The sequence below is a fragment of the Nocardioides sp. P5_E3 genome, assembly GCF_054049275.1.
In genome coordinates, this window is sequence record NZ_JBFUMR010000022.1 from 57672 (window position 1) to 113345 (window position 55674).

At 70.8% G+C, this 55674-nt stretch carries 54 protein-coding genes and 4 tRNA genes (2 of these 58 running past the window's edge); 23 read left to right on the forward strand and 35 right to left on the reverse strand.

Features of this window, described 5'->3' with window-relative positions:
* The 6 genes from ACXJKB_RS14665 to ACXJKB_RS14690 form a co-directional block, all read right to left on the reverse strand.
* Nucleotides 1-206 carry the 5' portion of a hypothetical protein gene (locus ACXJKB_RS14665; RefSeq protein ID WP_457189563.1) on the reverse strand. 91 nt of this gene lie to the left of the window's left edge, so only the first 206 of its 297 coding nucleotides appear in the window; it begins with the start codon at nt 204-206; its stop codon lies beyond the left edge, outside the window.
* A 286-nt stretch (nt 207-492) separates the two neighbouring features.
* Nucleotides 493-1185, reverse strand: coding sequence for a hypothetical protein (locus ACXJKB_RS14670; protein ID WP_457189565.1), 693 nt, complete (start codon nt 1183-1185; stop codon nt 493-495).
* A gap of 327 nt (nt 1186-1512) precedes the next feature.
* A complete protein-coding gene (locus ACXJKB_RS14675) occupies nt 1513-1788 on the reverse strand; it encodes a DUF2442 domain-containing protein (RefSeq protein WP_457189567.1) in 276 nt (91 codons plus the stop codon).
* Between the two features lie 374 nt (nt 1789-2162).
* The gene (locus ACXJKB_RS14680) at nt 2163-2615 is read right to left on the reverse strand and encodes a hypothetical protein (protein ID WP_457189569.1); all 453 of its coding nucleotides are present in this window, start codon (nt 2613-2615) and stop codon (nt 2163-2165) included.
* A 150-nt stretch (nt 2616-2765) separates the two neighbouring features.
* Nucleotides 2766-4241: a hypothetical protein gene (locus tag ACXJKB_RS14685; protein WP_457189571.1), complete on the reverse strand. Its 1476-nt coding sequence runs from the start codon at nt 4239-4241 to the stop codon at nt 2766-2768.
* Nucleotides 4238-5209, reverse strand: a complete 972-nt coding sequence (locus tag ACXJKB_RS14690; protein ID WP_457189573.1) for a hypothetical protein — start codon at nt 5207-5209, stop codon at nt 4238-4240. The genes ACXJKB_RS14685 and ACXJKB_RS14690 overlap by 4 nt, the downstream gene beginning before the upstream one ends.
* Before the next feature lie 436 nt (nt 5210-5645).
* Between ACXJKB_RS14690 and ACXJKB_RS14695 the strand changes: the two genes are divergently transcribed.
* Both ACXJKB_RS14695 and ACXJKB_RS14700 read left to right on the forward strand, forming a co-directional pair.
* The gene (locus ACXJKB_RS14695) at nt 5646-7571 is read left to right on the forward strand and encodes a hypothetical protein (protein WP_457189575.1); all 1926 of its coding nucleotides are present in this window, start codon (nt 5646-5648) and stop codon (nt 7569-7571) included.
* 225 nt (nt 7572-7796) lie between these two features.
* Entirely contained in the window at nt 7797-8834 is a 1038-nt protein-coding gene (locus ACXJKB_RS14700) for a hypothetical protein (protein WP_457189577.1), read from the forward strand.
* A 62-nt stretch (nt 8835-8896) separates the two neighbouring features.
* On the opposite strand, the gene ACXJKB_RS14705 is transcribed toward ACXJKB_RS14700, so the two are convergent.
* A complete protein-coding gene (locus tag ACXJKB_RS14705) occupies nt 8897-9205 on the reverse strand; it encodes an excalibur calcium-binding domain-containing protein (RefSeq protein ID WP_457189579.1) in 309 nt (102 codons plus the stop codon).
* A gap of 49 nt (nt 9206-9254) precedes the next feature.
* On the opposite strand from ACXJKB_RS14705, the gene ACXJKB_RS14710 reads away from it, so the two are divergent.
* Nucleotides 9255-9905: a potassium channel family protein gene (locus tag ACXJKB_RS14710; protein WP_457189581.1), complete on the forward strand. Its 651-nt coding sequence runs from the start codon at nt 9255-9257 to the stop codon at nt 9903-9905.
* Between the two features lie 115 nt (nt 9906-10020).
* Here ACXJKB_RS14710 and ACXJKB_RS14715 read toward each other — a convergent pair whose 3' ends face one another.
* Nucleotides 10021-11979 (reverse strand): hypothetical protein, encoded by a 1959-nt coding sequence (locus tag ACXJKB_RS14715; protein ID WP_457189583.1) that lies wholly within the window; start codon nt 11977-11979, stop codon nt 10021-10023.
* A gap of 68 nt (nt 11980-12047) precedes the next feature.
* Entirely contained in the window at nt 12048-13226 is a 1179-nt protein-coding gene (locus ACXJKB_RS14720; protein ID WP_457189585.1) for a hypothetical protein, read from the reverse strand.
* 482 nt (nt 13227-13708) lie between these two features.
* Here ACXJKB_RS14720 and ACXJKB_RS14725 point away from each other — a divergent pair.
* Together ACXJKB_RS14725 and ACXJKB_RS14730 are read left to right on the forward strand one after the other, a co-directional pair.
* Nucleotides 13709-13781: transfer RNA gene (locus ACXJKB_RS14725), tRNA-Lys, on the forward strand.
* Nucleotides 13782-13884: 103 nt separating this feature from the next.
* The gene (locus ACXJKB_RS14730; RefSeq protein WP_457189587.1) at nt 13885-14973 is read left to right on the forward strand and encodes a phosphatase PAP2 family protein; all 1089 of its coding nucleotides are present in this window, start codon (nt 13885-13887) and stop codon (nt 14971-14973) included.
* A 24-nt stretch (nt 14974-14997) separates the two neighbouring features.
* Here ACXJKB_RS14730 and ACXJKB_RS14735 read toward each other — a convergent pair whose 3' ends face one another.
* Nucleotides 14998-16485: an NAD(P)/FAD-dependent oxidoreductase gene (locus tag ACXJKB_RS14735; protein WP_457189589.1), complete on the reverse strand. Its 1488-nt coding sequence runs from the start codon at nt 16483-16485 to the stop codon at nt 14998-15000.
* A 224-nt stretch (nt 16486-16709) separates the two neighbouring features.
* Here ACXJKB_RS14735 and ACXJKB_RS14740 point away from each other — a divergent pair, with 224 nt between their 5' ends.
* From ACXJKB_RS14740 to ACXJKB_RS14750, 3 genes are read left to right on the forward strand one after another with little or no spacing between them, the layout of a single operon-like run.
* A complete protein-coding gene (locus ACXJKB_RS14740; protein WP_457189591.1) occupies nt 16710-17642 on the forward strand; it encodes an ATP-binding protein in 933 nt (310 codons plus the stop codon).
* Entirely contained in the window at nt 17639-18040 is a 402-nt protein-coding gene (locus tag ACXJKB_RS14745; RefSeq protein ID WP_457189593.1) for a fluoride efflux transporter FluC, read from the forward strand. The genes ACXJKB_RS14740 and ACXJKB_RS14745 overlap by 4 nt, the downstream gene beginning before the upstream one ends.
* Entirely contained in the window at nt 18037-18369 is a 333-nt protein-coding gene (locus ACXJKB_RS14750) for a fluoride efflux transporter FluC (RefSeq protein WP_457189595.1), read from the forward strand. The genes ACXJKB_RS14745 and ACXJKB_RS14750 overlap by 4 nt, the downstream gene beginning before the upstream one ends.
* A 7-nt stretch (nt 18370-18376) precedes the next feature.
* Here the strand turns inward: ACXJKB_RS14750 and ACXJKB_RS14755 are convergent, their stop codons facing one another.
* The 3 genes from ACXJKB_RS14755 to ACXJKB_RS14765 form a co-directional block, all read right to left on the reverse strand.
* On the reverse strand, nt 18377-18730 hold the full coding sequence (locus tag ACXJKB_RS14755; protein WP_300047496.1) for a metallopeptidase family protein: 354 nt from the start codon (nt 18728-18730) through the stop codon (nt 18377-18379).
* A gap of 104 nt (nt 18731-18834) precedes the next feature.
* A tRNA-Asp gene (locus ACXJKB_RS14760) sits at nt 18835-18911 on the reverse strand.
* 99 nt (nt 18912-19010) lie between these two features.
* Nucleotides 19011-19083: transfer RNA gene (locus ACXJKB_RS14765), tRNA-Glu, on the reverse strand.
* Between the two features lie 172 nt (nt 19084-19255).
* On the opposite strand from ACXJKB_RS14765, the gene ACXJKB_RS14770 reads away from it, so the two are divergent.
* The 6 genes from ACXJKB_RS14770 to ACXJKB_RS14795 all read left to right on the forward strand — a co-directional run bounded on the left by ACXJKB_RS14770 (nt 19256) and on the right by ACXJKB_RS14795 (nt 25071).
* Nucleotides 19256-19645: a response regulator gene (locus tag ACXJKB_RS14770; protein ID WP_300047498.1), complete on the forward strand. Its 390-nt coding sequence runs from the start codon at nt 19256-19258 to the stop codon at nt 19643-19645.
* 365 nt (nt 19646-20010) lie between these two features.
* Entirely contained in the window at nt 20011-20991 is a 981-nt protein-coding gene (locus ACXJKB_RS14775) for a cytochrome P450 (protein WP_457189598.1), read from the forward strand.
* Nucleotides 20984-22315 carry a sensor histidine kinase gene (locus ACXJKB_RS14780; RefSeq protein ID WP_457189600.1) on the forward strand — a complete coding sequence of 444 codons (1332 nt, stop codon included), beginning with the start codon at nt 20984-20986 and terminating at the stop codon, nt 22313-22315. The genes ACXJKB_RS14775 and ACXJKB_RS14780 overlap by 8 nt, the downstream gene beginning before the upstream one ends.
* Nucleotides 22316-22362: 47 nt before the next feature.
* Nucleotides 22363-22436 (forward strand) — tRNA-Phe (locus ACXJKB_RS14785).
* A gap of 90 nt (nt 22437-22526) precedes the next feature.
* On the forward strand, nt 22527-23861 hold the full coding sequence (locus ACXJKB_RS14790; protein ID WP_457189602.1) for a hypothetical protein: 1335 nt from the start codon (nt 22527-22529) through the stop codon (nt 23859-23861).
* Between the two features lie 118 nt (nt 23862-23979).
* Nucleotides 23980-25071 carry a Glu/Leu/Phe/Val family dehydrogenase gene (locus ACXJKB_RS14795; protein ID WP_457189604.1) on the forward strand — a complete coding sequence of 364 codons (1092 nt, stop codon included), beginning with the start codon at nt 23980-23982 and terminating at the stop codon, nt 25069-25071.
* Nucleotides 25072-25200: 129 nt separating this feature from the next.
* Here ACXJKB_RS14795 and ACXJKB_RS14800 read toward each other — a convergent pair whose 3' ends face one another.
* The 11 genes from ACXJKB_RS14800 to ACXJKB_RS14850 form a co-directional block, all read right to left on the reverse strand.
* Nucleotides 25201-25389 carry a DUF3073 domain-containing protein gene (locus ACXJKB_RS14800; RefSeq protein WP_191193375.1) on the reverse strand — a complete coding sequence of 63 codons (189 nt, stop codon included), beginning with the start codon at nt 25387-25389 and terminating at the stop codon, nt 25201-25203.
* 156 nt (nt 25390-25545) lie between these two features.
* Nucleotides 25546-26643 carry a phosphoribosylformylglycinamidine cyclo-ligase gene (gene purM / locus ACXJKB_RS14805; RefSeq protein WP_457189606.1) on the reverse strand — a complete coding sequence of 366 codons (1098 nt, stop codon included), beginning with the start codon at nt 26641-26643 and terminating at the stop codon, nt 25546-25548.
* A 40-nt stretch (nt 26644-26683) separates the two neighbouring features.
* A complete protein-coding gene (gene purF, locus ACXJKB_RS14810) occupies nt 26684-28210 on the reverse strand; it encodes an amidophosphoribosyltransferase (RefSeq protein WP_457189735.1) in 1527 nt (508 codons plus the stop codon).
* Nucleotides 28211-28275: 65 nt separating this feature from the next.
* Nucleotides 28276-29319 (reverse strand): NAD(P)H-binding protein, encoded by a 1044-nt coding sequence (locus tag ACXJKB_RS14815; RefSeq protein WP_457189608.1) that lies wholly within the window; start codon nt 29317-29319, stop codon nt 28276-28278.
* Nucleotides 29319-29786, reverse strand: a complete 468-nt coding sequence (locus tag ACXJKB_RS14820; RefSeq protein ID WP_457189610.1) for an SRPBCC family protein — start codon at nt 29784-29786, stop codon at nt 29319-29321. The genes ACXJKB_RS14815 and ACXJKB_RS14820 overlap by 1 nt, the downstream gene beginning before the upstream one ends.
* A 114-nt stretch (nt 29787-29900) precedes the next feature.
* On the reverse strand, nt 29901-31250 hold the full coding sequence (locus ACXJKB_RS14825) for a M20/M25/M40 family metallo-hydrolase (RefSeq protein ID WP_457189612.1): 1350 nt from the start codon (nt 31248-31250) through the stop codon (nt 29901-29903).
* A 23-nt stretch (nt 31251-31273) separates the two neighbouring features.
* Nucleotides 31274-32080, reverse strand: a complete 807-nt coding sequence (locus ACXJKB_RS14830) for a GNAT family N-acetyltransferase (protein WP_457189614.1) — start codon at nt 32078-32080, stop codon at nt 31274-31276.
* Between the two features lie 10 nt (nt 32081-32090).
* Entirely contained in the window at nt 32091-34511 is a 2421-nt protein-coding gene (locus ACXJKB_RS14835) for a phosphoketolase family protein (protein WP_457189616.1), read from the reverse strand.
* A 69-nt stretch (nt 34512-34580) separates the two neighbouring features.
* Nucleotides 34581-34913 (reverse strand): sterol carrier family protein, encoded by a 333-nt coding sequence (locus ACXJKB_RS14840; RefSeq protein WP_457189618.1) that lies wholly within the window; start codon nt 34911-34913, stop codon nt 34581-34583.
* 23 nt (nt 34914-34936) lie between these two features.
* Nucleotides 34937-35662 (reverse strand): prolyl oligopeptidase family serine peptidase, encoded by a 726-nt coding sequence (locus tag ACXJKB_RS14845; protein WP_457189620.1) that lies wholly within the window; start codon nt 35660-35662, stop codon nt 34937-34939.
* A gap of 101 nt (nt 35663-35763) precedes the next feature.
* Entirely contained in the window at nt 35764-36354 is a 591-nt protein-coding gene (locus ACXJKB_RS14850) for a winged helix-turn-helix domain-containing protein (protein WP_457189621.1), read from the reverse strand.
* Nucleotides 36355-36422: 68 nt separating this feature from the next.
* Here ACXJKB_RS14850 and ACXJKB_RS14855 point away from each other — a divergent pair, with 68 nt between their 5' ends.
* Complete coding sequence (locus ACXJKB_RS14855) at nt 36423-37673, forward strand: MFS transporter (RefSeq protein WP_457189623.1); 1251 nt, start codon at nt 36423-36425, stop codon at nt 37671-37673.
* Nucleotides 37674-37742: 69 nt separating this feature from the next.
* On the opposite strand, the gene ACXJKB_RS14860 is transcribed toward ACXJKB_RS14855, so the two are convergent.
* On the reverse strand, nt 37743-38699 hold the full coding sequence (locus ACXJKB_RS14860; RefSeq protein ID WP_457189625.1) for a helix-turn-helix transcriptional regulator: 957 nt from the start codon (nt 38697-38699) through the stop codon (nt 37743-37745).
* 62 nt (nt 38700-38761) lie between these two features.
* Between ACXJKB_RS14860 and ACXJKB_RS14865 the strand changes: the two genes are divergently transcribed.
* Nucleotides 38762-39793: an ATP-binding cassette domain-containing protein gene (locus tag ACXJKB_RS14865; protein ID WP_457189627.1), complete on the forward strand. Its 1032-nt coding sequence runs from the start codon at nt 38762-38764 to the stop codon at nt 39791-39793.
* Nucleotides 39790-40536, forward strand: coding sequence for an ABC transporter permease (locus ACXJKB_RS14870; RefSeq protein ID WP_457189629.1), 747 nt, complete (start codon nt 39790-39792; stop codon nt 40534-40536). Before ACXJKB_RS14865 ends, ACXJKB_RS14870 begins: the two co-directional genes overlap by 4 nt.
* A 98-nt stretch (nt 40537-40634) precedes the next feature.
* Here the strand turns inward: ACXJKB_RS14870 and purL are convergent, their stop codons facing one another.
* Both purL and ACXJKB_RS14880 read right to left on the reverse strand, forming a co-directional pair.
* A complete protein-coding gene (gene purL, locus ACXJKB_RS14875; protein ID WP_457189737.1) occupies nt 40635-42881 on the reverse strand; it encodes a phosphoribosylformylglycinamidine synthase subunit PurL in 2247 nt (748 codons plus the stop codon).
* 154 nt (nt 42882-43035) lie between these two features.
* Nucleotides 43036-43584 (reverse strand): TetR/AcrR family transcriptional regulator, encoded by a 549-nt coding sequence (locus ACXJKB_RS14880; RefSeq protein WP_457189631.1) that lies wholly within the window; start codon nt 43582-43584, stop codon nt 43036-43038.
* 120 nt (nt 43585-43704) lie between these two features.
* Here ACXJKB_RS14880 and ACXJKB_RS14885 point away from each other — a divergent pair, with 120 nt between their 5' ends.
* Nucleotides 43705-45183 carry an MFS transporter gene (locus tag ACXJKB_RS14885; protein ID WP_457189633.1) on the forward strand — a complete coding sequence of 493 codons (1479 nt, stop codon included), beginning with the start codon at nt 43705-43707 and terminating at the stop codon, nt 45181-45183.
* A gap of 35 nt (nt 45184-45218) precedes the next feature.
* Here ACXJKB_RS14885 and ACXJKB_RS14890 read toward each other — a convergent pair whose 3' ends face one another.
* Both ACXJKB_RS14890 and ACXJKB_RS14895 read right to left on the reverse strand, forming a co-directional pair.
* A complete protein-coding gene (locus ACXJKB_RS14890; protein ID WP_457189635.1) occupies nt 45219-46433 on the reverse strand; it encodes a hypothetical protein in 1215 nt (404 codons plus the stop codon).
* A gap of 2 nt (nt 46434-46435) precedes the next feature.
* Complete coding sequence (locus ACXJKB_RS14895; protein WP_457189637.1) at nt 46436-46789, reverse strand: hypothetical protein; 354 nt, start codon at nt 46787-46789, stop codon at nt 46436-46438.
* A 181-nt stretch (nt 46790-46970) separates the two neighbouring features.
* On the opposite strand from ACXJKB_RS14895, the gene ACXJKB_RS14900 reads away from it, so the two are divergent.
* The 3 genes from ACXJKB_RS14900 to ACXJKB_RS14910 all read left to right on the forward strand — a co-directional run bounded on the left by ACXJKB_RS14900 (nt 46971) and on the right by ACXJKB_RS14910 (nt 49955).
* Nucleotides 46971-48050 carry a hypothetical protein gene (locus ACXJKB_RS14900; protein ID WP_457189639.1) on the forward strand — a complete coding sequence of 360 codons (1080 nt, stop codon included), beginning with the start codon at nt 46971-46973 and terminating at the stop codon, nt 48048-48050.
* A gap of 9 nt (nt 48051-48059) precedes the next feature.
* A complete protein-coding gene (locus ACXJKB_RS14905) occupies nt 48060-48455 on the forward strand; it encodes a hypothetical protein (protein WP_457189640.1) in 396 nt (131 codons plus the stop codon).
* A 162-nt stretch (nt 48456-48617) separates the two neighbouring features.
* Entirely contained in the window at nt 48618-49955 is a 1338-nt protein-coding gene (locus tag ACXJKB_RS14910; RefSeq protein WP_457189642.1) for a glycoside hydrolase domain-containing protein, read from the forward strand.
* Between the two features lie 14 nt (nt 49956-49969).
* On the opposite strand, the gene ACXJKB_RS14915 is transcribed toward ACXJKB_RS14910, so the two are convergent.
* The 3 genes from ACXJKB_RS14915 to purS are packed head-to-tail and all read right to left on the reverse strand — an operon-like array spanning nt 49970 to nt 51359.
* Nucleotides 49970-50413: a DUF3817 domain-containing protein gene (locus ACXJKB_RS14915; RefSeq protein ID WP_300047569.1), complete on the reverse strand. Its 444-nt coding sequence runs from the start codon at nt 50411-50413 to the stop codon at nt 49970-49972.
* Entirely contained in the window at nt 50410-51078 is a 669-nt protein-coding gene (gene purQ / locus ACXJKB_RS14920; protein ID WP_457189644.1) for a phosphoribosylformylglycinamidine synthase subunit PurQ, read from the reverse strand. Before purQ ends, ACXJKB_RS14915 begins: the two co-directional genes overlap by 4 nt.
* Nucleotides 51075-51359: a phosphoribosylformylglycinamidine synthase subunit PurS gene (purS, locus tag ACXJKB_RS14925; protein WP_300047571.1), complete on the reverse strand. Its 285-nt coding sequence runs from the start codon at nt 51357-51359 to the stop codon at nt 51075-51077. Before purS ends, purQ begins: the two co-directional genes overlap by 4 nt.
* Before the next feature lie 135 nt (nt 51360-51494).
* On the opposite strand from purS, the gene ACXJKB_RS14930 reads away from it, so the two are divergent.
* Nucleotides 51495-52319, forward strand: coding sequence for a DUF72 domain-containing protein (locus ACXJKB_RS14930; protein WP_457189647.1), 825 nt, complete (start codon nt 51495-51497; stop codon nt 52317-52319).
* A 59-nt stretch (nt 52320-52378) separates the two neighbouring features.
* Here the strand turns inward: ACXJKB_RS14930 and ACXJKB_RS14935 are convergent, their stop codons facing one another.
* The 3 genes from ACXJKB_RS14935 to ACXJKB_RS14945 form a co-directional block, all read right to left on the reverse strand.
* The gene (locus ACXJKB_RS14935; RefSeq protein ID WP_457189649.1) at nt 52379-53398 is read right to left on the reverse strand and encodes a hypothetical protein; all 1020 of its coding nucleotides are present in this window, start codon (nt 53396-53398) and stop codon (nt 52379-52381) included.
* 133 nt (nt 53399-53531) lie between these two features.
* Nucleotides 53532-53717, reverse strand: a complete 186-nt coding sequence (locus ACXJKB_RS14940) for a hypothetical protein (RefSeq protein WP_457189650.1) — start codon at nt 53715-53717, stop codon at nt 53532-53534.
* Entirely contained in the window at nt 53717-55282 is a 1566-nt protein-coding gene (locus ACXJKB_RS14945; protein WP_457189652.1) for a long-chain-fatty-acid--CoA ligase, read from the reverse strand. Before ACXJKB_RS14945 ends, ACXJKB_RS14940 begins: the two co-directional genes overlap by 1 nt.
* Before the next feature lie 66 nt (nt 55283-55348).
* Here ACXJKB_RS14945 and ACXJKB_RS14950 point away from each other — a divergent pair, with 66 nt between their 5' ends.
* Nucleotides 55349-55674: the 5' portion of a hypothetical protein gene (locus ACXJKB_RS14950; RefSeq protein WP_457189654.1), read on the forward strand. Its footprint extends 31 nt past the window's final position; the window shows 326 of its 357 coding nt (coding positions 1-326); the start codon lies at nt 55349-55351; its stop codon lies beyond the right edge, outside the window.

The window sequence follows — 55674 nt, forward strand, 5'->3', positions numbered from 1 at the left end:
GCCATGAGCGGCCCATGCACCTCCGCCGGCGTCGCAGAGAGAAACTCACGCCGCGCGTTGACGTGGTTCACCCGCCGGTCCGCAAACGCCTTGTGCAGCTTGTTCTCAGACGTGATGGCGTCGTCCCAGAAGAACAGCGCACGCGTGTCGTACAGGAACGGCGCCGACCCATACCCCAGTTCACTGGAGCCGGTCGCAAGGTTCAAGCCGGCGGACCGCCTCGGCCTGCCTCGCCGGGGCCGCCCGAGTGGCCGCAGCCGCCCGAGGGATGGGTGCCACCGGCTGGCTGGAACCCAGACCCGTCGTGGCGCGGCCATGGGCGTTCGTCGCCGGCCCGGACGTCCGCCACGGGCCACTCACGGCGATCGGTCTCGGGCTCCCACAGCGCGCCGCGCGACCCCAAGCGGGCACTCGAGGACGCAAGGACGTCCAGGCGTGGGCGGGGACGATGTGCTGTCGGGAGTTCGCGACTGGCCGCCACCCGTGGGCTTGTCAGCCGCAGGAGTGTGGGAGGACGGGGATCGGGGCGATGGCAGGCAACGCAGGCGCGTCTACCAGCGACTCGAGCTCGCACCAGAAGACATCGCTCGTCGTCGTGCCCAGCTCGTGCGTCATGATGTCGAGGGCGGCGGCGCACGTGGCCGCCACGACCCGGACGCTGACACGGTCGGGCGCGATTACCGTCTCTGCCGGGGCGCCAGGGTCCTGCAGGTAGTCCAGCAGTGCGTCCACGTTGCGTGAACGGACGGGGCGGGGTTCAGCCATGTGTGCCGCGCCCCGCGCCCAGCCGGTCCGGCACGTCACGGCATCGGCGTCGGCGTCGGCGTCGACCGTCTGGGCGCGGCGGATCAGGTGGGCAGCGACACCGAGGACGGTCTCCCAGACCTCCGGGGCCCCGCGCATCGCGGTTCCAATCATCTCGAAAATTGCGTCGAGGTCACGGCAGTTCTGCTCGATCTGCGCCCTCTCGTGCCGGCAACGGCCGAGCTGAGAGTTGCTGAAGAGGAGGGCGAGAACGAGGAACATCACCGAAGCGACGTCGAGTTCTTCAGAACGAAGGATGTCGCGCAGCCCAGGGCTGGGGACCCGGCCGGGATTGAGTTCGATCGGGGCCGAGAGGCGGTCGGCCCACGTCCACTCAGGGGATCCGGGTGCCTCGGCGTCAATGATGTTGAAGAGAGTCATGTCTGTCCTCGCAGGTTGAAGGGTGTGTGTTGGTCGGTCGGTCTTGACCGCACGCACAAGCCTCGTTCGCGGGACGCCTGCGGGGATCGTGTGAAGTCCTCGATGCTCCTCGTGCAAACACATGACCTTGAAGTAGTCCGAACGGGCTACTTCACCAGGTCGGGGAGGGGGCCGACTGCTCTTCCTTGCCGGTGCGGCAGGGAGCCTGCGAATGCGACATCGACCAAGGGCATCAGCCGGCGATGGCATCGTCGCTCCGCGGTGGAGAACCGGGCGCCCTCCTTGCGGATCACGATGCCCGGTACCCAGCGACACTGCCGCAGTACTTCATCGTTCTTCGTCGTCGGTGAAGGTGAGGACGCCCGGGTCGTCCGGGTTCCAGGACTCGCCGTAGAGGAGCTCTGGGGAGAGCTTGGCGCCGCCGGGCCAACAGACGGTGCCGCCTTCGACGTGTAGGGCGGCGAAGGTGGAGTAGTCGGTGCGGACTTGGTCGAGGGCGGGGCCCCACAGGTAAGGCAGAAGATCCATGATGCGCACCGCGGTCCCGGCGTCCCCCTGGAAGTGCAGCTCGACGCGATAGGTGCCGGGTTGAAGGATTCGCACGGCGGTCACGTTGACGCGTTCGGGGATTTTGTCGCCGAGGCGCGCGATGAGGCGCCGTGTGGCGTTGCGCGCTCGGGCTGCTGTGGCTGGGTCGGTGATGGCGAGCGCTGGGACGAGGCCGGACAGATACGGAGTGGGGTTGTCGAGCCAGCCCGCCGTCTGATTCGGCCCGAGGCCTGCCTCCTCGAGGAGCAGCCGAAGCTCCTCCCTCGTTCCGGGCGTGTCGTCGGTTATGGGCGCTCCTTGAAGAGCCGGCCGCGCATCGACGACCCGCAGCCGAACTCACGTTGGGCCTGCCAGTGTCGGCATCTCAACCATCGGCATGCAGACCCGAGGCCTGCGAACGTCGCATCTCTCATTGCTGTCATCCAGTGTCAGGACCAAAAGTCGGGGTCGCTGTACTGGGCGTGCCGGCGTGCGGCGTAGATCGCACGGAACCGCGGCCGGCCTGGTTGAGTGATGAGTTCGCTGGCCACGTCGCCGGAGAGCAGCGACGTCGGCATGTCGACCCAGCGCTCGGCGCGGGCGCGCCGCACGCCCCGCCCGACGAGGAACTCCACGAGTTCGGCGCGGGTGGTCGGCTCGGGGTACTCCTCAAGCCAGGGCCATTCGCCCACGTCCCCGAGCGCGTGCTTTGCGACGCTTGGGAGGTTCTGCCAGAGCCAGTGGCCGACGCTCTTGGCCTCATCCAGCTCGTGCTCGAGCTCAGCGATGCGGGTGGCGAGCGGGACCACCATCGGAATTGGCACGTTGCGGGGCACCGAGTCCACGAGGCGGGCGAGCAGGCCCAGCGTCGTCTCGTCGCGCTCCTCGGCGTCATCTGTCATGGCGTCGATGGTTAGGCTGGCTGGTCGGTCGTTGTTGATTTCTCAAGGTTCGAGGCCACCCGGGCGGGTACGCCGGGGGCATGTCGAGAACTGTCGATAACAGGTTCGGCGAGCGCAATGCCTGCCGTGCGCAGCCGATGGCCGGGGCGCTCACGCCTGCGCTCCTCTGAGTCGCCGGGGAGTCGCGGCGGGCTCCCGGAGTCGCTGCTCGGTGAGCGCGTTGTTGAGGAGGGCGTAGCAGTAGATGTCGAGGAGCCCGCGGCGCCAGCCCAAGCTCATCTGCCGGTCGACGAGGAGGGTGCGTTTGAGGTTGGAGTGGAAGTTCTCTGAGTCGTTGCGCAGGCCGTGCAGGCGGGCGAAGTCGGGGTCGTCCTCGTTGATGATGCGCAGGTTGTGGGGCCGTGTGGCGTCGCCGGCACCAGTCGGGTGCGGTGAAAGCCAGGTGGTGAAGCGTTCACGCGGGCATGGCACGTGGTATCCGACGTTGAAGTAGAAGCGGCCGTTCGAGCGCCGTGAGCGCTTGACCGGTCCGCGCTCGAGGACGGCCAAGACGACGGGGTCTCCTGCATCGTCGAGGCCGAGGTCGACGACCTGCCCGTTGATCGTGGCGAGCTGGTGCACGCACGCCCCGGCGCGCGTGTCGTGGCTGATGGGTGCGAGGGGGTAGCTGCGAGTCGCCTTGCCAGCCCGGTTGACCACCAGAGCAGTAGGGGTGTCGGCGGCGGCGAAGTTACTGGCGGGTGTCTTGGCCAGGACGAGCCAACCGTAGGTGCGCATCATGTGCTCGATGTGGGTGCCGTGCATCGCGCCGTCGTAGATGGCGGCCTTGACGCCGTTGCCGAGGTGGCGGTGGATGTTGCGGGCCAGGGCGACGGCGGTGGCGGCTTCCTGTCCAGGGGCGGGGATGTGGTCGACGGCCAATACGACCCGTTGGTAGGGGGCTCGGCCACGGGCGTGCCAGGCGACGTACCCGTGGGTCAGGACGGGGCCGAGGCGGCCGTGGTGGGGCTGCAGGTCCGGGTCGAACCGGTGGAGTGGGTGATCGTGGAGCTCCCCGGTGCGAGGGTCGGGATACGCGACGTACCTGCTGCCGTCGTCCCGGGTCAGGGTGGCGGTGGCAGGTGGAGCGTAGATGGGCCGGACGAGGGTCCCGTCACCGTAGATGCACTGCTCGGGGTCCGGATGGGTGAACGATCCCGACCGGTCGCTGCGGCACAGCCCGAGGTCTCTGGCGAGGCCGGCGGCGACGGCGGGGAACTCGCGTGCCCACAGCGCGAGTCCGTCGTCGGTGGCGAAGTGGTGGTCGCGAGCGTGGCGCCAGTGGTCCCACTTGGGCGGCGCGTGACCGGGTGGGGGCACGTCGAGGCCACTGCTGCGGGCTGTTTCGGCCAGCAAGCCGCGTGCGTAGCCCCAGATGTGGCGGTCGGCGAGGTCGTACTCGGTGCGGATGCCGGACCGTGCGAGCCGGGTGAGGACACCGAAGGCGAGCAGGACGTAGGCCGGTTGTACCGGTGGCCGACCGACGGGCGAGTGCCACGCGAGGCGAGCGCCTAGGTCGAGCAGGGTGCGGGAGGTGCAGACTGCGCGCACGCGCTGGATGGTGTTGATCTCGCTGCCACGCGTCATGACAACGCCCTCCAGGAGTGGCCGATGTCCTCGGCGGCGGTGTCGAGGCTGCGGGAACCGAGGCGTCGGGCGACTTGGTCGATCGGCATGCCGGCCTCGAACAGCCGGCGGCCGGCCCAGTTTCGCAGGGAGGCCGGGCGCACGTCTGGCTCGGTGGCCAGTCCGGCGTACTTCAGTACGGCGGTGATGGCGTTGCAGGTCGCAGCTTGTGCCTTGTCCTGTCCGGGAGCGGCTGCGCCGCGGTAGGCGAGGAGCGATCCGGGCGCGGCGCCTCGTTCACCCTGGACGGCGATCTGGCGAGCGACGATGGCCGAGCCCCATGCGGTGAGCTCGCCGAGCCGGGGGTCGCAGCGCCGAGTGCCCGGAAGGCGGACCCATGTAGGTCGCTCCGGGTCGTCGACGTCGCGGATCCGCACGGCCGAGACCTCGCTGGAGATGGCAGTCGCCTCCCCGAGTGCCCAGCACACGGCCCGTTGCAAGGAAAGGGAACCGGCCTCGCCGAGTCGCGCGCTGGTGCGGCACAGGGCGACCTCGACGTCGGTGAGCGGTCGGGCGGCGGTGCCGGTGCGGGGCGGCAGGGCGAGGTCGAGCGTGGGGTCCCCCGTCGAGATGCCGAGGTCGCGCAGGGTGCGGAACAGCATCCGCAGGGCGGTGCGGCGTGCGTGCATCGTGCTGATCTCCGGAGGGCGACCGTTCGCGCCGTGCGCGTGAACGAAGTCCGCGCAGTGCGCCGACGTGAACTCCTGCGGGTTTGACACGCCGAGCGCGGCCTGCCGGCGCAGGAACCGCAGCAACGTCTCCGAACACCGGTCCAGCGTCTGGGAGGTGAAGTCTCCCGACGAGCTCCAGGCAAGGGTGACCTCCTCATGAAGGTCCTCGGTCGACCAGAGGGCGCCCCCGCGCTGTCTGTGCCCTCCCAGTCGGACGCGGGCTGCCAGCTCGGCTTGTGTGTCGGTGCGCTCGTTCAAGGCTGCCTCCCCGGTTTCGCACGCTAGGCGCGGTCAGCCCGGCGCACCACCCCGGTTCGGGTCCGGGAACGAAACCGCACCTCGCTGGGAACGCGTAGCCCCGAACACCTCGCTGCCAACACCTCACGCGGCCGGTGACGGCGATACAACCAGACGTCCATTACCCATCATCTGGTCCTGCCCAAGCCCTCCTGACCCAGTGCGACGACTACGAAGGCCATGTGCCCACACAACCTCGACACCCACTGTCAGCCGAGGTGGCGTGTCCCAGGCGGTCGCAACTGGAGGTAGCCCATTCGGACTATCCCGAGTTCAGGTGTTTACACCAGGAGCATCGAGGAGTTCACCCGATCCCCGCAGGCGTCCTGCGAACGAGGGTTGTGCGTGCGGTCAAACGCGACCGCCCGACACCAACCTTCAAGCTGTGAGGCCAGACATGACCCTCTCCACCACCATCACCGTCGCGGCATCCCAGGCGCTCACCTCGAGCCCCGCCACCCCCTCAACCGCACCCGTCGCCACCACCCCCAGCGGCGGAGCGGACGCACCCGCCAACCCGGCCGACCAGAACCATCGGATCAAGAGCGACGAGACGCTGCTGCGCAGAAAGGTCACCGGCACCGAGAAGGCGGCATGGCTGGCCGAGTTCCGTGCCATCCTCGACTGGCCCGGGCTGTACCACCTCGCCGCCGCGATCGACGGCCCTCCTGACGATCCGGGCGGTGACACGCGACCGCGGCGGCGTGGGCGCCGCAGCGGGTACTCCGCCGCCATCCTGATGTTTCTGGTGCTCGCCGAGCGCGTCACCGGCAGCCGGGCGTCCGCGCTCACCGAGCTCCACGAGCAGGCGGTGTGGGCGAGCCTGGAGGAGACGTGGAACGGCCGGCCGGAGAACGCGGCGCGACCGTTCCCGGTGAAGGCGCCGAACCGTGACCAGGTCGAGCACTTCCGCAAGCGCCTGTCCGAGAGCGCGGTTCGCGAGATGCTGCAGGAGAGGTTCCAGCGGATCGCGGTCGCCCAGGCGCGCCAGCTCGGGAACTTCGACCCGTCCACGCCAGTGGACTGGGCCAACCCGTCCCTTCGCCACACCATCGTCGGGGACGGCATGGTCCTCAAGCCGTTCAGCGACGTCATCGAGATCTTCGACCCCGTCACGCGCAAGCCCCGCTACGTCGGAAGCCGCGCGGCCGGGGAGTCCCGCGGCGCGGGCGAGGTCACCGACCTCACCGAAGACCAGAAGGTGGAGCTGACCGGCATCAACCACGTCATCCTCCAGACCCCCACCCAATACGGCCCGGTCGTCCTCGCCACCGGCTACGCGCCCAAGGCCGAGGTCCGCGAAGCCCTCCGCCTCCTCGACCAGGTCACCGACCGGCTCGACGGCACTGCCCACAGCCTGCTGTGGGACCGCATCTTCACCGGCTGGACCCTCGACTACCTGCTCGGGCGGCACCGCATCCGCGTCTTCAACAAGGCCGTGGGCGCCAACGCCAAGCGCACCGTGAAGCAGCCCGACGAGGAGGACACCGTGCGCGCCCACCAGAACTGGGACGCCCAGGAGTTCATGGGCAGGATCCACAACAACGAGCGGTTCGCGCTCCGAGACGCCAACGCCCGCCCGACACGCCACCTCGACCCCAAGGAGAAGAGCAGGCTCGCCAAAGAGCGGCAGACCCTGTTCGCCCAGTGGCGCAACGACGAGCTCTATCAGCGCTACTACAGCGGCGAGTCACTCCCCCTCGGCGTGTGCATCTACCCCGCCACCTCCTCGCAGCACATCACGGGCTCCCGCAACCAGGTCCACCGCAAGAAGGTCGACGTCGTCAGGTCCAAGTTCCACCACTTCGGCGAGCGCTCTCACGAGACCGCGTCGGGCACCTGCACCCACGACCTCTACGTCGACGACGACGCCCTCCACGACGTCATCTACGACGGCGAGGCCGGCTGCTACGTCAAGATCGCCACCGCAACCTGCGTCTCCTCCACCCCCCGCAAGCGCCGCGCCGACCTCTGGGGCTCCACCGAAACCTGGGACCTCCCCTGCGCGCACGGCGCGTTCCGGTTCACCACCGAATGGGACCCCCACGGCCTGCGGCGCAACCCCGACAGCACCGAGAAGTACCCTGCCGTAGACACCGTCCTCTCCAGCCTGCGACCCATCGCCCGCAGCCAGCACCAGAAGTTCGCCAACTTCGCCCACCGCCGCAACGACGCCGAGTCCTGGAACAACTGGTACCAGCGCCGCCTCCCCAACTACGGCCGCGCCGCCAGCCTCACCGTCGGCGCGCAGATGCTCGACCTCCTCGCCGGCGGCTGCGTCCGCAACGCCCTTACCTGGGCGGAGTGGCAGAGCGCCGACTGACACCCACCACCCACCCCTTCGACTCGAGGCCCCAGCAATCTCGCTGGGGCCTCGGTTCATTTCTGCACGACCCCCGGCAGGCCGGACCGGCAGGGGTCGCGTCGCTATCCGCGCCGCAACGCCCCGCCTCCAACAACTTCTTTGCAGACGTGTGTGCGCGGTTGCGCGCCTCGCGACGACCCACACCTTCCTCCTCGCAACCCACCAAGACGAGGAGACACCACCATGGCCCGCTACGCCCCCGCAGACCTGACCCCCATGCTCACCGAACACACCCTCGAGGACGCCGCCGCGGCGCTCACCCGCCTCGACCACCGCTACGAACTCGTGCCGTCAACGCACCGCAGCCAGTTCGCCGCAACCGTGGAGGACCTCCTCGCCGCCGCGCGCACCAACTCCTTCAGCGACCTGAACGAGGTGATCGCCCACTCGCGTTGGCTCGTCGCACTCGCCGCGCGCATGCCCGAGGAAGCGCTCGCCAAGCCCGACTCCCTTGAGGAGGCCGACCGAGCCCACCTGTACCGCAACACCCTGCTCACCCTGGTGGTGGCCGCTCTCGCCGGTCACCCCGGCACCCCTAATGACGTCGGAGCCAAGATGGCGGCCCTGGGCCAGCGCACGCCGTCGGCCCTGCGCGCCCACACCGACGACGAGATCCTGCTCCTGCGTATGTGGGTGCTGCACATGTCGCTGTGCGGAGACAAGAACAGCTGCCGCACCGCAGCCGTGTACGGGGAGATTGACGCTGGCCTCAACGCCGGTGAGACCACCGAGATCGAGCCCGAGCACGTGACGTTCGAGAGCGACCTCGTCGTCGACGGCAGCTCCAGCAGCGGGTGGATCGAGGCACCCGGACTGCGCGGGGTCGCGAACCGCGACATCGAGCTGAACACGTTCAACAGCCACCTCATCCGAAACCACATCCACGCCGCAGACCTCACCAAGCACAAGCACCTCACCTACTGGCCCCGCAACGAGTACAAGGATGCCGAGCGCTACGCCAAGGGGTGCGCCAGCGTCATCACGGCCATGAACACCATCCGCAAGCACGCCGGGCTCCACCACACCGACACCGCCGCCAGCTCCATCACCGAATGGCGCATCAGGCACACCCGCGACACCCAGGGCTACGACGCCGCACTCAAGCTCAGCGGCCGGAACAGCACTTGTCTCAACGGCCGCCTCAAGGACCGCAACCCCTCCCCTGAACCCGACGAGACCCAGGCGGCCAAGTCCCAGAAGAACCAGATGCTCGACATCTGATGCCCCTCGAGTGCACAGCAATCACTGGCTGTTCACGCGTCGGGGCGCTGATCCGGTGGGTCTCACGCCTCGCAGGCAGTCCCGTCATGATCGCGGTCCAGGTTCGTGTGATTGGCCCAGTAGACCTTCTGCGCCCGCTCGCTATACGCAGGCATCCCGTATCCCTGATTCACTTGCTTCCGGGCTGCCTTCTTGCTCTTCGACACGCCATGCTTGAAGTCCTTGTGCAACTTCGCGCACGAGGAGTACTTCTCCGGTGCGGCGTGCGCAGACTCACTCAGAGTCGTAATGGTCACGGGAGTCATCGCCAGTAGCGCGGCCGCGGACGCAGCGCGGATCCCATGTCGTCGCATGAGCCTGTCTCCTGTCATTGGGTTGTGTCGAGCGTACGCCGCGAACGCCGCGGGATAGCGTGCAGCCGTGTCTCGGGAACTCAGCCGCGTGGAGAACTGGGAAAAGACCAGCGAGGTCCCGCTACTTCTCCTCGCCGGGGCCTTCCTTGTCGCCTACGCCTGGCCCATCCTCGACCCCGACGTCCACCCGGACCTCGCAACCTTCTTCTTCTACGCCTCGTGGACCGTGTGGGCGGCCTTCACGACCGACTTCATCATCCGGCTCGCGCTCGCCGACCGGCGTCGCTCGTATGCACTCCACCACTGGTACGACGTAGTCCTGATCGCTGCACCCATGTTCCGACCACTTCGACTGCTGAGGCTGCTGGCCTTCGCGCGCATCATCAATCGGTCCGCCATGGGAGGCCTCACCGGGAAGGTGGCGGTCTACGTCGCAGGCACAGCGGTGTTCGCGGTCTCGCTGGGGGCTCTCGCGATACTCGACGCCGAACGGAACGCCCCGGACGCCAACATCACAACCGCGGGCGACGCACTCTGGTGGGCCTGCACCACCGTCACAACTGTCGGCTACGGGGACCATTTCCCTGTCACGACGCAGGGCCGTTTCGTCGCAGTCGGGCTGATGCTTGTCGGCATCGCGGTCGTCGGATCGCTCACCGCGGTGATCGCCACATGGCTTATCGAGAACGTCCAACACGCCGAGCAGCAGGACGGTTGAGGTCGGCCCGGATCGCGGCGGAGTGACGCGGGTGACAAGACACCTGGGCGGGTCTAGGTCGGGGTAGGTCTGGATCGCAAGGCCATCGGTGCCCGGTCGCTCCCCGAAGTACCCTTCAGGCCCGCTCCTTCTTCGCCGCCGCAAGTAGCCAGAGCTCGTCGTTGATCTTGATGGTTAGCGCGACCATCAGTCGCAGTGCGCTGTAGTAGGTCTGCTGATGCTGGGCTTCGCCGTCGCCCTTGGGTTGGATGCCGTGCTGATACTTGTTGCGGAGCTTCGGGCCGTTGCTGAAGTCGACCGAGTTCAGGCTGTAGTTGAAGTAGGCGGCCTCGGACTCTGTGAGCAGCGACGAGCGCCTGACGAGCCACCCATCATCCACCATCGTGTCGACGTGTGCACGAGAACTCTCGTTCAGATGGTGGTAGGCAACGGCCTCGTATTCGTTCAGTGACTTCAGCACGCGGAACAGGTCGGGATCCACGAGTTGGATGCGCTCGCCTGTGTTTTCGGCGACCCCGAGTTCGATGAGTTTGTCGATCATGGGCTGCTGGTATTCGTGCAGCGATTCGTACGAGACCTTGTTCCGGCGCAGCAGGTCGACGGCGTTCTCGCCGCGCAAGTCCTCGTTGATGTAGGTCAGGTGCGACTGATCCGAGAACAGTATGTGCAGGATCGTTCGGATTTCGGTGTGGTCCGTCGCGTAGATGTACTTGCCTTCCAGTGCGCTCGGGATGGTCCGGTATCGGATCAGATCAGCTCCTGCGGCGGCTACGTCATGGTCGATTTCGCCGTCCTCGACAAGCAGGCCGAACTGCGTGGCGACGGATTCCATCTCGGCGAACAGGTTCCGGCAGCGCTCCAGGTAGTTCGCCAACGGGTTGGACGGGCTGAACACGAAACCCGCGATGCCGTACTCCGCAGGAACGTGCACCTCGAAGTACCAGCGGAGCACCTCCTCAAGGTCGATCTCCTTCGTCGCGAGGTAGCGCTGGTACATCACCGTTTGGACAAGTGTCGCGCGATCCTTGGCGGTGAAGACGTGACCGGTTCGGTAGTCCTTGGCACCGTTTATGCCCATGACGAGTTCGAGTCCGCGACGTTCGCTGTCGAAGGCGGGGAGAGTCAGGAGTCCACACTGTGGTGCGAGCTCGAACAGGAACTGGAAGTTGTTCAGCACGGATGGGAAGTCCAATGTGTCATCCAGCCAGGACTCGCTGAAGGTGTACTCGATGACCATGTCGTTCAATGTTGCCTTCGCCGGCTCGACCTGGGTCGATGACACGGCAACGGTGCAACCGGTCTTGATGCCGGAAGTTGTCTTGAAGAAGCCCTCGATCATGCCGTCGTAACGCCGCTTCGCCTTCACGACCAACTTGGCATCCACCCCGGTCTTCCTGTCGATTGGGGCGTCCGCAATCAGTTTCAGGTAGTTCGGGTTCGGCTCCGTGCTGTCAATGTAGGCCCCCATCAGGGTCCTGCAGTCTGCAGGTGTGAAACTCGTAGGGAGGAAGGTCTCCTTCCTCATGCCGCCCTCAAGGTGATGCCTGACCACGAGCTCGGCTCGACCCGGCTCGGCCAGAAGTCGGTCCCGCACGGCCGTGTCGTAGTTCTCCACGAGCCGCTTGATAGTGAGCATGTCGCCGACGTGAACGCTTGCGCCGTCGAGCGCAGCCAGCATCGCTGCGGCGGAGCAGCGTCCGAAGACCCCGAGGCCAGCCAGGAGGTCGAGGAGGTGCTCGTGGTACAGCCAATCGACTTCCGACAGCATGTCGGCGAGGTTGTCGTCCTCCAGGGCGTTGAACCACTGCGCGACGGTCCGCCTGATCGGCTTGGCAGATGCGAGGAGGTCCTTCCTGTCGTCTCCAACCACGTCACTGGGGGTGAAGCCTTCTTCGACGAACAGTCGAGCGTTCTCCAGTTCCAAGATGCCGTTGACGTCGTCTGGCGGAGAGGCATCGTCAAATGCATCAATAATCTCGGCCGCTCGGTGGATCTGCCAGTACGTCGAAAGGTCGCCAGCGCCGTAGAAGCGCAGCCGATGCGTGAACTGGTCAGGTTCGGTCTCAGCGTCCATGTCGATCCTTGAGAGCATTCAGTGCCGATCATTCGGCTGGAGGTTGTCTGGGACGGCTAACGGTCGCTCTATCGCGGGAAGGGCTCGCCCACAGGCCACGGGTCACCCAGGCCGAACCACTCGGACTGCGAGCGCTCGGGGTCGATGAACGTCATGCCCCCGTCTTCGACGACGGATCGCCGCCAGATGGGGAACACGTCCGCGGCAAACTCCGGGTCGGGGTGCTCCCAGATCGTGTGCTGCTGCTTGCCCACGAAGGCGGGGTGGAGGTTCTTGATCACCAGAACCGCCGAGACCCCGCGGTGGTCCCAGTGGTCGCCCCGGTACCAGTAGCCGTCGGCCCTCCGGGCCATAGCGGTGTCCTCCGTCCCATCGGCGTAGGCACGGAACTCGACGACCTCCGTGCCGTACAGGGCGTTGAGCACGTCGTCGTCGTCCAGAGAGACGCTGCCGGACGCGACTGCGACGACGAACGGTGCGCCGAACGAGCCGTAGGCCGAGCCCTTGTCAGTCAGCGCCCCTCGGATCCCCTCCTCGTCCTGGACCCAGTGGGCCTCGCCGCCTCCAAAGATCCCTAATGGGCGCGCGCCCTCCCGTCCGCGGGCCTCAGGCGACTTGGGGTACGCCCGGAAGTCGATCTTCCAGCCCGCGTCCTCGTGGACGTAGGCGGGCAGGTCCTCACGACGTTTCCCCGCGACGAGCGTGTGCTCTTCGGGGTTCAGCCCAGCCAGCCACGTCTCCAAGCGACCTCGCAGCGGCCTCGCGCGGAGCGGAGCCTCGCCCTGCTTGACGACGTCGATCCAGAGGAAGAAGTTCGGGCTGTCCAACTTGTCCAGCGACTCGTACACCGCGTTCACCCGCGCCGCCCTGCCGACCGCGACGTCACTGGACGAGGCCGAGCGCGCTTCGACGTAGATCGACCTCCCGTCCTTCTCGGCAAGGAAGTCCGGCCGACGACTCGTCCCCTGCAGTTCCGGGTGACATGTCACCGTGTAGCCCATCCGGAGCAGGCACTCGTGGAGGTACAACTCGAAGAATGCCCCCTTGGACTGCCGGTCGTCCTTGGACCGCAGGCGGCCCCGGACGTCGGCTTGCGCGTCGGGGCAGAGCCGGGAGAACCAGTCTTCGATCAGGTCCCGGACCTGATCCCAGTACGGGCCGGACACTCGGTCGAGGAACTGGGCGTGGCTATCGCCGTGTGACGCCGGGGATGGGTCGGTCCGAGTGATTGCCGAGAAGATCGTCACGCGCTGTATCCCACCACAGGCGGCGACAGCCGGGGGCGAACTGAGGCATGCCCAATCGTCTGCTTCAGCGGCGAGGCACCCGGCCGAGTCCCCCGGTGTTCCCCTCACATGGGTAGAAGCGCGCCGAGCATGCAAGTCTCGTGGCTGTGTCTTAGTGGGCGCGGTGTCGTCAGCCAGTGCCCGCGCTGTCAGCGGTGACGCATGCAGCCGAGTGGCCCTGGACTCTCTCCTAGTTGGCCTCCGAGGTAGAGCGTGTTTCCGCTCAACGTCGGCCCCGTTGCCGATGCGCGATCGCGACACAGTGCTCTACGTTGCGCTGACAGCGACACGGGAGGCGGTAATCGCGCGCGTCAGATCACACCGATGTTGTCCGGAGGTTTGTTCCTACCCCGGCATGCCCCCCGACCCCTCCCCCTCTGAGAGGATTCACATCGGAGCATGGGTTTTCCCGACCTTTTATCGGATCAAATCACTCATGTCTCGGGCCTCTAGCTCAATTGGTAGAGCACCGGACTTTTAATCCGTTGGTTCAGGGTTCGAGCCCCTGGAGGCCTACTCCACACCGATCTCGCAACCGGCACACGGCTCCGCGATCTGACAGGTTTGGCCCGGCTGGGGAGAATGGCTCCTCACGCCCGCCCTGCACCACCGGAGTCACATGCCCGCGCCATCGCCTGCTGCCCTCGACGGCACGACCGGGAGCCGAGGCAGCGAGCGTCGGCCCTACGCGTTCCTGGTGGCCAACGCGGCGCTCATCGGGGCCGTCACGTTCGTCGCCAGCTGGATGCTGGACCGTCCGGTGGCCGACCCCGAGGGCAGCTTCCTGGGGCCGTCGTGGGTCCGCCTGCCGGTGCTGTGCCTCACGGCGATCGTCCTCGACCTCCTCCCCCGCGCGCTGTGGCAGGGACGTCTCGACCCGGCCCGCACCGTCGCCGCGGTCCGGCACCGCGTGCGTACGCACTGGACCCGCGCACGCCTGCAGCTCGTGGTCGTCGGGATCTCGGGCTTCTACGTCGTCTACGTCGCCTACCGCAACCTCAAGTCCCTGCTGCCGCTGGTGCGGGACATGAAGTACGACAGCGAGCTGCGCGTGCTGGACCGCCTCCTGCTGCTCGGGCACGACCCCGCGACCCTGACGCAGGACCTCTTCGGGACCGGCATCTCGGCGCACGTGCTGTCCGCGGTCTACCTCGCCTACATCCCCCTCGTGGCGATCCTGGTGACCGTCTGGCTCGTGTGGTCACGCAACATCAGCCACGGCTGGTGGTTCGTCACCGCGCAAGGGATCGCGTGGACGCTCGGCACGGTGTCCTACTACCTGCTGCCGACGCTGGGCCCGGGGATCATGTACCCCTGGCTGACCAGCGACCTCATCCCCAACGGCACCTCCGACCTCATGGACTCCCTGGTCTACTCGCGTCACGGGTTCCTGTGGGGCGAGGGCGACTACCAGGGCGTCGCCGGCTTCGCGAGCCTGCACACCGCCATCGCCCTGCTCTGGGCGCTCATGGCGCAGCACACTGTCCGCAGCCAGGTGATCCGCACCGTCTTCTGGGTCAACTTCGCGCTGACGGTCGTCGCGACGCTCTACTTCGGCTGGCACTACATCGCCGACGACCTGGCCGGCGCCGCGATCGCGATCGTCGCGTTCCGTCTCGCCGCCCGCGTCACCGGCAACCACCTCCCGTCCCGGCGGGGCACACCAACGGAGACGGAGAACGGCCCTCAGCCCGCCGTGGCGGACTGAGGGCCGGACAACCGTCGTACGACGTCAGGCGCCGCCGACGCGGTCGGCCGGCACGCCGCGCACACCGGAGTCGGTGAGCTCGGCTTCGCGGGCGGCGGCTGCCTCGAGCTCCTGGCGGCGGGTCTCCTCCATCATCGTGCGGGTGGCGTCGTAGATGCCCGGGTCGGAGACGAGGTCGGCCGCACCGCGACGCAGTCGCGCGAGCGCCGCCCGAGCGAAGATCTGCTGCTCGGTGGTGGTGCGCTCGGAGCGGTTGTTGCTGGCAAAGGTGATCGCCCAGCGCATCAGCGCGGAGACCTGGTTCTTGAAGCCGGTGAGATAGACGAGGTGGACGCCGAGCCACATCAGCCAGGCGACGATGCCGGTGAGCCGGAGCTTGCCGACCATCGCGACGGCGTCGAACCGGCTGATGATGGCCATCGAGCCCTTGTCGAAGTACTTGAACGGCGGCTGGGGCTGCTTGCCCTCGAGCCGGTTGCGGATCTCCTTCGAGGCGTACTTCGCACCCTGGATCGCGACCTGCGCAACACCGGGGAGGTTGTCGAGCGCGATCATGTCGCCGACGACGAACACCTCGGGGTGGCCGGGCAGCGTGAGGTCGGGGTTGACCGCGATGCGGCCGGCGCGGTCGAGCGGGGCGCCGGTCTGCTCGGACAGGGTCTTGCCGAGCGGGTTGGCCTGCACGCCGGCGGCCCAGATCTTGGCGACGGAGTTGATCCGCTCGGTGTGGCCGTCCTTGAACTTCACGTCGAGGCCACGCTCGTCGACGTCGGTCACCATGGCGCCGAGCATCACCTCGACGCCCAGCTTCTCCAGCTCGCCCTTGGCCTTCTCGCCGAGCTTGCTGCCGAAGGGCGGCAGCACCTGGCCGGCGGCGTCGATGAGGACGATGCGTGCGGTGCGGGTGTTGATCGCGCGGAAGTCCTTGCGGAGCGTGCGGTGCGCGAGCTCGGCGATCTGTCCGGCCATCTCCACACCGGTGGGGCCGGCGCCGACGACCACGAAGGTCAGGAGGTGGTCCACGTCGTCGCCGCGCGTCGCGCCGAGCTCGGCCATCTCGAACGCGCCGAAGATGCGGCCGCGCAGCTCGAGGGCGTCGTCGATGCTCTTCATGCCGGGCGCGAACTCGGCGAAGTGGTCGTTGCCGAAGTAGGACTGGCCGGCGCCCGCGGCGACCAGGAGCGAGTCGTACGACGTCACGGTGTCGCGACCCAGCACCTGCGAGGTGACCGTCTTGGCGGTGAGGTCGATGTCGGTGACCTCGCCGAGGATCACCGTGGCGTTGTCCTGCGAGCTGAGCACCTCGCGCGTGGGCGGGGCGATCTCGCCCTCCGACAGGATGCCGGTCGCGACCTGGTAGAGCAGCGGCTGGAAGAGGTGGTGCGTCGTCTTCGCGATGACGGTGACATCGACGTCCGCGTGGCGGAGCGCCTTCGTGCCGAAGAGACCGCCGAAGCCGGACCCGATCACGACGACCTTGTGTCGTGCGGACTGCGTCGCGGGCGAGGTCATGGAAGCTCCTGGGGTCGATGGTGCGTCGTGCCGTCCACTGCCACGTTCATTCTCCTCCTCGGGCGTGCCCGCTGCGAAACGCCGGGCGCGTCGCCTTGCTCACACCGTTACCCGGACTCGCGAAGAACTATGGTGATCGTCGAGGTTTGAACCACCCGCTCCCGGGCAATCATGGCTCCACTGGACTGTCCACCCCGGCCCTCACCCCGTTGAAAAGAGTCCCAGTGCCGCTGACCTCCGAGTTGACGCTGGCGTCCTCGCCGCGCGCTGCGGCCGACGCGCGTCGCTGGGTGGGCGATGTCTGCGAGCGCCTCGACCGTTCCGACCTCGTCGAGTGCGCGGAGCTGGGGGTCTCCGAGCTGGTGGCCAACGCGATCCTGCACGCCGCTGCTCCTTACAAGGTCCGGGTGCGGGGCACCGCCTCCCACCCGCGCATCGAGGTGGTCGACGGCTCACCACGTCCCCCGGTGCCGCCCACCCCGGTCGAGGGTGACGACCTCGACCTGCTGCTCACCTTCGGGCGCGGGTTGTCCATGGTCGCCCAGTGCGCCGTCGCCTGGGGCGCGACGATCGAGTCCGACGGCAAGATCGTCTGGTTCGAGCCGGCGCCCGAGATGACCGACGCCGGGTCGGTCGAGTGGGTCATCGACCACCACGACCGCATCCCGCCGGAGCCGACCAGCGAGGGCGCGGTCGACGTACGCCTGCTCCGCATCGACGTCCCGCTCTACACCTCGCTCAAGCGGCAGTACCACGAGCTGCGCCGCGAGCTGCGCCTGCTGTCGCTCTCGCACCAGTCCGACTACCCGCTCGCCGGCGACCTGACGTCGATGTTCGCCAACTTCGAGCGGCAGTTCCCCGACACCTTCCGCGACCAGATCACCGAGGCGGAGGCGCGGGGCCTGCCCCGCGTCGACGTCTCGTTCCCGATGGTCCGCGAGGCAGGCCCCATCTTCGTGACCATGACCGAGATGTTCGACGTCGCCGACGCCTTCTGCCGGGCCGAGCGACTGCTGTCGATGGCCCGCACGCCGCGCCAACGCGCGCTGCACAACTGGCTGCTCGCCGAGCTGGTCCACCAGCTCGACGGTGCGTCCGCCCGGCCGTGGGACGGCAACCCGGGCTCGGCGTCGTCGTCCACGAGCCGGGTCGGGTGACGCACCGCCCGATCCGGGCCGTCGACGTCCTGCTCGTCGCTGTCGGCGGTGCCGTGGGAGCAGTGCTGCGCCACCTCGTCGACGTCGCCGCGCCCGACACGCTGTTCCCCTGGCCCACGCTGGCCATCAACGTCGTCGGGGCGTTCGTCCTCGGGGTGCTGCCCGTCCTTGCCGTCGTACGCCGATCGCCCCGGGTCGCGGCCACCCTCGGCCCGGGCGTCCTCGGTGGGTTCACGACCGTGTCGGCCTGGGCCGGGCAGACGCGCGACCTCGCCGCCGGTGGCCACGTCGTCGTCGCCGGCGCCTATCTGGCCCTCACCCTCGCCGCCGGACTCTCCGCCGCCGCGCTGGGCCAGCACCTCGCCCGCCGCTCCGAGCCCGAGGAGGCGCTCGCATGACGGTGCTCCTCGTCGCCCTCGGCGCCGCGGTCGGCGCTCCGCTGCGCTACGTCGTCGCGCGGCGCGACGGCTACGTCCCGCGCGGGATGCTCGCGGTCAACACCGTCGGCTCGGGGTTGTTCGGCCTGTTCGCCGCGCTGTCGCTCGGCGAGGCCGCCTGGGCCCTGCTCGCGACCGGCTTCTGCGGTGGCTTCACGTCGTTCTCGACCTTCGCCGTGCAGGCCGTCGAGCGCCCGGCGCGGGCGGCAGCCGGCTACGTCGTCGCCACGAGCGTGCTGGCGGTGGCGGCCTGCGCCCTCGGCTATGTGGTCGGCGCCGGCCTGTCCTGACGGGCCGCTAGCCCCAGCCGAGCTCGTGGAGGCGCCCGTCGTCGAGCCCGAAGTGGTGCGCGACCTCGTGGACGACGGTGATGCGCACCTCCTCCTCGAGGTCCTCGACGGTGTCGGCCATGTCGAGCAGCGGGCCGCGGAAGAGCAGGATCCGGTCGGGCAGCATGCCGGCGTGGTTGGCCGGCCGCTCGGTGAGCGCCAGCCCGTCGTAGAGCCCGAGCAGGTCGGGGTCGTCCGCAGGGGCCTCCGGCTCGACGAGCACGACGACGTTGTCCACGAGCCGCGCGAGGTCGTCGGGAAGGCCGTCGAGGGCCCGATCCACCATGGCGTCGAACGCGGCGGGGTCGAGGTCGATCGGCATGCCACCACCCTAGGAGCGCCGTCGAAACGGCCACCCGCGTCGTCGTACGGCGCCGAAATGACTGAAAGGGTGAGCCTGGTGGCTCACCCTTTCGTGTCATGCGTTGGCGACCCCGACGGGACTCGAACCCGCGGCCTCCGCCGTGACAGGGCGGCGCGCTAACCAACTGCGCTACGGGGCCAGGATGCTGCTGCTTCTCCGGTCGTTCTGGTGAAGCGGGTGGAACTCTAACCCATGCTCTTCGGTGACACCCAATCGGCGTCAACCCCCGGCCGAGTCGCACCCCCAACCGGATTCGAACCGGCGCTACCGCCGTGAAAGGGCGGGGTCCTGGGCCGCTAGACGATGGGGGCCCAGCTCGTCCGGGACGGACCCGATCGAGCAGCGCCCAGCATAGAGGCAGCGGCTGCCGGGCTCCCAAACATTGTCGATCCGCGGCCGGAGCGACGCGGATCACTGCCCGCCCCGCGGACAAGTTTTGGCAGACGCCACACGACTTGCCACACGTTTGACTAATCTTGACTCGTGAGCAACGAGCGGCAGCTGCGTTTCCTCGTGGTCGATGACAACGAGGACATTCGCGACGTCTTCTGCCGCCTGGTCGAGCGGGCCGGTCACGTCGCCTCGACGGCGTACGACGGCCAGGACGCAGTGGACACCCTGGAGCGCGAGCGCTTCGACGTCATGCTGCTCGACCTGACCATGCCTCGGATGACGGGCGTCGAGGTGGTGCGCTGGCTGCGCGACCGGCCCGACGTGGCGCCCGCGCTGCGCATCGTCGTCATCTCCGCCTGGGCCGGCGAGAACCGCGCGGTCCTCCAAGAACTCGGCATCACGACAGTCATGCAGAAGCCGCTGCGCATCCAGCAGCTGACCGACCTGATCGCCGAGACACTGCGCGACCTGGAGTCCTGACCCCGACCCCTGTCATCACCGCGGGAGACGAGCTCCGCGTAGTGCCCCTGTACGCCAACCCCGGCGTGCACCGTCCACCCCACCCTGGAGAAACACCATGATGAACCGCATCCGCACCGCCATCGAGCGCAAGCGCGCCGCCAACCAGCTGCAGGCCGCCTACACCTGGCGTCCGGGTCCCGGCAAGCGCTGAGGCCCCCGAGCACGTCACGCGAAGCCATGCGTGCACAGTGCATCGTGTAAACAGCGCCGAGTCGGCCGGAGGCCGACTCGGCGCTGTTCTCGCTGCCCCACGCACCGCCGCGGTAGCTCTTGGCCCAGCCGGCCCGTGGCTCGCCACGACGCCCGCGCTGGCCAAGATGGTCTTGACCGACCCGGAGCGATTCGACTTTCCCGGTGACGTGAGCCGCACGCGCGACTTGTCGGGCAGCCGGAGCGAGACGCGATCTGGGCACGTCATGTTCTCGGCGCTCACCGCGTCACAGGTGGCCACCGGCAGGGCCACCTTCGCCCGCGAATGGCTCTCAGCCCTCGCAGAACACGACCGCCTCAGCCCGGGCGAGCCATACGACGCGATGCTGATGCTGCGGACGCCGGTCGCCCGATCCACGACGGCTGCCGTCCTGCCCGGGCTCGACCCCACCCAGGAAGACCAGGTCGCCCACGCCACGCTGTCATGGATCGACGCACTAGGCCCTGTCATCGCGTCGCGGCGGCCACCGTCGCGTTGGAGCCGTAAACGGCGCAACGAGCATGTTGCACGCGTGGCTTTGGAGGACACGCTGTCCGGCCTGGGCAGGCTCGACCGGCCAGCGCCAGAGATTGCGACCATGCTCGCCGCTGGCGTCCAGGTTCCAATCGCGGCGGGGGCCTTCCTGCTGGCCTATCTCGCGAACCGTCCCGCGGGCGCGACGGATCCTGCGCACGCCGTGTGGGAGACGCTTCGCCTGACGCCACCCACCTGGATCACCCCTCGCGTCACTACTCGTGAGGTGGACCTCGACGGCACCGTGATCCCCGCCGGGCGCGTGGTGTTCGTGAGCCCTCTCCTGCTCGGCAGGATGACCGAACTGGTCCCCGGGGACGCGGCCGGGATCGCCGAGTTCGACCCCGACCGATGGCGTGACAGCACCAGGCGCCCCGGCGCGTGGCTCCCGTTCGGCGCCGGCCCACATGCATGCCCCGGTCGCAACCTCGGCATGGCGCAGCTCGTCGATCTGGCCGAGTGGGCGGCGACCCGCATAATCACGTTGAGTGAGACCGTGACCATCGACCAGAGTCGAGGGATAGCGCCGTCACCATGCCGCTTCACCGTTGTCCGCAGACAGGAACCCGCTGATGAGTGAGCATCCCGCTCTGCAGGACCTGTCCCACCTCGACGCCGCGTCGGCCGAAGCCATCACTCTCTCCAGGTCGATCTTCGGTGCCGAGACGAGCGTCACCGCCGCGATCGACCTGGCCGCGAGCCATCTGCTCGCGGCACCGCGCGTGGACGTGGCGGTGTGTGCACTCACGAAGGTGGGTCCCGAGGACGAAGCCGATTGGACGAGGTTGGGCGGGCGAGCGTGGATCCGTGAGTGGTCGAGACCGCTCCCACCCTTCAGCACGCTCCCCCCGCCGGGCGCGGGGCCTGAGGCCGCTCTGACGCTGCCCTGGCTCTCCAGCCTCGCTCGGCAGGGCCCCACAGCGCTCGTGGACCGCGAGCTCATCGCCGCTCACGCGCCGCAGGACCACGCCGAGCTCAGCCGGATCAGCGTGAGGAGCCTGGTCGTGACGTCGCTGATCGCTCACGGCGAGATGTACGGCAGCTTGTCCCTCGACAGCAGTACGCCCGGAGTGTGGCCGGCCGAGCTCGTCGCCGACTTCAAGCTCCTGAGCGCAGCCATCACCGCTCGCCTCACCCTCGAGCAGTCCCGGCGCTCGCTGGCCGAGGCCATCGAGGCGGGCGCGGAGGCGCAGCTGGCCACCCAGCAGCTCTTCGGCGCGGTGGGGCACGAGCTGCGTACGCCACTCTCCGCGATCCTCGGCTACACCGAGGGCCTGCTCGACGACGCCGAGAACGGGACCGCCGACGACGTCACGACCGGCATGAAGCGGGACGGGCCGGTCATCGTGCGCTCCTGCGAGCGGCTCCTCACCATCGTCGACAGCCTCCTCGGCGCGGGTCGGGCCATGTCGTCCGACGACCAGCGCCAGGAGATCTCGCTGGCAGACGCGGTCGCCGACGTCATCCACTGGCACCGCACCCCCGCGCGCACCGCGGGCGTCGACATGCAGGCCGTGGTCGATCCGTCCCTGGCGGCGTGGGGGCACCCCTCGGCCGTCCGCCAGGTCCTCGCCAACCTCCTGGGCAACGCGATCGCCCACCACCGCCCCACCGGCGGCTCCGTGCACCTCACCGCCGAGGCGCTGGTCGGCGAGAGCGCCAAGCCGATGGTGCGCATCGTGGTCCGCGACGACGGTCCGGGGCTCACGCCCGAGCAGCTCCAGCACGCCTTCGAGCCGTTCGTCCGGTTCGCCGCGCCGACCACGCAGGGCAGCGGGCTCGGCCTGTCGCTGTCGCGCACCATCGCCGAGCGCGAGGGCGGCGCGGTCCGCGGCGAGTCGACGCCGGGCACCGGTTCGTCGTTCTGGCTCGAGCTCCCTGCCTACGTCCCACGGAGCGGCTGAGCCGATTGCCGTCCGCCCGCGGGGCTCATGTATCCTCGTCCCCGCTTGGGCAGGTAGCTCAGTTGGTACGAGCGATCGCCTGAAAAGTGATAGGTCGGCGGTTCGACCCCGCCCCTGCCCACAAGCACAGAAGGGCCCCGGTCACGTCCCGACCGGGGCCCTTCTGCGTGCCCGCCGACGCGCCGGCACGACCTCCCGGCAGGATGGGCCGGTGCTCCCCCGCCTCGAGATCGTCCGCCGGCTGCGCCCGGTCGACCTGGTCGCACCCGGTTCCGTGCAGGTCGACACCGACCAGGCGGGCGAGGTCGCGATGCCGGCCGTGGCGCCGTACGTCGCCGCGACCACGACCGGTCTCGACGGTCCGGTGGCGCTGCACCTCGGCGAGCACCGCTTCGCGGCGTCCCTGACCGACGGATCCGTGTCCCTCGACGTCCCCGGCGCCGGGACGCTCCGGAGCCGCCGCTTCCACCGCGCCGAGGAGCCCACCGGCCTCGGCGTGAGCCTGACCGGCACCCACGTGACGGCCTGGAGCCGCGAGTCGGCCGGGTGGGTCGCCCGAGCCCGGCACGACCTGCGGGAGGTCGCCAGCGCCACCGGCCCGCAGGTCGACACCCGCGACGAGGACGCCCTGGCGGGGATGCGGGCCGAGCTCCCCGTCGGCGGCGGCACCGCCGGAGGGTTCGGCCAGCTGGGCCTGCGCGACACCCGCTTCGTCACCGGCGAGGACGGTCGCCCGGTCCGCGACGACGGCGCGCTGTGGCTGACGGCGACATCGGCGGGTCCCGGGTTCTTCGACACCGCCCACACCAGCGTCTGGCGCTTCGACCCCGACGCCCTCGAGGTCACGCACTCCGCCGACCTGTTCTTCCGCAGGCCCGACCGGCCGGGGGTCTTCGGTGACCACGCCACCCACCTCGTCCGCACCCACGGCGGCTGGCTGGTGGCGACCAGCACGTGGGGCGACTTCGAGGCGCCGACGACCCGCGCGGGTCGGCGTACGCCGGCGGGGTTGCGGGTCACCCTCGCCGAGTCGGGCGACGACCTCCTGCGGGGCGCGCACGTCCTCGACACCCGCGAGCTGCCGCTGCCCGTCGACGGGCTGGACTCGATCGCCACGTGGGACCCCCACCTCGTCCGGCGCGACGGCGAGTGGCTGGTCGGCTTCGTCAGCGCGCGCCGGTTCTTCGACTTCCACCCGGCCGTCGCCGCCGGACCCACGCTCGACGACCTGCGACTGCTGGGCGCCGCGAGCGACCGTACGTCGACCGAGGGCACGACGCTCGTCGAGGTCGACGGCCGGATGGCGGTCCTGGCGAGCGACGGACGGGACTCCCGACGCGGCCGGCGCGCCCGCTTCCCGGCGTACGACCTCACGATGACCGAGACGGGGACGCTGGACGCGCCCTACCCGACCAACCTGCCGTGGCCCACGGTCGCCCAGGTGGACGGCCGGTGGCTGATGGTCACCTTCAACGGCCGGGCCGCGGGCGGCAAGCTGCTCGGCTACGGCACCCACGGCGACCTCGTGGTGATGCGGTCGCAGTGATGCGGTCCGGGCGTTCTCGCGGGACTATTCTGGAGGTGACGGCGGTCACCACCCCTAGACCGCACTGACCAGGTCCGCACACCCCGCGGCCGCACCCACCAGAAAAGGACCCATGAGCATGTCTGGAGTACCCAGTTCCGGCGTCGACGTCTTCGAGCTCGGCAGCGAGCACGAGCAGGTCGTCTTCTGCAACGATCGCGCGACCGGCCTGCGGGCCATCATCGCCATCCACTCCACTGCACTGGGTCCGGCCCTCGGCGGGACGCGGTTCTACCCCTACGCCAGCACCGACGACGCGATCGTCGACGTCCTCAACCTCTCGCGCGGCATGTCCTACAAGAACGCGCTCGCCGGCCTCGACCTGGGCGGCGGCAAGGCCGTCATCATCGGCGACCCGGCCGAGCTGAAGACCGAGGCCCTGCTGCGCGCCTACGGCCGCTTCGTGCAGTCGCTCGGCGGGCGCTACTTCACCGCGTGCGACGTGGGCACGTTCAGCGAGGACATGGACCACATCGCGCGCGAGTGCGACTTCGTCACCGGCCGCACCGTCGCCCACGGTGGCGCGGGCGACAGCTCGGTGCTGACGGCGTTCGGCACGTTCCAGGGCATGCGCGCCGCCGCCGAGCAGGCGTGGGGCGAGCCCACCCTCGCCGGACGCACGGTCGGTGTCGCCGGCGTCGGCAAGGTCGGTCGCCACCTGGTCCGCCACCTGATCGAGGACGGCGCCACCGTCGTCGTCACCGACGTCCACGCGCCGTCGGTCGAGGCGATCCGTGAGCAGTTCCCGCAGGTCACCGCCGTCGCCACGACCGAGGAGCTCGTCGCGAGCGAGATCGACGTCTACGCCCCGTGCGCCATGGGCGGCGCGATCAGCGACGAGGTGCTCGACGTGCTGCGCGCCACGATCATCTGCGGCGCGGCCAACAACCAGCTCGCGCACCCCGGCATCGAGAAGCAGATCGAGGAGCGCGGCGTCCTCTACGCCCCCGACTACTGCGTGAACTCCGGCGGCGTCATCCAGGTCGCCGACGAGCTCGAGGGCTTCTCCTTCGAGCGCGCGCACCAGCGCGCGACCGGCATCCTCGAGACGACCCGCCGGGTGTTCGAGCTCGCCAAGGCCGACGGGGTCACCACGGCCGAGGCCGCCGACCGCCTCGCCGAGCGTCGCATGCGCGAGGTCGGCCGCCTGCGCGGCATCCACCTCGGCTGAGCGGGCACTTCCTCGCGTACCAGCACGCCGACCGGGCGGGGGGACTGCCCGGTCACCTGAACTGCACCAGGGCGTGCTTCGTACGCCTCACCACCCGGTCGCCCGGATGGGGTGATCAGGTGCGATCAGTCAGTCTGCGCGACGACGCGGGTCGGCATAGTCCGACCACTCGTCGCCATCGGTATCGACCTCACTGGTGGGGTGAGTGTCTTCTCCGTGCAGCTCCTTCGCCAGCGCGCCGAAGTCCGTCTCGTGAGTCCGGTACTTCAGGTCGCGGGCAACCTTCGTCTGCTTCGCCTTCGCTCGGCCGCGCCCCATAGGGTCGACCCCCTCGCACACTTGGCCGGGGCTGTCGGAGAGCTGCCCGACGCGCCCGGTCTGATCGGTTACATATCGTGGGGACAACGCTACCTGAGCGGTGGGTGTTCCCGCACACCAAGACCGGGCATTTCGTGCTCGAAGTGCCGAATCTCATCACCAGCCGGGGTGCTGGCCCTCCAGCACGACCCGGCCGCCGTTGTCGGCGTCCGCCCGGGCCTCGCCCGCGACCCAGGCCCGGATGCCGTGGCCGGCCAGCACGGAGATCGCCGTGTCGACCGACTCCGGGGCGGTCAGCGACACCATGCCGACGCCGCAGTTGAGGGTCGCCTCGAGGTCGGCCTGGGCCACCCCGCCCACCCGGCGTACGACGTCGAAGACCGGCTGCGGGGTCCACGTCGAGCGGTCGATGCGCACCGACAGCTCCTCCGGGAGCACCCGCTCGAGGTTGGCGGCGAGGCCGCCGCCGGTCACGTGGGACATGGCGTGCGTCTCGGTGCGGTCGGCGAGGTCGAGGCACGCCTTGGCGTAGATGCGGGTCGGCTCGAGCAGCTCCTCGCCCAGCGTGCGGCCGAAGTCGTCGACCTGGCGCTCGACGGTCCAGCCTGCGCCCCCCGAATCGGTCGAGCCGAGCAGGACGTGGCGGACGAGGGAGTAGCCGTTGGAGTGCAGGCCGCTGGCCTCCATGGCGATCACGACGTCGCCGGGACGGACGCGGCCGGGACCGAGGAGCTTGCTAGCCTCCACGACACCGGTGGTGGCGCCCGCGACGTCGTAGTCGTCGGGGTCGAGCAGGCCGGGGTGCTCGGCGGTCTCGCCGCCGATGAGCGCGCAGCCGGCGACCACGCAGGCCTCGGCGATGCCCTTGACGATCGCGGCGATGCGCTCGGGCACCACCCGGCCGCAGGCGATGTAGTCGGTCATGAAGAGCGGCTCGGCGCCGCACACGACGAGGTCGTCGACGACCATGCCGACGAGGTCGAAGCCGATGGTGTCGTGGACGTCCATCATCTGCGCGATGGCGACCTTGGTGCCGACGCCGTCGGTCGAGGTCGCGAGGAGCGGCCGCTCGTAGCGGGTCAGCGCGGAGGCGTCGAAGAGGCCGGCGAAGCCACCGAGCCCGCCGATCATCTCGGGGCGGCGGGCCTTCTCCACCCAGCCCTTCATCAGGTCGATCGCCCGGTCGGCCGCCTCGATGGAGACCCCGGCGGCGGCGTACGCCCCAGAAGTGGATGCAGTGGGCTGGTCGGTCACACGGAGCTCCTCGGGTGGCGGCGTGCGCATCGGGTGCGGGTCAGGGGTTGTTGAGGACCGGCAGGGCCCGCCCCAAGGTGGGCGACTGGAGCGTCGCCTCGAGCAGGTGCTTGCCGAGCAGGCTCTCGTCCGGCAGGTCGATGGGGTACTCCCCCGTGAAGCACGCCTGGCAGAGGCGCTCGGCCGGCTGGTCGGTCGACTCGATCATGCCCTCGAGCGAGATGTAACCCAGGGTGTCGGCGCCGACGCTGGCGGCGATCTCCTCGGGTGTGAGGCCGTTGGCGATCAGCTCGGCGCGGGTGGCGAAGTCGATGCCGTAGAAGCACGGCCACTTGACCGGCGGGCTGGAGATCCGCACGTGCACCTCGAGGGCGCCGGCCTCGCGGAGCATCCGCACCTGCGCGCGCTGGGTGTTGCCCCGCACGATCGAGTCGTCGACCACGACGATCCGCTTGCCGCGGATCATGTGCTCGAGGGCGTTGAGCTTGAGCCTGATGCCGAGCTGGCGCAGCGTCTGGCTGGGCTGGATGAACGTGCGGCCGACGTAGGCGTTCTTGACGAAGCCCTGCCCGAACGGGATGCCTGACTCGGCGGCGTAGCCGGACGCCGCGGGGGTGCCGGACTCCGGCACGGGCATCACCAGGTCGGCGTCGACCGGGAACTCGCGCGCCAGCCGGCGGCCCATCTCGACGCGCGCCTCGTGCACGTTGCGCCCGGCGATCGTGGCGTCCGGACGGGCGAGGTAGACGTACTCGAAGACGCAGCCCTTGCGGTCGGGCTCAGCGAACTTGTGGGACCGCAGGCCGTTCTCGTCGATCACGACCATCTCGCCGGGCTCGACCTCACGCACGACGCTGGCGCCGATCGTCGCGAGCGCGGCGTCCTCGCTGGCGACGACCCAGCCGCGGTCGAGGCGACCGAGCACCAGCGGGCGGATGCCCTGCGGGTCACGGGCGGCGTAGAGCGTGTTCTCGTTCATCCAGACGAAGCAGTAGGCGCCGCGCAGCTGAGGGAGGACCTCCAGCGCGCGCTGCTCGAGCGTCGTGTCGGGGTGGTGGGCGAGCAGCGCGGTGACGAGGCTGGTGTCGTTGGTCGCGCCCTCGACGCCCTTGATCTCGAGCTCACCGGCGGGGCCGGGCAGGTCCGTGACCATGTCGCGCAGCTCGTGGGTGTTGATCAGGTTGCCGTTGTGGCCGAGCGCGATGGAGCCGTCCGCGGTGGGCCGGAACGTCGGCTGCGCGTTGTGCCACGTGGACGCGCCGGTCGTGGAGTAGCGCGAGTGGCCGATCGCGAGGTGGCCCTTGAGGGAGTCGAGCGTCGACTCGTCGAAGACCTGCGAGACCAGACCCATGTCCTTGTAGACCAGGATCTGCCGCCCGTTGCTGACCGCGATGCCCGCCGACTCCTGGCCGCGGTGCTGCAGCGCGTAGAGCCCGAAGTAGGTCAGCTTGGCGACGTCCTCGCCGGGGGCCCAGACGCCGAAGACACCGCAGGCATCCTGCGGGCCCTGGTCGTGGGGGTCGATTGCCGTGGTCAGACGGCCGTCGCCGCCCATCCGCTTGCTCATCGGCTGGGGCACGCGTTGAGTCTACGGGCGAAAGCGCCCAGCGCCGCACCGGCGCCGTACGCCGGTCACCATCCGCCGGCGAGGACCGAGCGGACGCGGTGGAAGGCGAGGTGCGCGGCAGCCTTGCCGACGGCCGGGAAGGGTACGACGGCGAGCAGGGCGTGGGTGCGTGTCCAGGCCGGGTCCGAGGGGAGCGCGCCCTCCGGGCCGGCGTACATCGGCGTCATCGCCCGCTCGACCGCCTCCTCGAGCCCGATCGGCGGTGTGCCGTGGCTCGGCTTCCACGTGTGGTCGGGGCGGCAGACCATGTCGTGGCGCAGTGACTCGATCAGCGACGTGACCGTGTGGAAGGGCGCGGTCGTGGTGAGCGCGGCGGCGAGCCCGACGAGTCCGGGCGGCACGACCGGCACCGGGACGCGGAGCCGGGCCAGGCCCGCCGCGCGGCCGCACACCTGCAGCAGGTCGGGGTAGGCGATGACGTCCGGTCCGCCGAGGTCGATGGCACCGCTCAGGGACTCGTCGAGGAGCGCGTCGTCGACCGCCCTCAGCACGTCGGAGACGGCGACGGGCTGGACCGAGCTGTGCATCCACGTCGGCACCGGCTGCACGAGGAACAGGGTCGCGACCTGCCGGATGATCTCGAACGAGGTCGACCCCGCCCCGATCACGACGCCGGCGCGCAGCGCGACGGACCCGTCGATGGCTGCCAGGAGGATCCGCTCGACCTCCAGCCGGGAGGCGATGTGGTCGGAGAGCTCCGCCTCCGGAACGTCGGGGACGAGTCCCGAGAGGTAGACGAGGCGTCGTACGCCGCTGTCGGCCACCGCGGCCGCGACGGTCTCGGCGGCCACCCGGTCGCGGTCGCTGAAGTCGCTGCGGTCGAGGGAGTGGACGAGGTAGACGACGGCGTCGACGTCCTCGACCGCCTCCGCCACGGCGGCGGGGTCGGTGACGTCGCAGCGGATCGCGCGGACCCGGTCGTCCCAACCGAAGCGGTCGGGACGCGGCGGGGACGAGGACGCGGCGACGACGTCGTGGCCGTGCTCGAGCAGGTGGGGGACGAGGCGCGAACCGATGTAGCCGGTGGCGCCCAGGACGAGGACGCGCATCAGGCCTCGCCCAGGTGCTTGAGGAGGTTGCGGGAGAAGACGGTGCCCATGTGCTTCACGACACCGGCCATGACGCGCTCGACCGCGGGCCGGGCCAGGCCGGGCAGCGGGAGGTTGCAGGCGATCTGCAGGTCGATGCTCACGTCGGTGCCGCCGTCGGCGTGGTCGGTGAGGTCGTAGGTGCCGTTGACGGAGGTCATCTCGTCGGGCCGTTCCGGGTCGTGCGTGAAGACGATCCGGTCCTGGGGGTGCAGCTCCATCACCTCGGTGAACTTCGGCGCCACGGAGAGGCCCAGCACCGGGATGGTGCCCATCCGCCAGGTCCACCGGTCGCCCTCGACGTCGATGCCCGTGACGTAGGGCGTGATCTTCGCGATCAGGTCGGCATCGGTGAGGGCGGCCCACACCTCGCTGCGCGGTGAGCGGAGCACGGCCGTGGAGCGGTCGCGGGCACGAAAGGTCGCCATGGCCGCCACGCTACCGACGGCGGCCACACGCGCGGACCACCCGGTCAGCGGTGAGTGACGCAGGTCTCGGGGCTCGGAAACCTGCGTCACGCACCGCTCGACGAGGCGCGAAGATCAGCCGCGGGGCAGCTCGCCGAGGTTGCGGAGCAGGAGCGCCTCGGCCTTGACGACCTTCTCGAACTCCGCGAGGTGCAGGCCTTCGTTGGCGCCGTGGGCGCGGGTGTCGGGGTCCTCGACGCCGGTCACCAGCACGCTGGCCTGCGGGAACGTCTCGAGGAACTCGGCGATGAAGGGGATCGAGCCGCCGACGCCCATGTCGACCGGGGCGGTGCCGTCCCAGGCCTCGGCGAACGCGGCCCGCGCGGCGTCGTACGCCGGACCGCTGGCGTCGATCTGCGTCGCCTCGCCGGTGTCGACGACGGTCGTCGTGAGGGTCGCGCCCCAGGGGGTGTGCTTCTCGAGGTGCGCCTGGAGGCACTCGACGGCGTTGGCAGTCGTGTCGCCGGGGGCGATCCGCATGCTGATGCGGCAGCGCGCGGCGGGGACGAGGGTGTTGGAGGCTCCCTCGACCTTGGGGGCGTCGAGGCCGGTGATGCTGATCGACGGCTTGGTCCACAGGCGCTCGACGACCGAGCCGGAGCCGATCCACTCGATGCCCTCGGCGGCGCCGGACTCGGCGCGGAGACGGGCCTCGGGGTACTCCACGTCGGCGGCGGGGCCGGCGTGGAGGCCCTCGACCGCGACGTTGCCGGCGTCGTCGTTGAGCGAGGCGATAACCCGGCTGAGCGTCATGATCGAGTCGGGGACGAGGCCGCCCCACATGCCGCTGTGGACGGCGTGGGTGAGCGTGCGGACCTCGACGTCCATCCGGACCAGGCCGCGCAGCGACGTGGTGAGGGCGGGCTCGCCGATGTCCCAGTTGCCGGAGTCGGCGATGACGATGACGTCCGCGGCGAGGCGCTCCTTGTGGGCCTCGAGCAGCTCGACGAGGGTGTCGGAGCCGACCTCCTCCTCGCCCTCGATGAACATCACCAGGTTGACCGGGAGGTCGTCGCCGAAGACCCGGACCGCGCCGAGGTGGGCGGCGATGCCGGCCTTGTCGTCCGCGGCGCCGCGGCCGTAGAGCCGGTCACCACGCTCGGTCGGCTCCCACGGCGGGGAGTCCCAGTCGGCGTGGTCGTTCTCGGGCTGGACGTCGTGGTGGGCGTAGAGCAGGACCGTCGGGGCACCCTCGGGACCGGACTTCTTCGCGATCACGGCGGGCGGCGCGCCGTCGTGGGCGCGCACGATCTCGCACTCGAAGCCCTCCGCCGCGAACAGGTCGCGGGTGGCCTCGGCGCTGCGCTCGACCTCGCCGGCGCGGGCCGGGTCGGCGGACACGGACTGGATGCGGACGAGGTCCTCGAGGTCACGGCGGATGCCGGGCATGACCTCGGCGAGGCGGGCGGAGATGTCGACAGTCATCCCGACAGACTAGGACCCCTCGCTCACCCGTCGAGAGACGCCCGGTCGCCGTGCCGGCGCTCCAGCATCAGCTGCCGCTCGGTGTCGGCGAAGCCGAGCCGGCGGTAGATCCCGATGGCCTCGCCGTCGTCGTCCGCGACGATCACGAGCGTCCGCGCGCCGAGATGCTCGAGGGCGTAGCGACCCGCCGCGTGCACGGCCGCGGCCGCGAGCCCCTTGCGCCGGTGGTCGCTGTGCGTCTCGACGCTCTGGAATCGCGCGACGCCCTCCTCGGTGGTGAAGACAGCAGCGGTGCTGACGACCTCGTTGTCGACGAGCACCCCGAACCGGGTGCCGCGGCCGGCGTCGATGAGCGACTGCTCCTGCACGTTGCGCCCGCGGGCGAACCGCAGGTGCGACTCCTCGTCGTCGCGCTCCTCGATCGCCAGGCTCAGGCGGGCGCGGCTCTCCCAGTCCGATGCGGACTGCAGCGGGCGGACCTCGGCCTCGACCTCGCGGGGCGGCTGGAGCTCGGACGCGGTGAGCACCGACGCCACGTCGACCACGAGCCCGGCCGCCTCGAAGGCCGCGCGCGCCTCCGGGGTGAGGTCGGGGGTGTCGATGCCGATGCTGACGTGGCGCGCCTCGGGGAACTCGGTGTGGAACGCGCCCACGACCTCCCGCTCACCGCCGGGCACGGGCGGCCCGGCGAGGAGGATGAAGTTGCCCCAGTAGTACGTCGGGTTGTCCGGCGTGCGGACCACGAGGTGGGTGCCGCGGTCCTCCACGACGCTGCCGGAGGCGGTCAGCAGGGCGAGGTCGGTGCGGAAGCCGAGCGAGCTCACGTTCATGGGGCGCACGCTAGAGGTTGTCGGCGCCCGTGTCGGGGTCGGCCGTCGTGGACGGCGATTCGCCGGGCTCCGGATCGGCACCGGCGTCCCACTGCCAGTCGCGCACCTCGGGGAGGTCGTCGCCGTGGTCGCGCGTCCACTGACGGGCCCGGCGCCGCGTGTCGACCATCAGCTGGCGGACGGCGGCGGCGCGCGGACCGAGGTCCGGCACGCGGTCGATGACGTCCATCACCAGGTGGTAGCGGTCGGTGTCGTTCATCATCACCATGTCGAACGGCGTGGTCGTCGTGCCCTCCTCCTTGTAGCCGCGGACGTGGATGTTGTCGTGGTTGGTGCGCCGGTAGGTCAGCCGGTGGATCAGCCAGGGATAGCCGTGGTAGGCGAAGACCACCGGCTTGTCGGTGGTGAAGACGGCGTCGAACTCGCGGTCGCCCAGGCCGTGCGGGTGCTCGCGCTCGTCCTGCAGCCGCATCAGGTCGACGACGTTGACGAAGCGCACCCGCAGCTCGGGCAGGTGCTCGCGCAGCAGGGACACCGCGGCGAGCGCCTCCAGGGTGGGTACGTCGCCCGCTGCCGCCACCACCACGTCGGGATCCCCGTCGTCGTTCGAGGCCCAGTCCCAGATGCCGAGCCCGCGGGCGCAGTGCAGGTCGGCCTGCTGGCCGTCGAGCCAGTCGAAGCTCGGCTGCTTCCCGGAGACCACGACGTTGACGTAGTGCTCGCTCTGCAGGCAGTGGGACATCGTGGACAGGAGGGTGTTGGCGTCCGGCGGCAGGTAGACGCGCACGACCTCGGCCTTCTTGTTGAGCACGTGGTCGATGAAGCCGGGGTCCTGGTGGGAGAAGCCGTTGTGGTCCTGGCGCCACACGTGCGAGCTCAGCAGGTAGTTGAGGCTCGCGATGCGCGGACGCCACCCGATCTCGCGGGTTGTCTTGAGCCACTTCGCGTGCTGGTTGAGCATCGAGTCGACCAGGTGGATGAAGGCCTCGTAGCAGCTGAAGAGCCCGTGCCGCCCGGTCAGCAGGTAGCCCTCGAGCCAGCCCTGGCAGGTGTGCTCGGAGAGGATCTCCACCACCCGACCGGACCGGGCGAGGTGCTCGTCGACGTCATGGAGCTCGCCCGCCCAGACCTTGTCGGTCACCTCGTAGACGGCGTCGAGCCGGTTGGACGCGGTCTCGTCGGGCCCGAAGATGCGGAAGTTGGTGTCGTTGTCGCGGACCACGCCGACGAGCCACTGGCCCAGCACGCGGGTCGGCTCGTGGATGGACGAGCCCGGACGCTCCACCTCGACGGCGCTCTCCCGCCAGTCGGGCAGGCGCAGCGGCCGCTTGAGCAGGCCGCCGTTGGCGTGCGGGTTGGCGCTCATCCGCCGGGTGCCCGCCGGCGCCTGCTGGCGCACCGCCTCCACAGGTCGGCCGTCGTCGCCGAAGAGCTCGTCGGGGGCGTACGAGCGCAGCCACTCCTCGAGCTGCGCGCGGTGCTCGTCGTTGTCCCGGGTGCCGGCCAGCGGCACCTGGTGGGCCCGCCACGTGCCCTCGACCGGCTTGCCGTCGACCTCCGCCGGGCCGGTCCACCCCTTCGGCGTGACGAGCAGGATCATCGGCCACGGCCGGCGCTCGAGGTCGCCGTTCTCCCGGGCAGCGCGCCAGGTCTCGCGGATCATGTCGTGGGCCTCGTCGAGCGCAGCGGCCATCTGGCGGTGCACGTCGGTGGGGTCGTCGCCCTCGACGGTGATCACGTGGTGGCCGTAGCCGCGCAGCAGGCTCTCGAGCTCCTCGCGCGGGATCCGGGCGGGGATCGTCGGGTTGGCGATCTTCCAGCCGTTGAGGGCCAGGATCGGCAGCACCGCGCCGTCGTTGACCGGGTCGACGAACTTGTTGCCGTGCCAGCTCGCGGCCAGCGGGCCGGTCTCGAACTCGCCGTCGCCGACCACCGCGGTCACGACGAGGTCGGGGTTGTCCATCGCGGCGCCGTAGGCGTGCGAGAGCACGTAGCCGAGCTCGCCGCCCTCGTGGATGGAGCCGGGTGTCTCCGGGGCGACGTGGCTCGGGATGCCGCCGGGGAAGGAGAACTGCCGGAACAGCCTCGACATCCCGTCGCGGTCGTCGCCGATCGCGGGGTACACCTCCGAGTAGGTGCCCTCGAGCCACGCGTTGGCGACCGCCGCCGGCCCGCCGTGGCCCGGCCCGCACAGGATGATCGCGTCGACGTCGCGCTCGCGGATCAGCCGGTTGAGGTGGGTCCAGACGAGGTTGAGCCCTGGGGTGGTGCCCCAGTGGCCGAGCAGCCTCGGCTTGATGTCCTCGCGCTCGAGCGGACGCTCGAGGAGCGGGTTGTCGAGCAAGTAGATCTGCCCGACGGAGAGATAGTTGGCCGCACGGAACCAGAGGTCGAGATCGCGGACCTGGTCGTCGGTGAGGGTCGTCGCCATGCTTCTTCGTACCGGAAACCTGCGCCCGTGTGTATCCCCCGTCGCGGACGAGGCCGGTGCTGCGCCCGCCTAGAGCGGGAGGTAGGCCGAGAGGTCGGTGCGCTCGCCGCTCGCGACGACCAGCCCTGCGTCGACCGCCTCGCCCCACGTCGTACGACCGGTGGCGAGGGCCAGCCAGGTCTCGCCGTCGGTCTCCACGACTGCCGGCGGGGTGCCCCGGGTGTGCCGCACGCCGGGCACGACCTGGACGGCGGCGAAGGGCGGCACCCGGACCTCGACCGACCGTCCGGGGGCGAGCACCTCGAGGCGCGCGAGGTAGTGCTTGACCAGCGCCCGGGTGTCACCGTCGGCGTGGGCCGTCGCGAGCTGGTCGGGGGTGAGGACCTTGAGTCGGGCGGGCACGCCCCGAGGCTAGACCGCCCGCCTCACCCGATCGAGTCGAGGACCTCCACGCACGCCGCCCAGGCATCGCTGTCGGTGTCGATCACGTCGAAGTGGCCGCCGGTGACCTCGACGAGCGTGGCCTCGGCGCCCGCGGCGGTCGCAGCGTCGACGTAGGTCTCGGCCTGGCTGAACGGGACGGTGTCGTCGTCGCGGGCGTGCACCGCCCAGACCGGGACGTCGAGGGGCACCTGGGTGAGCGGGTCGGCCTGCTCGTACGACGCTCCGTCGGGGTCGCCGAGGAAGGCGAGCGCGGCGCCGTCCCCGAGGTCGTCCGCGACCGCCGCCCGCAGGTCGAGCACCCCCGCCTGGCTGACGACGTGGGTCAGGGCCGGGCCGTCGGCCCAACGGTCGAGGCGCAGCCGCGCGCCTGCCCAGGTGGCGAGGTGCCCGCCGGCCGAGTGGCCGAGCGTGACGACCGGACCCGTGGCGTCGGCGGCGACCGCACCGATCGCGGCGTGGACGTCGTCGAGGGTCGCCGGGAAGCCGCCGCCGTTGCCGACCCGGCGGTACTCCACGTTGGCCGCCGTCCAGCCGCGCGCCACCAGGTCCTCGGCGAGCGGGGCGCCGTAGTCAGCGCCGTACTGCGCCTTCCAGAACCCGCCGTGCAGGACGATCACCAGCCCGCGACTGGCGCCCTCCGGGACGTGGAGGTCGACCCACTGGTTCGGGTCGTCGCCGTAGGTGATGCGCTCGGGTTCGCTGGCCACGCCTCCCACCCTGCCGGACGGCTCGGCGGCGCACCCGGCCAGGACGGCCGACACGCCGACCACCCCCGCAGCAGCCAGCACGGCGCGGCGGCTCGGCCCCGTCACCCGGCGGGCTCGGTGGGATCGGTCGGCTCGTCGGGGTAGGGCTGCACCATCTGCACGAGCAGGTAGGTCCGGCGTTCCGGGTCGCGACCCCGGGTGCGGTCGGCCCACGTGTCGACGAGGTCGTCGATCTCCTCGCGCAGCTGGTGGGCCTCGGCGTCGGTGAGCTTGAGTGCGTGGTCGGAGGTGCTGAAGACCCCACGACCTTCCTTCCGGCTCAGGGCGAAGGACCGGTCGACCACCTGGTGCAGCCAGGCGAGCTTGCTGGAGCGGTACACCTCGACGGCCGCCCTCCCGCCGGGCTCCTCCGCCAGCTTGCTCAGCTCGACCCGGTAGCCCCCCGCCGCGGCGGCGCGCCAGACCCGGTCGCGCTTGTCGCGCGCCTCCTCCGGGGCCTCCTCGACGAGGCCGTACTTGGCGAGCTGGCGCAGGTGGAAGCTGGCCTGGTTGGCCGGGATGCCGAGCTCGCGGGCGATGTCGGCCGCCCGCGCCGGCCCCGAGGCCTGGAGCTCGTCGAGGACGCGGGTGCGGACCGGGTGGGCGATCGCCCGCAGCACGCGCGGGTCGCTCAGCGGTTGGGGCTCGACCATGACGGCACCCTACCCGAATTGCGCACGCACTATTGCGCAACATTACGTGCGCAACATATGGTGCGGACATGCCCGGCTACCGACAGCTCTCGAAGAACCGCGACTTCACCGTGCTCTGGATCGGCGACACCGTGAGCGAGCTCGGCAGCGCGCTGTCGATGTTCGCCTTCCCCCTCATCGCCTACGCCCTCAGCGGCTCGGCGCTCACCGCCGCCCTGGTCGAGGCCGCCTACCTCGGCGGCCTGTGCGCCACGCTGCTGCCGGCCGGCGTGCTCGCCGACCGCGTGGACCGCAAGCGGATCATGCTCGTCTCCAGCGCCACCGGCTGCGCGGCGTACACCTCGCTCGCGGTCGCGGGGGCGACCGGCAGCCTCACGCTCCCCCACCTCGTCGTGGTCGCGCTGGTCGCGGGCGTGGCGGCCGGCGCGTTCAACCCCGCTCAGCTCTCGGCGATCCGGTCGGTCGTCGCCACCGACGACCTGCCGACCGCCCTCAGCCAGAACCAGGCCCGGCAGCACGTCGCCTCGCTGCTCGGCGGGCCGCTCGGAGGCGCGTTGTACGCCGTCACGCGGTGGCTGCCGTTCGCCGTCGACGCCATCACCTTCGCGGTCGCGTGCGCGACGGTCAGTCGCGTGCGCACCGACCTGTCGGCACCGCATCGTCGGCGCGAGCCGCTGCTCCAGCAGCTCGGCGAGGGATTCCGGTTCATCTGGCGGCGTCCGTTCTTCCGCACACTGACGGCCTGGTCGGCACTGACCAACCTGGTGACCAACGCGATCTTCTTCGTCGTCCTCCTGCGGATGGTCACCGAGGGCGTTCCCGCCGCGCAGATCGGCCTGGTCTCGATGGCCGCGGGCCTCGGCGGCATCCTCGGCTCGGTGCTGGCACCGAGCCTGATCCACCGGATGCCGACCGGTCGCCTGACCGTGCTCATCGGCTGGATGTGCTGCCTGCCCCTCGTGCCGCTGACGGTGTCGTCGAGCGTGTGGACCGCGTGCGCGAGCATCTTCTTCCTGCTGCTGCTCAGCCCGGTCGCCAACGCCGGCATCAGCTCCTACCGGATGGCCGTCACCCCGGCGCACCTCCAGGGCCGGGTGGGCTCGACGAGCCAGTTCGCGTCGATGTCGGTGATGCCCCTGGCGCCGCTGCTCGGCGGCTACCTGCTCGAGCACCAAGGCGGCACCACGGCGATCACCGCTCTTGTCGTGGCGAGCGCGCTGCTGGCCGTCCTGCTCACCTCGAGCCGGTCGATCCGGTCGGTGCCGCGCCCCTCGGAGTGGGCCACCCACGAGGAGTCGGAGCCCGTGCTGGCCGCCTGACCCCGCCGGGGGGTAGTCCAGTGGGAAGTGGCTGCCCGCGAGCATCCAGGACAGCCATTTCCCACTGGACTACCCCGGCTCGCCGGCGCGGGAGAAGCGGGCGCCGACCTCGGCGACCCTGTCCGCCAGCTCGGGCGGCGACTCGACGACGAAGTCCGCGCCTGAGCCGGCCAGCACCATCACCGGCCAGCCGAGGTCGTCGACGTTCATCTCGAGCACACACCCGGTGCCGTCCTCGCTGACGGTCCCCCAGCGGCCCACCTGTGCGGCGAGGTCGGCGGCCGGCATCGCGAGCCGGACGCGTACGGCGTGGCGCTGGGGCATCCGGCGGATGCCCTGCTGCACGAAGGCGAGCGCGTCGTCGGCCGGCAGCTCACGCGGTCGGAAGCGCTGACCGGTGGGCTCGGGATCGGCGACCCGGTCCAACCGGAAGCTGCGCCAGTCCGTCCGGTCGCGGTCCCAGGCCACGAGGTACCACCGGCGACCGAGGGAGACCAGGCGCAGCGGCTCGACCCGGCGGTGGCTCACCTCGGCCTCACGCGCGGCGTAGTCGAAGCGCAGCAGCTCGCTGTCGCGGCAGGCCTGCGCCAACGTGGTCAGCACCGTCGCGTCGACGACGGGCGCACCCTCCCACGGCCCGGGGGCGTCGGTCTGGGACGCGACGGCGTCCATCTGCCGGCGCAGCCGCGGCGGCATCAGGGACAGCACCTTCGACAGCGCCTGCACCGACCGGTCGTCGGTCCCGGCGACCGCGCCGGCAGCCGCCGTGCGCAGGCCGACGGCGATCGCGACGGCCTCCTCGTCCTCGAGCAGCAGCGGCGGGAGGGAGCCGCCGGCGCGCAGCTGGTAGCCACCGGCGGCGCCCCGCACGGCGTCCACGGCGTAGCCGAGGTCGCGCAGCCGGTCGACGTCGCGACGGAGCGTGCGGGGGCTCACCTCGAGACGGTCCGACAGCTCCGGGCCCGGCCAGTAGCGGTGGGTCTGGAGCAGGGACAGCAGCCGCAACATCCGCTCGCTCGTGCTCATGGACCCAGATTAGATGGCAATGCGGACAGTAACTGACCGCATGGGTGCCTAGCGTCGGGGTCATGACCTACCACCACACCGGACCGGCGATCGTGACGCGTGGCCTGACCCGCCACTTCACCTCGCGCAAGCAGACGGTCGAGGCCGTGCAGGGCCTCGACCTCGAGATCGGGCAGGGCGAGCTGGTCGCCTTCCTCGGACCCAACGGAGCGGGGAAGTCGACGACCCTGCGCATGCTGACCACCCTGATCGCCCCCACCTCGGGCACGGCGAGCGTCGCCGGCCACGACGTCGTCAGCGCCCAGCGCGACGTACGCCGGGCGATCGGCTTCGTCGGGCAAGGCAACGGCGCCGGGCACCGCCAGCTCGGCCGTGACGAGCTGATCAGCCAGGTCCGCGCGCACGGCCTGTCCCGCGCCGACGCGCGGCGTCGCGCCGCCGAGCTGGTCGAGGACCTCGACCTCACCGCGGTCGCCGACCGCAAGGTCTCCTCCCTCTCCGGCGGCCAGCGCCGCCGGCTCGACATCGCGATGGGACTGGTCCACCTGCCGCGGGTGCTCTTCCTCGACGAGCCCTCCACCGGCCTCGACCCGCAGAACCGCGCCAACCTCCAGGAGCTGATCCGCCGGCTGCACGCCGAGAGCGGCAGCACCGTCGTGCTCACCACCCACTACCTCGAGGAGGCCGACGCCCTGGCCGGTCGCGTCGTGGTCGTCGACCACGGTCGGGTGATCGCCGACGACACCGCGGCCCGGCTCAAGAGCGGGCTGGGCGACCTGGTCCGGCTCGGCTTCGGCTCGCCCGGCGACTCCGCCCGGGCTGCTGCCCGGCTGGAGCGGGTGCCCGACTCCCGCGTCGAGGTCGACGGCTCCTCGCTCGACCTGCGGGTCATGGACGGCTCCGCGATGGTCGGTGAGCTGCTCGCCGACCTGGCCGCGGACGGCGTACCCCCGACGCGGGTGGAGGTCGCGCGACCCACCCTCGACGACGTCTTCCTCGACCTCACCGGTCGCAGCCTGCGCGAGACCCAGTCCACCGGCACCACCGGATCCACCCCCTCCACCACCGAGACCGAGAGCGAGGTCGCAGCATGAGCACCTTTGTCGCCGACACCTGGAACGTGATGAACCGCGAGCTCAAGCCCGTGTGGCGCGAGCCGATGGCGGTGGTCTTCGCGATGATCCAGCCGCTGGTCTTCCTCGGCCTCTTCGCGCCGCTGCTCCCCGAGATGGCCGACGGCTCGGCGCTGCAGTGGTTCGTGCCGGGCATCGTCGCCATGACCGCCCTGATGGGGGCGTCGTTCACCGGGGCCAACCTGATGGAGGAGATGCAGTCCGGCTCCCACGAGCGGCAGCTGGTCTCGCCGCTGGGGCGTCCGGCGCTGCTGGTCGGCCGCGCGCTCAAGGAGGTCGTGCCGATGCTGATGCAGGTCGCGATCATCGTCGCGGTCGTCACGCCGTTCGCCTTCGACCTGCACCTGGGCGGGATGCTCGTGGCCACGCTGGTGCTGTCGGTCTTCAGCGTCGGGGTCGGCGCGCTGTCGTTCGCGCTGGCGCTCGCGTCGAAGGGCCAGGACTGGATGTTCTGGACGATCCAGCAGACGCTGCTGTTCCCGACCCTCCTCACCGCGGGCGTGCTGCTGCCGGTCGAGGGGGCGCCGCGCTGGCTCGAGGTGATCTCGATGCTGAACCCGATGACGTACGTCGTCGACGCGACGCGCGCGCTCTTCGCCGGCACCTTCCCGGCCGACGTCGTCCTCCAGGGCGCGCTCGGCGCAGGCGTCGTCGCGGCCCTCGGGCTCGTGGTCGGGGTGCGGGCGATGCGCCGCTCGAACTGACATCCGAGGCGTGCGATCCCCGGATATCCGGGGAACCTCCCGCTTGTCGGCCGAAACTTCGGCCGACAAGCGGGAACTTCGGCGTCGAAGTCCGCCGGTCAGGAGCCGAGGACCGCCGGCAGGGTCGCGCGCCAGGCGGCCTTGGCCTCGGCGACGGGGAGGTCGAAGGCACCCTCGACCGAGATCGAGTCGCCGCCGGTGCGGCCGATCGGCGTGACGGGCACGCCGTGCTGCTGGGCCAGTGCGACCAAGGCGTCGGCCTGCTCGTCGGTCACCGTGACGAGCGCGCGGGCGGTGGACTCGGAGAAGAGTGCGACGAACGCGTCGTCTGCCACCGTGGCCAGCGAGATCGTCGCGCCGATCTCGCGGGAGAACGTCGACTCGGCGAGCGCCTGGGCCAGGCCGCCGTCGGAGAGGTCGTGGGCGCTGGTGACGACGCCGTCGCGGGCGGCGTCCTGCAGCAGCGCGGCGAGCGCCTGCTCGGCCGCGAGGTCGAGCGCCGGCGGCATCCCGCCGAGGTGGCCGTGCACGACGTGCGCCCACTCGGAGCCCGAGAGCTCGTCCCGGGTCTCGCCGAGCAGAAACACCCGCTCCCCCTCGGCGCCGAAGCCGGTCGGCGTACGACGCGTGACGTCGTCGATGACCCCGAGGACCGCCACGACGGGGGTCGGCAGGATCGCCGTCTCGCCGGTCTGGTTGTAGAGGCTGACGTTGCCGCCGGTGACCGGGATGCCGAGCTCGAGGCACGCGTCCTTGAGACCGCGGCACGCCTCGGCGAACTGCCACATCACGTCCGGGTCCTCGGGCGAGCCGAAGTTGAGGCAGTCGGAGACGGCGAGCGGGCGGGCGCCGCCGGTGGCGACGTTGCGGTAGGACTCGGCCAGCGCGAGCTGCGCGCCCGTGTAGGGGTCGAGCTTGGCGAAGCGGCCGTTGCAGTCGGTGGACACCGAGACGCCGAGGTTGGTGTCGGGGTCGACGCGCACCATGCCGGAGTCGGCCGGCTGGGCCAGGACGGTGTTGCCCTGCACGTAGCGGTCGTACTGGTCGGTGATCCACGACTTGTCGCAGAGGTTGGGCGAGGCGACGAGCTGGAGCAGGGTGTCGCGCAGCTCGGCACCGGACGACGGGCGGGACAACGCCTCGGCACCGTCGGCCTGGAGGGCGTCCTGCCAGTCGGGGCGGGCGAACGGCCGCTGGTAGGTCGGACCGTCGTGCGCGACGGACCGCGGGGGTACGTCGACCACGCGCTCGCCGTGCCAGTCGATGTGGAGACGGCCCGAGTCGGTCACCTCACCGACGACGACGGCCTCGACGTCCCACTTCTCGCAGATCGCCATGAACGCGTCGACGTCAGCGGGCTCGACGACCGCCATCATCCGCTCCTGCGACTCGCTCATGAGGATCTCCTCGGGAGCGAGGGTGGAGTCGCGCAGGGGCACGCGGTCGAGCTCGACGTGCATGCCGCCGTCGCCGGCCGAGGCGAGCTCGGAGGTGGCGCACGAGAGCCCGGCGCCGCCGAGGTCCTGGATGCCGGCGATCACGCCGGCCGCGAAGAGCTCGAGCGTGCACTCGATGAGCAGCTTCTCCATGAACGGGTCGCCGACCTGCACGCTCGGCCGCTTGGCCGGACCGGTCTCGTCGAAGGTCTCGCTGGCCAGCACGGAGACGCCGCCGATGCCGTCGCCACCGGTGCGCGCGCCGTAGAGCACCACCTGGTTGCCGGTGCCGGTCGCGTTGGCGAGGTGGAGGTCCTCGTGGCGGAGCACGCCCACGCAGAGGGCGTTGACCAGCGGGTTGCCGGCGTAGGTCTCGTCGAAGACAGCCTCGCCGCCGATGTTGGGCAGGCCGAGGCAGTTGCCGTAGCCGCCGACACCGGCCACGATCCCGGGCAGCACGCGCGCCGTGTCGGGGGCGTCGAGCGGGCCGAAGCGCAGCGGGTCCATCACCGCGACCGGGCGGGCGCCCATCGCGAGGATGTCGCGGACGATGCCGCCGACACCGGTGGCCGCGCCCTGGTAGGGCTCGACGAACGACGGGTGGTTGTGGCTCTCGACCTTGAACGTCACGGCGTAGCCCTGGCCGATGTCGAGCACGCCGGCGTTCTCGCCGATGCCGGCGAGCATCTTGCCCACCGGCGTCTCCTGCGGGATCTCGCCGAACTGCTTGAGGTGCACCTTGGTGGACTTGTAGGAGCAGTGCTCGCTCCACATCACGCTGTACATCGCGAGCTCGGAGCTCGTCGGACGACGGCCCAGGATCTCGCGGATCCGGGCGTACTCGTCGGCCTTGAGGCCGAGCTCGGCCCAGGGCTGGTCGCGCTCGGCGTCGGTGGCCGCCAGGGCCACCGTGTCGAGGGTGCTCGTCGCGCCGGACGTCGTGAGACTGGCGTTCGTGGCAGGGCGGGACTGCGGGGCGGCGCTCGTGTCGGGCACGGCGCCAATCTACCGGCGCCGCGGACCCGGTCGGCCGCCGGTCCACCAGGTCGCGACCGCCCGGAGGCTAGGTCAGCAGCCCGTCGGCGATGACCTCGAGCATCGGACGCACGGTCGCGAGCTCGAGGTCGGAGGTGTCGGCGATGGTGGCGACCCCGCCGACGAGGCGCGCGACCTGCAGTGGCGTGACGTCGTCGCGTACGGCGCCCTCCGCCCGCAACTCGTCGAGCACCCGCCCGCCCGCCGCCTGCAGGACCTCGCACTTGCTGCGGATCGGGGAGGTGTCGTCGCCCATGGCGCCCGTGATCTTGGCCGGGCCGCCCTTGTGCACGCTGATCAGCCGGACGTACTCCTCGAACCAGTGGAGGAGCCGCTCGCGGGGTCCTCCCTCGTGGGCGAGAGCCTTCTCGGTCGTCTCCCCGACGTGGTCGACCCACGCCTGCATGACCGCGTCGATGAGGTCGTCGCGCGTGGGGAAGTGCCGGTAGAGCGTGCCCGGTCCGACGCCCGCCTGCTTGGCGATGAGGTCGAGGGACGCGTCGTAGCCCTGCTCCCGGAACACCTGTCGAGCCGCCTCGACGATGCGGTCACGGTTGCGCTGGGCATCGGCACGCACGGAAATTTCCCTTCGGCCTTGCTAAACGGAGACAGTCTCCGTATTGTCGTGGAGGAAGCGGAGGCACCCTCCGGATCTACTGTACCTCGGCCCCACAGGGTCAGAACAGGACTGCACCTCATGTCATCCACCACCTCCCGGCTCCCGCAGGGATCCCGGCACGAGCTCCCGACCGAGCTGCCGCCGCAGGCCGGCCGCGCCGCCGCCGGCATCGCGATCGTCCTGGTCGCCCAGCTGATGATCGTGCTCGACGCCACGGTCGTGAACGTCGCGCTCCCGCGCATCGACGCCGACCTCGCCTTCGGCCCCGCGTCCCTCTCGTGGGTCCTCAACGCCTACACGCTCGCCTTCGGCGGGCTCCTGCTCCTCGGGGGGCGCCTCGGCGACGTCCTCGGCCGGCGCCGCACCTTCGAGGTCGGGCTCGCCGTCTTCACCGTCGCCTCCGCGCTCGGCGGGCTCGCCCAGACGCCGGGCCAGCTCGTCGCGACCCGCGCGCTCCAGGGCGTCGGCGCGGCCCTCGCCGCACCGAGCGTCCTCGCCCTGCTGACCACGAGCGCGCCCGACGAGGCGGCTCGCAACCGCGCCCTCGCCCTCTTCGGCGCGGTCTCCTCGGGCGGCGCCTCCATCGGCCTCGTCCTGGGCGGCCTGCTCACTGACGTCGCGTCGTGGCGATGGACGCTCTTCATCAACGTGCCCCTCGGCATCGTCGTGCTGCTGCTCGTCGGCCGGTTCGTCGACGAGACCGCACGTCGTCCCGGACGCTTCGACCTCGTCGGCGCCGCGAGCGCGACGGTCGGCGCCGTGTCCCTCGTCTGGGCCCTCATCGGGGCTCCCGAGCACGGCTGGGGCTCGGCGCGCACCGTCGCCGGCTTCGTCCTCGGCGCCGCACTGCTCCTCCTGCTCGCCCGCACCGAGGCACGGCACCCGCACCCGATGGTGCAGCCGCACCTGGTCCGCAACCGCCGCCGCGTCGGCGCCCTCGTCGCGATGGCACTGGTCGTCGGCGCGAACCTGTCGATGTTCTTCCTCGTCGTCCAGTACGCGCAGACCGTCCTGGGCTTCGGACCGCTGATGTCGGGCGTGGCCTTCCTCCCCTTCAGCCTCGGCATCTTCGCGATGTCCCGCGTGACCCCGTCGCTGATCGGCAGGGTCGGTCCGCGCGCGATGGTGATGACCGGCACGGCCGCGCTCACCCTCGGCTATGCCTGGCTCAGCGCGGCGGGCACGGACGGCACCTACCTCGGCACCGTCTTCGGTCCGATGGTGATCGCGGGCCTGGCCACCGGCCTGGTGTTCATGCCCATCACGGTCACTGTCCTCGCCGGCGTCGAGCCCGAGCACGCTGGCTCGGCGTCCGGTCTCCTGCAGACCACCCAGCAGCTCGGCAGCGCCGTCGGCGTCGCCGTCATCGTCTCGGTGTACGCCGCCGGCGCGGTGCCCGGGCAGCTCGTGCCCGGCCTGCAGGCGGCCTTCCTCACCTCGGCGGGCTTCGCTGCGGTGGCGCTGGTCGTGACGGCGGCCCTGCTCCGGGCGCCCGCGACGCAGGTGGTCGAGCTGGTCGACGACTGCGGGCCGGAGGCCGTCGCCGAGGCGGCCTGACCATCGAGAGGAGCTCCGCCGGGTCGGCCGTGCGCCTACCGGCGGGGCTCGTCCGCGTGACCGCCCGGGGTCGGCTCGTGGACGACCCGCACGGCCTGACGCCGCTCGCCGCCGTCGGCGGGCTCGTCGTCGGTGTCCGCCCCGTCCTCGACGAGGTCGAGCTCGAAGACCTCGTCCGTCTCCTCGCCGTCGTCGTCGCGGCGCGAGTCCTTCCCGGCAGCCCTCGCCCGCGCCTCGCGCGCCGCCTCCCGCTCGGCCTTGCGGGCCGCACGCTCGGCGCGCTTCTCCTCGAGGGCCGCCCGCTTGGCCTCGCGCACCGCGTCCTTCTCCCGGGCGGCGCGGGCGGCGGTCTCCTCCGACGCCGTGCGCTCCAGCCGCGGGGTCTGCATCCGGKCCGGACCGCTGCGGCCGCTCGCCATGCCGCGCGACATCGACCCGGCACGCGCGGCCATGCCCCCGGCCCCCATCCCGCCGATGGGCGGCGTGCCCGTGAGCGGCCGCTTCGCTCCGCCCCCGCGCCGGCCGAGCAGCCCGCCCGCCGCGGCCGCGGACAGCGACGTCAGTCCCGATGCGGAGAGTCCCGTCAGGTCGGGGACGGACACCGAGACCGGGGCCAGCGGTGGCAGCGCGGTGACACCGGCCTGGGCCGCGCCGGGCACCGAGGTGGACGGCGGCGCGATCGTGCCGACTCCCGACTCCTCGCCCCCGGGCCCGCCGAAGCCCCCGAAGCTGCCCCCGGTGAGCGTGAGCAGCTCGGTGCGCACGGTGACCAGCTCGGCCCGGGCCGACCGGAGCCGAGCGCTCTCCTGGTCGAGCGCGACCGTGAGTCGCTGGCGGATGTCGTCGGTCTCGGCCTGGCCACGGGTGACCTTGCCGCGGTCCTCGTCCTCGGACGGCTTGAAGACCAGGTGTCGCGACTCCCCGACCACCTCGTGGGGCACCGCCGCGACCGTCGTCCAGGCACGGTCGAGGTCCTTCTGCGACGACGTCATCAGCGTGGCGGAGGCGCGGAGGCAGTCGGCGATCCGGTCGGCCAGGGAGGTGAACCGGTCGAGGTGGGCGAGCACCTGCTTGCGGTGCTGCTCGTAGCTCTCGGCCGACGCCGCGTCCCACCCCTCGGTGGCGCGCCGCGCGGCGTCGACGAGCTCGTCACCGCGACGCGACACCAGCGCGCTGACCTCGGTCCACCGCTGGGCGGCGGCCTCGAGCGGCCGGACGTCGGCGCGCAGCTCCCACGGGTTGGCCGGCACGGTCAGCGACCTCCCGGTCCCGGCATGATCCCGAACGGCCCCTCGCCCAGCAGGTGGGTGGCGCGGTCGAGCTCGGCGGCGACCGTGTCGTCGGCGCGCAGGGCGTCGCGGGCGGCGTCGACGAGCCCGGCGACGCCCAGCTCGAGGGCGCCGGCGAGCGAGGTCAGGACCTCGTCGGCGTCGGCCAGCGCATCGGCGTAGGACGCCGCGAGGTTGGCGGTGCCGGTCGCGTCGCCGAGCGCCACGCACGCCTCGGCGAGCTCGTCGACGGCGTCGGCCCAGTCCTGCCGCATCGCGTCGAGGACGCGCTCGGACGAGCCCGCCAGCTCGACCAGCCGGGCCGGCTCGACCTGCATCAGGGATCGCCTGCCGCTTGCACTCACCTCAGCGGAATACCCCCGACGGCGGGAGCCAAACACGGTCGTGGTGGACCTGTGGGCAAACATTCCGGCAGGGCCGGTTTCGCCGCGTCGCGTTCGGGGAAGACGATCGAGCACGACCCACCCCCGCCCGCCCTCGCCCGTTCCAGGAGCCGCGATGAACGCCGTGATGACCGTCGACCTCTCCGAGCTCGACGCCTGGTCCGCGCAGGTCCAGCGCGCCGGCGACGACCTCTCCGGCATCGCCCGCAACGGCGGCAACGCGCTCGTCCAGACCGATTTCGGTCCCATCCTCGAGACCATGATGGGCGCCTACAACGCCCTGCTGCCCTCGGTGCACCAGTCGCTGGAGGACAACGGCACCGGGATGCACGACCACGCCGAGGCGCTGCGGGCCACCGCCCGCGACTTCACGCTCACCGAGGACGGAGTCGTACGCCGCCACAACGCCACCGGTGTCGACGGCCGCGACGGGTCGAGCAGCTTCTGGGACGTCGCCGACACCACCATCCGGCGGGCCGGGCCCACCGAGAGCAGCCTTCCCCAGATCAGCTTCGGCTTCCCCTACGACACCGTGTGCGACCTGGTGCGGATGCTGACCGGCTTCGACATCCGCGCCGAGCTTTCGGAGAAGATCGGCGGCGACGTCGTCGGTGCGTCGAGCCAGGGCTCGTCCTTCGGTGCGCTCGGCCAGTCGATGCGCGGCGTCGCGTCCAACCTCCAGAGCGGGAGCTCGACGATCTCGCGGACCTGGCAGGGCGGCGCGTCCGACGCGGCCGTCAAGCAGATCGGCACGTGGGTCGGCTCGCTCGACGCCCAGGCCGGCCAGCTCGTCCAGATGGGCCAGACCGTCGTGCAGATCTGCCGCGACGCCTGGCAGACCGCTCTCTCGGTGGTGCAGTGCGTGAAGGCGGCGGTGCAGACCGTCTCCTCCGCGCTGGCGACGATGAGCATCCCCGGTGTCGGCTGGGCCCGCGTCGTCCAGGCCGTCTTCCAGGCCTTCCAGGCGGTGATGAAGGCCTACAAGGCGCTGATGAAGCTCATCAACATCCTCCAGCAGGTGAAGTCGCTCATCGCGACGGTGAAGAACTTCTTCGACGGCGACAAGGCGCCCGTCTCGACGCCCGGCGCCCCCGTCTCCACCGGCGCGCCGAGCAGCGTGACGCGCGACCCGAGCACCGTCGCCACCCCGACGGTCGGCCAGCGCCCCGTGCCGGTCGCACCGGCCCTGTCCTAACCTCCCGCCATGGACGATCACCGCAGCCAGGCGGAGATCCTGGCGGCGATCAGTGAAGCGCGCGAGGACCTGACCGCGAGCCTGGCCGACCTCCAGGCCACCGTCGACCAGCTCAACGCGCGCCCGCTGCTCACCGACGAGGAGAAGCAGGCGCTCGAGGAGCAGGCCGAGTCGGGCGAGCTCGGCGACGACATGAAGACGCTCGTGGAGAAGATCCGCGGCGGCGAGGACACCTGGGAGCAGGTCTTCTCCGGCCAGTCCCCCAACGGCGCGCTGCTCCAGGGCCACCTGGACCGGATGGTCGAGGAGCACCAGGACGACATCGCGCTCGCGTTCGAGGAGCTCGTCGAGGAAGAGGAGGCCAAGGGCAACTTCCTCCTCGACGACGTGCCGACCGCCGACTGACCGCGGCAGAACTACAGGTCTGTAGTTCTGCTGAACTGCTGTTACGTGTGTGACTCATGTGGTTCTCTGGGTCCGCCTGCCCCGCGACACGCCCTTCCCGCCTGCCTGGAGTCACCCATGCGCTGCGCCCGCCAGACCCGACCTCGTACGCTCGTCCGGACCGTGACGGCCGCCCTCGCGCTGGTGCTCGTCGCACCGCTCGCCGGGTCGTCGACCGCGACCGCCGACGAGCCCGCACCGCAGGCCCGCAAGCTCGCCTCGCAGCGCCAGGTCGCCCTCGCCACCCCGGGCGACTTCACCGGCTACGGCTTCGACCAGTGCGTCGCGCCGGCCCAGTCGGCGATGGACGCGTGGTGGAAGAAGTCGCCGTTCACCGCGGTCGGCATCTACATCTCCGGCGACTCCCGCGCCTGCCGCACGCAGCCCAACCTCAGCTCCACGTGGGTCGCCGCCCAGGTCGCCCGCGGCTGGCGGCTGCTGCCCATCGCCCTCGGTCCGCAGGCGTCGTGCCAGCCGCGCTTCCCGCGCTACAAGGACGACTTCAAGATCTCGCCGAGCCCCACCGGCGGCTACGCCACGGCGGCCGCGCAGGGTGCGACCGAGGCCGACAAGAACGCCGCCGACGCAGCGACGTACGGCATCGGCGCGGGCAGCACGATCTGGTACGACCTCGAGGGCTTCAACCTCAACGACACCCACTGCCGCGAGTCCGCCCTGGTCTTCACGTCCGCGTGGGTCACCCGGATCAAGGCGCTCGGCTACACCGCCGGCTTCTACTCAAGCGCGAGCTCGGGCATCAAGATGCTCGACGACGCCCGCACCCAGCGTCCCGGCCAGTTCGCCCTGCCGGACCGCATCTGGATCGCCCGCTGGGACGGCGCCGCCAACACCTCCACGACCTACATCCCCGAGGACGGCTGGCGCCCCGGCGGCCGGATGAAGCAGTACCTCGGCGGCCACAACGAGACGTGGGGCGGCGTCACGATCAACATCGACAGCAACTTCATCGACCTCGGCGCCGGTTCCCAGCCGCGTCCGGAGGGCCGCTGCCCCGGCACCCGGCTCGGCTTCTGGAAGTACCCCGCGCTCTCGCCGTCGTCCGCGAAGTCCACGCGCGTCAAGGCGCTGCAGTGCCTGCTCACCGAGCAGGGCACCTACTCGGGTCCGATCAACGGCTCGTACGACGCCGCCACGATCGCCGGCGCCCGCGCCTGGCAGTCCGCCCGCAAGTTCACGCCGAGCAACACCTTCGAGAAGCGGCACTGGACGGCGCTGCTCGCCGCCGGTGCCCGTACGACGGTCAAGCGCGGGTCGGCCGACGAGTCGGTGCACCGGCTCCAGCGGGCGCTCAACGCGGCCGGCGCCGGGCGCTTCCGGGCGACCGGTGTGTTCGACGCGAAGACCGAGGCGGCCGTCCGGACCTACCAGTCACGTCTGAAGATCGGCGTCTCGGGCGTCGCCACCCGCCAGACCTGGAACAAGCTGCAGCAGGGTCGCTGACCCTCGGGTAGCCGTCAGGCGGGCGGGCCGACGACGAGCGCGACGCCCGTCAGGCCGGCCACGGCGACCAGGCCGACGAGCGCACCCTGGGCCGGGCGGCGGACCAGCCAGCCGGTGAGCCGCTCGAGGAGGCCGTGCGGAGCCTCGGAGCGCAGGCGCCAGGAGTCGCCCAGCAGCCCGGCGCGCTCGGCGTACCTCTCGAAGGGCACCGTCGCGAACGGCGGCACCGCAGCACCGAGGCCCAGCGCCAGCCGGCTGACGGGCCACTTCTGGTCGACGAACAGGAGCGCGGTCACCAGGCAGTAGGCGATGAACACGACGCCGTGGACCATGCCGAAGACCTGGACGCCGAGCTCGGTGGTCTCGGTGACGTACTTGAGGAACATGCCGGTCAGCAGCAGTGCCCAGGTGACGGCCTCGGCGACGGCGACGGTGCGGTAGAGCGTGCGGGGATTCATGCGAAGGCCTTCTCGGCGAGGGAGGTGAAGAAGCCGAGCCCGTCGGTGCCGGGACCGGTGAGGTCCTCGACCGCGTGCTCGGGGTGCGGCATCAGGCCGACGACGTTGCCGCGCTCGTTGGAGATGCCGGCGATGTCACGGAGCGAGCCGTTGGGGTTGTCGTCGAGGTAGCGCGCGACCACGCGGCCCTCCCCCTCGAGCATGTCGAGCGTCGTCTGGTCGGCGACGAAGCCGCCCTCGCCGTTCTTCAGCACGATCGTGACCTCCGCGCCCTCGGCGTAGGCCGACGTCCACGGGGTGTCGACGCGCTCGATGCGCAGCCGCTGGTCGCGGCAGACGAACTTGCGGTGGTCGTTGCGGATCAGCGCACCCGGCAGCAGGTGCGACTCGCAGAGGATCTGGAAGCCGTTGCAGATGCCGAGCACGGGCAGGCCCTTGCCGGCCGCCTCGATCACCGACGTCATCACCGGGGCGAAGCGGGAGATCGCGCCGCAGCGGAGGTAGTCGCCGTAGGAGAAGCCGCCGGGCAGCACGACCGCGTCGACGCCCTTGAGGTCGTCGTCGCCGTGCCAGAGCGCGACCGCCTCGTTGCCGCCGATCGTGACGGCGCGACGGGCGTCGACGTCGTCGAGCGAGCCGGGGAAGGTGACGACACCGACCTTCATGCGCGGCCGGCCTCGTGCGCGACCTCGGCCACCGAGTGCTCCTCGACGTGCACCTCGAAGTCCTCGATCACGGGGTTGGACAGCAGCGTCCCGGCGACGTCCTCGATCTGGGCGAGCACCTCGGGGGTGATCTCGCCGTCGACCTGGAGCTCGAACCGCTTGCCCTGCCGGACGTCGGTCACGAGGTCGAACCCGAGCCGGGGCAGCGCACCGAGCACCGCCTTGCCCTGGGGGTCGAGGATCTCGGGCTTGGGCATGACGTCGACGACGACTCGGGCCACGGGGATGCTCCTGGGTGACAGGGTGGGACGGGCGGTGCCGATTCTACGGAGCCGCCGCGCGAACGCGCCCGGCGGGCATGACGGTGGACGCAGCGGGTACGCGAGGGGCGGCACGGCGCGCGACGGGAGCTCGACATGGCACGGATCGGCATCTCCGGGTGGCGGTACGCCGGCTGGCGCGGCCACTTCTACCCGCCCGGGCTGCCGCAGCGCCTCGAGCTGGCCTACGTCGGCGAGCGGCTGACGAGCGTCGAGGTCAACGGCTCCTTCTACTCCCTGCAGCGGCCCTCGAGCTGGCGGTCGTGGGCCGAGCAGGTCCCCGAGGACTTCGTCCTCTCCGTCAAGGGACCCCGATTCGTCACGCACATGAAGAAGCTCAACGACGTCGAGACGCCTCTCGCCACCTTCCTCGCCTCGGGCGTGCTGTCGCTGGGCGACCGGCTGGGCCCGGTCCTGTGGCAGCTGCCGCCCAACCTGGGCTTCCACCCCGATCGCCTGGCGGCGTTCTTCGACCTGCTGCCGCGCACGACCGCCGCCGCGTCGTCGTACGCCGATGCCCACCACGACGCGGACAAGCTGAAGGAGCCCGCCGACACCTCGACCCCGGTCGACCGCCCGCTGCACCACGTGCTCGAGGTGCGGCACGCCTCCTTCCGCACGGCCGAGTTCTGCGAGCTGCTGCGGGCCCACGACATCGGGATGGTGGTGGCCGACTCGGCCGGCACGTGGCCGATGTTCGACGAGGTGACGAGCGGCGTCGCCTACGTCCGGCTGCACGGCGACACAGAGCTCTACGCCAGCGGCTACTCCGACGCGGCCCTCGACCGCTGGGCCGACAAGGTGCGCGCCTGGGAGGCCGACGGCCTCGACGTCTTCGTCTACTTCGACAACGACGCCAAGGTGCACGCCCCCTTCGACGCCATCGCGCTCCAGGAGCGGCTGGGGATCAGCCCGGCCTGACGTGTGGGGAACCAGATGCAGGCCGATGCGTCCGTTCGGCCTGCATCTCGTTCCCCCACTCACTCCAGGGACCGGTAGTGCTCGAGCATGATGGCGTCGAGAGCCGCCTCGTCCGGATGCGCGAGGGGAGGTGCGGGCACGAAGGCGCCGACCCGCCAGAGCCGCTGGCCCTCCGGAAGCCACGAGGCGCGCCCCCTCGCAGACAGCATGCGGTCCCGCCACACCCGCTCGGAGTCGCCCGCCACCAGCATGAATCCCTCGAGCCCGACCCGTCGGAGTGCATCCGCCCGGGCCTCGTCGCGCCGCTGGCGTTCGCGACTGCGGTGCAACGCGCCGTTGTACTCGCCGTAGGTTCCCGACCCGGCCTCCAGCAGGTCCACCACGGCGACCACCCGGCCGGACAGGTCGAGCACCTCGCGGTTCATCACAGGCCTGGGCAGATCGAGCTCGCCCTCCCAGACCTGGAGCATCTCCGACTCCTTCGGCGAGCGGCACTCGCGGCACGCCCGCTCGAGGGCGTACGTCACTGCGACGGGCTGCCGTCTCCCCGAGACGAGGCCACGAAGCTCATCGAGGTCGACGGCGCGTGCGGCGAGGGCCATGTCGACCATCACGCCGGCGAGCCGTCGGTTGCCGGCTCGCCGGAGCTCGTGCAGGAGTGCTGTCTCCGTCGGCACGCACGGGATGCCGGACCTCACGACGACGGCGGGAAGCCGGCCACGTGTGCGCTCGACCAGCACTCCGGGTCCACGGATGCGGGACGTGTGCGGCAGCAGCACCGGCACCGGCACCGGCGTGCCGCCACCGGGAGCGAGGCCATCGAAGAAGGCAGCACCGGCCAGTCGGAGCGCGCCCCAGCCCGTGACCATGCCACCGGGTGGGAGCCGGGCCGCTGCCTCGAAGATGCGCTGCTCGACGGTCAGGGCCACGTCGGCGGGCACGACCAGTCCGTGGCTGGTGGTGCGCCACGACGGGCCGTCGGCCGTGCCGCGTCGTGGTCCGGCGCGACCCTCCGGATCGACGCGGACCGGACGCACCAGCCCGCTCGGCGGAGGGCAACAGGGATGGAAGTCGGACACGACCGACACCTGCCCGCCCCGGGACGTCGTACGCCTTAGAGCTCAGGCCTGTGGACGACCGTTGGTGGGGAACCAGGTGCAGCCCACCCGACGAGCTCCGCCTGCGTCTGGTTCCCCAGCCGCAGGGCGTACGTCACCCCCGCCGGCGGGCGGCGACGATGACCAGGGCGACCCCGAGGCCGGCGACGAGGGGTCCGAGGATCGCCCAGATGCTCTGGTCGGTCATCGGGCTGCCCTCGAGGTAGCCGAGGCCCTGGAAGGTCCAGACGGCGCCGGTGATCACCAGCACCGCACCGAGCGCGATCCCGAGGGCCCGCATCAGCCGAGCTCGCGCTTGAGGATCTTGCCGGTCGCGGTCATCGGGAGCGCRTCGACGAACTCGACGATGCGGGGGTACTTGTAGGCGGCCATCTGCTCCTTGCCCCACGCGACGAGCTCGTCCTCGGTCACCGTGGCGCCGTCCTTGCGGATGACGACGGCCTTGATCTCCTCGCCGTGGCTCTCGTGGGGCACGCCGATGACGGCGGCGAGCGAGACGTCGGGGTGGGTGAGGAGGACCTCCTCGATCTCGCGCGGGTACACGTTGTAGCCGCCGCGGATGATCATGTCCTTGGACCGGTCGACGATGTAGTACCAGCCGTCGGCGTCCTTGCGGCCGAGGTCGCCGGAGCGGAACCAGCCGTCGACGATCGCCTCGGCGGTCGCGTCGGGGCGGCCGTAGTAGCCCTTCATGATGTTCGGGCCCTTGATCGCGATCTCGCCGATCACGTCCTCCGCGTCCTCGACGTCCTCGCGCACCCCGGGCTCGGAGCTGATCAGCTTCATCTCGACGCCGGGGATCGGCTTGCCGATCGAGCCGACGCGCACGGGCTCGCCGTAGACGGAGAAGCTCGCGACCGGCGAGGTCTCGGAGAGCCCGTATCCCTCGAGGATCGTGACGCCGAAGCGACGCTCGAACTCGTGGTGCACCTCGACCGGCAGCGCGGACCCGCCCGCGACCGCGACCCGCACCTGGTCCGCGACCCGCTTCACGTCGACACCGGAGTCGTCGAGCGCGCCGAGCAGGCCCCAGTACATCGTCGGGACGCCGGCGAAGAAGGTCACGCCCTCCTGCTCCATCAGCGTCAGCGCCGGGCCGGCCTCGAAGCGCGGCAGCAGCACGACGGTGCCGCCGAAGGCGAAGCCGGCGTTCATGATCACGGTCTGGCCGAAGGAGTGGAACAACGGCAGCACGCACAGCAACGTGTCGGGTTTGTCGGAGTCGGCGCCGAAGAGCGCGTCGCTGGCGAGCGCGTTGCTGATCATGTTGCGGTGCATCAGCTCGGCGCCCTTGGGCTGACCCGTGGTGCCGGAGGTGTAGAGGACGACGGCGGTGTCGTCGGCGCCGACCTCACGGGACTCGAAGACCGGGGCCTGCCCCTTGAGCGCCTGGCCGAGCGTCTCGGTGCCCTCGATGGGCGAGTCCGCGGCCGGGTCGGCGGTGATGACGAAGAAGTGCTCGCACGAGTCGGTCTGCTCGAAGCCGGCGTGGCCCTCCGCACCGATCGGCAGCTCCGGGGTGCCCTGGAAGCAGAAGTACGCCTTCGCGTCCGAGTCGTCCAGGTGGTAGGCGACCTCGCGTCCCTTGAGCAGCACGTTGAGCGGCACGACGGTCGCCCCGGCCTTGAGGATGCCGTAGTAGACGATCGGGAAGTACGGCAGGTTCGGACAGCTCAGCGCGACCTTGTCGCCCGGCTCGATGCCGCGCGAGACCAGCAGGTTGGCGACCTGGTTGGCGGCCGCGTCGACCTGGGCGTACGTCAGGCGGGTGCCGCCCAGCACGACGGCCGTACGGTCCGGATAGGCCTCGGCGGAGCCTTCGAGGAGCGAGGAGAGGTTCGGCATGGCGCCAACCTACTCAGGGGTGGTCGATCGGTCGACGGGATCGCGCTGCGGGACTTACCGTCCGCCATGGACTTCCTCGCCAGCACGGCCATCGTGATCGTCGGCGCCGTCGTGTTCCTGCCGTTCGTCGCGGTGGGCTTCTTCGGCGCGCTGGCGACGTCGCCGGGCTGGCGCTTCGGTGTGATGGCGTTCGGCGTCGTCCTGCTGGCGCTGGTGTGGTGGCTCGCATCCGGGCGTGGCGACGGCCAGCCGGCGGTGGTGTTCGGCGGACGGACAGGCGGCAGCGACGAGCTCGCCGACACCGACGGATCCCTCGGTGGCCTCTGGCTGCGCTCGCTGCTCTTCCACGCGGGGACCGGGGTGGTCATCGCGTGGCTGCTGGTGACGCTCAT

Coding starts and splice junctions, on each gene's coding strand:
- ACXJKB_RS14670 (WP_457189565.1), bottom strand. CDS start 1,185: ATGACTCTCTTCAACATCATTGACGCCGAGGCACCCGGATCCCCTGAG.
- ACXJKB_RS14680 (WP_457189569.1), bottom strand. CDS start 2,615: ATGACAGATGACGCCGAGGAGCGCGACGAGACGACGCTGGGCCTGCTC.
- ACXJKB_RS14685 (WP_457189571.1), bottom strand. CDS start 4,241: ATGACGCGTGGCAGCGAGATCAACACCATCCAGCGCGTGCGCGCAGTC.
- ACXJKB_RS14695 (WP_457189575.1), top strand. CDS start 5,646: ATGACCCTCTCCACCACCATCACCGTCGCGGCATCCCAGGCGCTCACC.
- ACXJKB_RS14700 (WP_457189577.1), top strand. CDS start 7,797: ATGGCCCGCTACGCCCCCGCAGACCTGACCCCCATGCTCACCGAACAC.
- ACXJKB_RS14705 (WP_457189579.1), bottom strand. CDS start 9,205: ATGACAGGAGACAGGCTCATGCGACGACATGGGATCCGCGCTGCGTCC.
- ACXJKB_RS14715 (WP_457189583.1), bottom strand. CDS start 11,979: ATGGACGCTGAGACCGAACCTGACCAGTTCACGCATCGGCTGCGCTTC.
- ACXJKB_RS14730 (WP_457189587.1), top strand. CDS start 13,885: ATGCCCGCGCCATCGCCTGCTGCCCTCGACGGCACGACCGGGAGCCGA.
- ACXJKB_RS14735 (WP_457189589.1), bottom strand. CDS start 16,485: ATGACCTCGCCCGCGACGCAGTCCGCACGACACAAGGTCGTCGTGATC.
- ACXJKB_RS14750 (WP_457189595.1), top strand. CDS start 18,037: ATGACGGTGCTCCTCGTCGCCCTCGGCGCCGCGGTCGGCGCTCCGCTG.
- ACXJKB_RS14755 (WP_300047496.1), bottom strand. CDS start 18,730: ATGCCGATCGACCTCGACCCCGCCGCGTTCGACGCCATGGTGGATCGG.
- ACXJKB_RS14780 (WP_457189600.1), top strand. CDS start 20,984: ATGAGTGAGCATCCCGCTCTGCAGGACCTGTCCCACCTCGACGCCGCG.
- ACXJKB_RS14795 (WP_457189604.1), top strand. CDS start 23,980: ATGTCTGGAGTACCCAGTTCCGGCGTCGACGTCTTCGAGCTCGGCAGC.
- ACXJKB_RS14800 (WP_191193375.1), bottom strand. CDS start 25,389: ATGGGGCGCGGCCGAGCGAAGGCGAAGCAGACGAAGGTTGCCCGCGAC.
- purF (WP_457189735.1), bottom strand. CDS start 28,210: ATGAGCAAGCGGATGGGCGGCGACGGCCGTCTGACCACGGCAATCGAC.
- ACXJKB_RS14815 (WP_457189608.1), bottom strand. CDS start 29,319: ATGCGCGTCCTCGTCCTGGGCGCCACCGGCTACATCGGTTCGCGCCTC.
- ACXJKB_RS14820 (WP_457189610.1), bottom strand. CDS start 29,786: ATGGCGACCTTTCGTGCCCGCGACCGCTCCACGGCCGTGCTCCGCTCA.
- ACXJKB_RS14825 (WP_457189612.1), bottom strand. CDS start 31,250: ATGACTGTCGACATCTCCGCCCGCCTCGCCGAGGTCATGCCCGGCATC.
- ACXJKB_RS14830 (WP_457189614.1), bottom strand. CDS start 32,080: ATGAACGTGAGCTCGCTCGGCTTCCGCACCGACCTCGCCCTGCTGACC.
- ACXJKB_RS14835 (WP_457189616.1), bottom strand. CDS start 34,511: ATGGCGACGACCCTCACCGACGACCAGGTCCGCGATCTCGACCTCTGG.
- ACXJKB_RS14850 (WP_457189621.1), bottom strand. CDS start 36,354: ATGGTCGAGCCCCAACCGCTGAGCGACCCGCGCGTGCTGCGGGCGATC.
- ACXJKB_RS14855 (WP_457189623.1), top strand. CDS start 36,423: ATGCCCGGCTACCGACAGCTCTCGAAGAACCGCGACTTCACCGTGCTC.
- ACXJKB_RS14860 (WP_457189625.1), bottom strand. CDS start 38,699: ATGAGCACGAGCGAGCGGATGTTGCGGCTGCTGTCCCTGCTCCAGACC.
- ACXJKB_RS14865 (WP_457189627.1), top strand. CDS start 38,762: ATGACCTACCACCACACCGGACCGGCGATCGTGACGCGTGGCCTGACC.
- ACXJKB_RS14870 (WP_457189629.1), top strand. CDS start 39,790: ATGAGCACCTTTGTCGCCGACACCTGGAACGTGATGAACCGCGAGCTC.
- ACXJKB_RS14885 (WP_457189633.1), top strand. CDS start 43,705: ATGTCATCCACCACCTCCCGGCTCCCGCAGGGATCCCGGCACGAGCTC.
- ACXJKB_RS14895 (WP_457189637.1), bottom strand. CDS start 46,789: ATGCAGGTCGAGCCGGCCCGGCTGGTCGAGCTGGCGGGCTCGTCCGAG.
- ACXJKB_RS14900 (WP_457189639.1), top strand. CDS start 46,971: ATGAACGCCGTGATGACCGTCGACCTCTCCGAGCTCGACGCCTGGTCC.
- ACXJKB_RS14905 (WP_457189640.1), top strand. CDS start 48,060: ATGGACGATCACCGCAGCCAGGCGGAGATCCTGGCGGCGATCAGTGAA.
- ACXJKB_RS14915 (WP_300047569.1), bottom strand. CDS start 50,413: ATGAATCCCCGCACGCTCTACCGCACCGTCGCCGTCGCCGAGGCCGTC.
- purQ (WP_457189644.1), bottom strand. CDS start 51,078: ATGAAGGTCGGTGTCGTCACCTTCCCCGGCTCGCTCGACGACGTCGAC.
- ACXJKB_RS14930 (WP_457189647.1), top strand. CDS start 51,495: ATGGCACGGATCGGCATCTCCGGGTGGCGGTACGCCGGCTGGCGCGGC.
- ACXJKB_RS14940 (WP_457189650.1), bottom strand. CDS start 53,717: ATGCGGGCCCTCGGGATCGCGCTCGGTGCGGTGCTGGTGATCACCGGC.